Source organism: Aeromonas sp. 75A (genome assembly GCF_051919425.1).
GTDB classification, from domain to species: domain Bacteria; phylum Pseudomonadota; class Gammaproteobacteria; order Enterobacterales; family Aeromonadaceae; genus Aeromonas; species Aeromonas veronii.
Window position 1 is genome coordinate 1 of record NZ_JBQBES010000002.1, and the last position, 57512, is coordinate 57512.

The following is a 57512-nucleotide window of genomic DNA, read 5'->3' on the forward strand; positions in this document are numbered from 1 at the left end:
CAAGAAGTTGAGTTTCCATAAAATTTAATCCAGATCTCATTTCAGCGATCAATCCTGTGCACCAATTGATCTGGCACAACTCTCCCTCCGATAAATCATCATTAAATTTACCTATTTGTTAGGGTAACCCTCGAGCAATCATATATTGCGCGGTTTTATTCACCCGCAAGCGAATGTCTGCCCACCCCGCCCGACGGGGAGAGATCCACACCAAGATGGAACGGGTCAGACGAGACCAAAACATTTATCTGGGAGTGATAAACGTGGGTTCACAACACAGGCATATCAATCTGGGCCTCGCCGCCCTGCTGCTGACCAGCTGGCTTGGCGCCAGCGGCTGGGCACAGGCTGATGACGCAACCACCAAGGGCAAGATAGAGGCGCGCAGCGAGCTGTTCGCCAAGGATCACGCCGATCAGTTCACCAGCTGGAAAGGTACCAGCGAGAGCCGCGAGCGCACCGACGCCTTGGCGGAAGATCCCCAGATGGTGGTGCTCTGGGCCGGCTACCCCTTCTCCAAGGATTACAACAAGCCGCGCGGCCACTTCTATGCGCTGACCGACGTGCGGGAAACCCTGCGCACCGGCGCCCCCAAGACTGCCGAAGACGGTCCGCTGCCCATGGCCTGCTGGAGCTGCAAAGGCCCGGACGTGGCCCGCGTCATCGACGAGAAGGGTGAGGATGGCTACTTCAAGGGGATGTGGGCAAAAGGCGGACCGGAAATCGTCAACACCATCGGCTGCGCCGACTGCCACGACACCGCCTCGAAAGAGTTCAAGGAGGGGAAACCCGCCCTGCACCTCTCCCGTCCCTATGCCGACCGGGCCATGACCGCCATCGGCAAGCCATTCAAGGAGCAGGGGCGCTTCGATCAGCAGTCTCAGGTGTGCGGCCAGTGCCACGTGGAGTACTACTTCAGCGGCCCCACCAAGGCGGTGAAATTCCCCTGGGACAAGGGCACCACAGTGGAGCAGATGGAGCAGTATTACGATGAAATAGGCTTTGCCGACTGGACCCATGCCCTCTCCAAGACCCCCATGCTCAAAGCCCAGCACCCCGAGTACGAGACCTGGCGCGCCGGCATTCACGGCCAGAACAACGTCGCCTGCGTCGACTGCCACATGCCCAAGGTGCAGAACGAGCAAGGCAAGGTCTACACCGACCACAAGGTAGGCAACCCCTTCGATCGCTTCGACCAGACCTGCCGCAACTGCCACACCCAGAGCAAGGAGATGCTGCAAGGGGTGGTCAAGCAGCGCAAGGACGCCGTCACCGAGATCAAGCTCAAAGTCGAGAAGCAGCTGGTGCACGCCCACTTTGAAGCCAAGGCCGCCTGGGATGCCGGCGCCACCGAGGCCGAGATGAAGGACATTCTGCAGGACATCCGTCACGCCCAATGGCGCTGGGACTTCTCCATCGCCTCCCACGGGGTGCAGATGCACGCCCCGGAAGTGGCGCTGCGCATGCTGGGAACCGCCCTGGACAAAGCCGCCGACGCCCGCACCAAGCTGGCACGCCTGCTGGCCGCCAAGGGGATCAGCCACGAGATCGCCATTCCTGACATCTCCAGCAAGGAGAAGGCCCAGGCCGCTCTTGGCATGGACATGAAGCAGATGAACGCGGACAAGGCCCAGTTCCTCAAGACCACAGTGCCCGCCTGGGAAGCCGAGGCCAAAGCGGCCGGACGACTGGCGCAGTAATGGAGCGGGCGGGCACTGCGGTGCCCGCCACGGATGGAGGCTTCCTATGGGTGATTTAACAATGGATTTCTTACGACTGATGCTGATGGCAGCCATGCTGCTCACCAGCCTGCAGGGTCAGGCGGCCGAGCCGGCAGCAGCCCCTGTACCAGCTACACATGAGGTGGAATTTTTACGCAATCCCGACAAGGCCTGCACCGACTGTCACAAGGAGCAGAGCGAGGGAATGCACGGCAAGCATGGTCAGGCGACCAATCCCAACAACCTCAAGCCGGTGACCTGCACCAACTGCCACGGCCAGCCCTCCCCCCAGCACCGGGAAGGGGTCAAGGATGTGATGCGCTTCAGCCACAGCCTGAAGGATAAAGAGAGCATCAAGCTTTATCCCATCAGCGAGCAGAATGGAGTCTGCATGAGCTGCCACGAGCCCAAACCACTGCGCGAGGCGCTCTGGGCCCACGACGTGCACGCCACCAAGCTCACCTGCACCAGCTGCCACCAGTTGCATCCGGCCAAGGAGCCCATGGTGGGGCTACCGGAGAAGTCCCGCATCAAGCTCTGCGTCGACTGCCACAGCAAGCAGCATGAGGCCAGCAAGGCCCGGCAGGAGCAGTCCAAACCGGCTACCGGCAAGGAGGCATCATGAGCTGCTCTCGCCGTGACTTTATGGCGGGCATGGGCGCGGGGGCCCTTATCATGATGACGGGGCCGACTCGCTCCCTTGCTACCCCCCTTGCCCACAGCCAGACCATCGACGGGATACGCTATGGCATGATCCACGATGAGACGGCCTGCATCGGCTGCACCGCCTGCATGGATGCCTGCCGGGAGGTGAATCAGGTGCCACAAGGGGTCTCGCGCCTCGAGATCATCCGATCAGGCCCGGTCGGTGAATTTCCCGACGCCGAGTACCGCTTCTTTCGCAAGTCCTGCCAGCACTGCGACAACGCCCCCTGCGTGCATGTCTGCCCCACCGGCGCCTCCCATATCCGCAAGAAGGATGGCATCGTCGACGTCGACGCGGATCTCTGCGTCGGCTGCATGTATTGCCTCGCCGCCTGCCCCTATCAGGTGCGCTTCATCAACCCTGTGACCCGAGTGGCAGACAAGTGCGACTTTTGCCGCAAGACCAACCTGGCGGCGGGCAAGGAGCCGGCCTGCGTGGAATCCTGCCCCACCAAGGCGCTGGTGTTCGGTAATCTGGATGATCCGGACAGCCCCATTGCCCAACGGCTGGTGAAAGAGACCACCTATCGCTACAAGCAGGCACTCGGCACCTCGCCCAAGATGTACCGCGTGCCCAAAGGGGAGATAACGTCATGACCATACAAGACGCATTTCACTTCCCTTCCCTTGTCTGGGACTGGCCCATCGCTATCTATCTCTTTCTGCTCGGCATCTCCGCCGGGGCCACCACCCTCTCGGTGCTGCTGCGCAGCAAGGGGGCCGGCAGCGAGAGCGGCATCATCAAGGCAACCGCCATTCTGGCGCCAGCGAGCGTGATATTGGGGCTGCTCATCCTTATCTTCCATCTGGCCCGCCCTTGGACCTTCTGGAAGCTGATGTTCCACTATCAGTTCGACTCCGTGATGTCGATGGGGGTCATGCTGTTTCAGCTCTATATGGCGGTACTGTTCGCCTGGCTGGCGGTGGTGTTTCGCGCCGAGATCGAGACATTGCGCGGCAGGTTGCTGCAAGAGAAGTTCGCTTTTGTGGATGGGCTGATTGGCTGGCTCGCCCGCATCGAGCGGCTGCTGGCGCCGCTCTTGCTGCTGCTTGCCGTGCTGCTAGGGGCCTACACTGGCTTTCTGCTCTCGGCACTCAAGACCTATCCGCTCTTGAACAACCCGGTGCTGCCGGTGTTGTTTCTGGTCTCGGGCATCAGCTCAGGTATCGCCTCCACCATCTTGCTGGCGGTGACGATCTTCAAGGAGAACCATCACAGCCAGGGGGTGAGCTTTGTCCATCGCTTCGAGCGACCTGTGCTGGCGGTGGAGGTGTTGCTGCTGGTCTGCTTCTTTACCGGCCTCTACTTCGGTGGCGGCCAGAAAGAGGTGGCGATGTGGGCGGCCATCGGCAGTGGCTTCTGGGCTCAGGTGTTCTGGCTCGGGGTGGTGGGCATCGGCATGCTGCTGCCCCAGCTGCTGGCTCTGCTGACCCCGGCGCCCCTGCGGGAGCGAAACGGCCATCTGGTGCTGGTCTGCAGCCTGACACTGGTGGGGATCCTGCTGCTGCGCTACTTCGTGCTTTATGCCGGCCAGATGACGGTAGTTTAAAGATATGATCACCAGCACCAGCCGCCCTTCGGGTGACTGGCGCTGGTTTGTTGCTGGCCCAATGAATTTCTGGTGATGCCAGACACGCTGCTTGGCAATGTTCCCCGCCAAAGGGAGACAACGCGGCGTGTGTGTCATGACATGAATGACATCAAAGATTGAACCGGAGGTTATGTGCTGGCGGAGCTCGGCTATCTCTCACTGTTGCTGGCGGCGGCACTCTCCTTGCTGCAGGGCACCCTGCCCTGGCTGGGATTACGGCTCGCCTCCCCGACCCTGCTGCGCAGCGCCACGCCGCTGGCGCTGATCAATGCCGTCCTGCTATTGGCCGCCCTGCTGCTGCTCGCCAGCTGCTTTGGCCAAGATGATTTCACCGTCAGCTATGTTGCCCAGCACGCCAACAGCGCCCTGCCCCTTGGCTTCAAACTGGCGGCCGTGTGGGGGGGCCACGAGGGCTCCATGCTGTTCTTCGTGTTTGCGCTGGGGCTGTGGGGCGCCCTGGTGGCCCTTTGTTCCAAGCGGGTCGATCCGCTGATCACAGCCCGGGTATTGGCCATCATGGGTCTGATCGTCGGGCTGTTCGGCCTCTATACCCTGATCTTCTCAAGCCCGTTTGACCGCCAATTCCCGGGGCCGCTGGAGGGGCGCGATCTCAACCCCATGCTGCAGGATATCGGCCTCATCATCCACCCGCCCCTGCTCTACCTCGGTTACGTCGGCTTTGCGGTCAACTTCGCCTTCGCCATGGCGGCGCTCCATTCGGGCAGACTGGATGGCGCCGTTGCCCACTGGAGCCGCCCCTGGGCGCTCGGCTCTTGGGTGTTTCTCACCGCCGGTATCGTGCTGGGCTCTTGGTGGGCCTATTACGAACTGGGCTGGGGCGGCTGGTGGTTCTGGGATCCGGTAGAAAACGCCTCCCTGCTGCCCTGGCTGCTCGGCACTGCATTGCTGCACGCTCTTGTCGTCTGCGAGAAGCGCGGTGCCTATGGTCACGCAGTGCTGTTGCTCTCCATCTTCACCTTCGCCTTGAGCCTGCTCGGCACCTTCGTGGTGCGCTCCGGAGTGCTCACCTCGGTGCACGCCTTTGCAGTCGACCCCAGCCGCGGCCTCACCCTCTTGTTACTGCTCGGCTTGCTATTGACCTGCGCCCTCACCCTGTTTGCCCTGCGCGCAGACATTCGCGCCCCCTATGCCCGCTTTGGCTTGCTGTCAAAAGAGGGGCTGCTCGGCGCCGCCATCCTGCTGCTCTGCGTGGCCTGCGCCAGCGTGCTGCTCGGCACCTTCTACCCCATGGTGTTCCAGTCGCTCCATCTGGGCTCGCTGTCGGTGGGCGCCCCCTATTTCAATACCATCTTCGTGCCGCTGGCCCTCTGCCTGATGGCACTGATGACCCAGCTGCCGCGCCTGCGCTGGCAGCAGCTTGCGCCACATTCCCGACTCAACGCTCTGTTGCCACCGCTGTTTGGCCTGCTTGGCGGCGGGCTCATTAGCCTTGCCTATCTGGAACAGGGATCGTTTTCCGGTAGCTGGAGCGGCATCCTCGCCAATATGGTGAGCCTCTGGCTGATGGTCAGCCTGTTGCTCCCGCTCTTGGAACCGACGTCGCTGCGCGAGTTCACCCTCAATCGGTTCGGCAGTTTGCTGGCCCACCTCGGGGTGGCGGTGTGCGCCCTCGGGATCAATCAGGTGAGCCACCACAGTCAGGAAGGAGGCACAGTGCTAAGTGCCAACCAACCCTACCAACTCGGCGCGTTCGAATTTCGCTATGAGGGGAGCGAGCCGGTGATCGGCCCCAACTATACCGCCGAGCGCATCACGCTTAGCGTGCACAAGAGCGGTAAAGAGGTGGCGCGGCTGACGCCTGAGCGGCGCCACTACAGCGTGCGCACCATGAACATGAACGAACCCGGCATCGCGTGGGGAATGTTCGGCGATCTCTACGTGGTGCTGGGTGAGAAGATGGGGCCAGATGCCTATGCCATGCGGCTGCACTACAAGCCGCTGGTGCGCTGGATCTGGCTCGGCGGCCTGTTGATGATGGCAGGCGGCGCCCTGCGTCTGCTCGCCCGTCGCCCTTTGCTAGCCTCCCGTTCCGTTGCGGTTGGCACCACCCATCCCCGGCTCGAACAGGAGGCGTTATGAGATCCCGCCTGCGCCTCTTTGTTCCACTGCTGCTGACCCTGAGCCTCGGCATCCTGCTCTGGCTCGGCCTTGGCAACAATCCCTACAGCCAGGATGACGCGACGCTCGGACGTACCCTGCCTGCGTGGCAGAGCGACAATCTGCTGGACGGGAGTCCGCTCCAGACCGCCAGCCTCAAGGGGGAGCCCTTTGTGCTTAACGTCTGGGCCAGCTGGTGCGTCAACTGCCGCGCCGAGCATCCGTTGCTCAGCGAGCTCGCGGGCACAGTGCCCCTCTATGGTCTCAACTACAGGGACAAGGGGGATGCGGCCCGCGCCTGGCTTATCCAGGCGGGCAACCCCTATCGTGCCGTGCTGGCCGACCCTGACGGCAAACTGGCCCTTGAGCTCGGCGTCTACGGCACGCCGGAGACCTATCTGTTTGATGCCGATGGCACCCTGCTAGCCCGCCATACCGGCGAGCTTACCAAAGGGATCTGGCAACGCCAGTTTGCCCCCCTGTTCGACAAGGCGCGAACTGACGCGCAAATGAAGGCCGCCACAACGGCACCCGCAATTACGCCATCTATTGCGCCGTCTATTGCAATATCAGCTCTGGAGACACAGCCATGATGCGCCGTTCTCTTGCCTGCACCCTGCTGGCCCTCGGCATGCTGCTGAGTGCAACGGCATTTGCCAGCGGGGTCGATACCTATCAGTTTCGCCACCCCGAGCAGCAGACCCGCGCTCAGGAAGTGGCCCGCGCCCTGCGCTGCCCTCAGTGCCAGAACCAGAATCTGGTGGAGTCCAACTCCCCCATCGCGCGGGATCTGCGGCTAGAGGTCTACCGCTGGGTGGACGAGGGACAGAGCGACGAGCAGGTTATCGCCCGCATGACGGAGCGCTTCGGCGATTTCGTCCGCTACGATCCCCCCTTCAAGGCCAGCACGGCGCTACTGTGGGGCGGTCCCCTGCTGCTGTTGGGGCTGGCGCTGTTGATCCTGTCTCGCCGCCTGACGCGCACAAAGGTGCAACCCATCCCTGCCGTTAAGGCCATCGTTGAGGCCCCCCCTCAGCCCGCCGCCGATCCGCGCAGCGAATTGAATTTGCTGATCATGCACGGGGAGCAGGCAGGCCTCTCCCCCGACCAACCGCTATACGGGGAGCTGAGCGCCGCCCGCCTGGCCAACGCCATCCCGGCGGCTGAGCTGGCCCTGCGAGCGCAACTGGCCAGCCAGCGTGACAATCGCGGCCGCAATAACCAGCACGGGCGGGCCTTGTTGCTGCTTGGCCTCCTGGCCATCGCGGCCGTTGCCGCTGTGTATTTCAGCAGCGGCCGCTATCAGGCATGGCAGGATTATGCATCCCGTCCCGATCCGCTGGCGGGGTTGAGCCCGCGGGCTCTGCAGGACAAGGAGCTGGGGAGTCTGCATCAGAAGCTTCAGCGCAGCCCCGCCGACCTCGACAGCTGGGCGGCGCTCGGCCAGCTCTATCTCTATCGGGGTGAATATGACAACGCCCTGCTCGCCTACCAACGTCTCGCTCTGCTGGAGGGGGGCGCCAGCGCGGCGACTCAAGCCGCCCAAGCCACTGTGCTCTACTATCAGGCGGGCCAGCAGCTGACTCCCGAGGCAACCCGCCTGCTGGAGAGCGCCCTCAAGCAGGACGCGGGGGAAGTGAGCGCCCTGATGCTGCTCGCCTCCGATCACTTCCTGCATGGCCGCTACAGCCAGGCCATTGCCCTGTGGCAGCAACTGCTCGATGGCGAGCGCCCTCGCATCAATCGGGCCGCGCTGATTGAGGCGATCCAGACGGCAAGCATAATGGGCGGGTAACCCCTTGATTAAAGGAGGGTAATCGTGGTGATATGGCGCCGCGACCACGCAAGTGGCTCAGCACTCTCTTTCAATAGACAAGGATGTCTGGATGCAACTCACCCTGTTAAACGACTCGGGTAAATTCGATGGGCTCGATGACACCATTAGGCACGTTTTTGCCGAGACGGCGCACAAATTGAATGCCTTGTTCGATCTCTCCCAACTGGATGTCACCTTCAGCCCTTTTGCCGAGGGGGATGCTCCCGATTCGGGTATCGGTGGCTGGGCCATCAACATGTATCGAATAGAACTCCAGCTTGATCTGGAACGGCCTGATATCAAAGAGGTGATCATCACAGAATTGCCTGCCGTGCTGGCCCACGAAGTCCACCATATCGTGCAAAAGAAGAACAAGGTGGAAGCAGAAACACTGGCCGAAAACCTGATTTTTGAAGGACTGGCCTGCTACTTTGAGCAGAGGTTCAATGGTGGCACCCTCCCCTCGCTGTTCAAGGAGTCTCATCACCATGACTGGCAATCGCTCCTGGCAGAGATGACGCCCCATCTATCCAGCAAGCAGTTCAACTATTTAGACTTTTTTTACTGCCGTGATAACCGGCCATTTCCCAAATATGCCGGTTACTGGGTGGGGTTCAATCTGGTGACCAACTATCTGGCCAAAAATGGACTGAATGAAATAGAGGTCATGGGTCTACCCGCCGAAGCGTATTTCAATTAACACGCCTTCATACTGTTCGTGGCTATCACAGAGCCCAAATCCGGAGAGAAGATCATGATCCCCATTCGCTGCAAGGCCGTATCCGGCGTTGCCCTTACCACTGTCGATGGCGAAACCAGATTGCTGGTGATGAAACGGGTCAAGGGAGGCTTCTGGTGCCATGTGGCGGGCACGGTGGAGGCGGGTGAAACCGGCTGGCAGACCATTATTCGGGAGTTTGGCGAAGAGACGGGGATCAAGGTCACCGAGCTCTACAACGGCCAGTATCTGGAGCAGTTTTACGAGGCGAGCTTGAATACGGTGGAGGTGGTGCCGGTCTTTGTGGTCTATTGCCCGCCCAATCAGGCGGTGACCCTCAACGACGAGCACACCGAATATCGCTGGTGTTCCCTGGCCGAGGCCAAGGCGCTGGTGAGTTTCCCCGGCCAGAAGGCGCTCTACGACCATATCTGGCACCACTTTGTCGACAACGCCCCCTCTCCCCTGATGCGGGTTGATATCTGCTGACTGCGCACAACTTCCCCCTGTAAATGCAACACGCCCCCGGATGGGGGCGTGTTGCATCTAAAGCCAGCCAAGCGCTTTTGTTAGCCCAAGCAGATGGCCTACGGCCGCTCGCCAGCGGCCAGACGGCGGTTGATATCGGCGATAACCGGGGCTATATCCGCCAGAGTGTCGATGACATAGTGAGCCCCCGCCGCCCGCAGTTTGGCCTCGGCCGGTGCGCGCCGGGCGGCGATCTCCGCCTCGCTCATGGCGGCAAACTCTTCCCAAGTGGCACCAAATTCGTTGCCGGAAACCGACAATCCCACCGTCCACATGCCCGCGCTAAGCCCTTCGCTGATACCCGGTACGGCGTCATCCACCTTGATGCAGCGATGCACCGCGCTCACTCCCAGCTCAATTACGTTGGCCAGCGCCATCCAGGGACCGGGGCGACCACCAGCCTTGAGGTCATCGGTGGCGACCCAGTGATCCGGGCGATAGCCGTGATCGGCCGCGGCTGGCACCAGCGCCTCCATCACCGGACGGGGGTAACCGGAGCAGGAGCCGATTTTCATCCCCTGCACCCGCAGAGCATCCAGCACCGGCAACACGCCGGGGATGGGAGCGGCAAAGCGGGTCACGGCGGCAATCTGCAGCGGCATAAAGGTGTGATAAAGGTGGTCCACCTCGGCGTGGCTCATGGGGTGGCCAAAGCGAGCCTGCCAGCGCGCATCCACCGAGGGCAGACGGCCCAGCGCGGCGATATGATCCCACTTGCCAAGGCCCATGGGCTGGCGTGCTTCGTCCAGGGTCACAGCAAAGTCATAGGCGCGGGCGAAGGCCTCGACAAAGATGGAGGTGGGGGCGAAGGAGCCGAAATCGACGACGGTACCGGCCCAGTCGAGGATCAGCGCCTCCACGTCGGTGGTCGGGTGAATGGCAATCTGCAAGTCAGTCATGGTGGTGTTCCTGTTTCGGTGAAAGTGCGATCTCGCCCAATGCGCGATCGAGAATGGTGATGGCGCGCACCAGATCGGCGCGGGTGATATTGAGCGGTGGCGAGAGCTGGATAACGTTCCCTTGGGAGACCTTGAAGCTGAGCCCCAGCTCCAGACAGCGGTAGAGCAGCCGCTCGGCGGCTTGGCTATTGCGGGCGCGACTCTGATGATCGACCACCAGATCGAGCGCCCAAAGCATACCGATACCGCGCACCTGCCCGATCAGCGGGTGACGTTCGGCCAACTTGCCGAGCTCGGCCGCCATAAAACGGCCATCCTCCTGCGCTTTTGCCAGCAACCCCTCTTCGCGGATGGTCGCGATGGTCGCGAGCGCCGCCGCGCAGCCGATAGGGCTCTTCTCGTGGGTGTAGTGACCGAGTGAAATAGCTGCGGCCTGATTGAACCGGTCGCGGGTGATGAGCGCTGCAAACGGCACCACCCCGCCCCCCAGCCCCTTGCCCAGACAGATGATGTCGGGCTCGATGCCGAACTCTTCAAAGCTGAACCAGTGGCCGGTGCGCCCCAGGGCATTGGGGATCTCGTCGACGATCAACAACACCTTGTGGCGATCGCAGATCTCCCGCACCCGCTGCCAGTAGGCCTTCGAGGGCACCTGCACATCGGTGTTGCGGATAGGTTCGGCGATAAAGGCGCCTATTCCTCCCTCCTTCTCGATGACGTACTCCAGATAATCGGCGTAGTGCACATCATCCCCCTCCCCGCGATACCAGACGCCGCGATATCGGGTGGGCGGCGGGATGCGCTCCACGCCGGCTATCAAGGGGCCCATGCCGGCGCGAAAACAGGCCTCGCCGCCGACCGAGATGGCATCGAGGGAGGCGCCATGAAAGGCATCCCAGAGGGACACCACCTTGCTGTTGCCGGTGATGAAACGGGCGAGCTTCAGGGCAATCCCCACCACCTCGCTGCCGCCGGGGGCAAACAGCACTCGGTTGAGATCGCCCGGGGCCAGTTCAGCCAGGGTGCGGGCACAGTCAATGGCAACCTGATGGGTATAGCGGCGGGGCGCGAACGGCAGATCGGCGAGTTGCTGCTGCACCGCGGCCACCACCCTGGGGTGACCGTGACCCAGCTGATGAACGCTGTTGCCGTGAAAATCGAGGTAACGCTTGCCCGATACACTGGTCAACCAGCTCCCCTGCGCGCACTCAAGCAGATCCAGACAGGGGGTGGAGAGCGCCTGATGGAGGAAATAGCGGCTATCCTCCGCCAATCCGGCCTGTACATCTTCGCTCTGGTCAGCCCACCAGCGCGCCCGCCCCTCGCCGAGGTTGATATCCCCTTCGCTATCGGCGCGGCCGCTACCGTGCAGCTTATGGTCATGCAAATCGCGGCCACGCAGATCACGACCCTGAGCCAGCATGCTGGTCATCGCGCGTCCCCTTGCCAGTAGCAGGCGCTGGCCATGGCGGCGAGCAGATCGCGTACCCGCCCTGGGGTCACATCGCCGATATTGCCGATACGGAAGCAATCGGCTTGGGAGACCTTGCCCGGGTAGATGACAAAGCCCTGCGCCTTGAGCCGCTGGTAGAAGTCAGCGAAGCGGTAGTCAGGGTGGGTCGGAGAGTAGAAGGCGGTGATGATGGGAGACTGCCACTGCTCGGGCAGCAGCGGCGCAAAGCCGAGGGCAGCCATGCCATCCACCAAGGTGCGCTGATTCTCGCTGTAGCGCTGATGGCGGGCGGCAATGCCCCCCTCCTCTTCCAGCTCGCGCAGGGCCTGGGCAAAGGCAAGCACGGTATGGGTGGGCGAGGTAAAGCGCCACTTGCCCCCCTGCAACTCCATGGTCTGCCACTGGGCGTGCAGGTCGAGGGAGACCGAGCGAGCACGACCGGCGCAGGCCGTCAGTGCGGCGCGGCGGGCGATGACAAAGCCAAAACCCGGCACCCCCTGAATGCACTTGTTGGCCGAGCTGATAAGAAACTCGATGCCAAGGCGTCCCATATCGATGGGGATACCGCCAAAGCTGCTCATGGCATCGACGATCAGGCGAATACCGCGGCGCTGGCAGAGCTCGGCCACCTCGTCGAGCGGGTTGAGCATGCCGGTGGTGGTCTCGCAGTGCACCATGGCCAAGTGGGTGATCTCGGGGTGGCGCCTCAGCATCGCCTCGATGGTGGCGGGTTCGGGGCGGGTGGTCTCGCCACAGTCCAACTCGAGGTGGCGCAGGCCAAGGCAGCGTGCCATCTCCCCCATGCGGGCACCGTAAGCGCCGTTGTTGATGATCAGCAGACACTCATCGACGCCTATCGCCGAGCCCAGCACGCTCTCCACCACATAGCTGCCACTCCCCTGCAGCAAGACGACGCTGTAGTCACTTTGATATTCCGGGCCAGTGGCGAGGCGCACCAGCTCGCGGCGGATGGGCTCCACCACCCCCTGGTTATAGTCCGCATCCCAGGTACAGCTGTCTTGCAGCATGGCGGCACGCACAGTGGCGGTGGTCGAGAGGGGGCCCGGGGTCAGCAGCAGGTAATCGACGGCGGCAGGGGCCGCAGGAATATGGGTCATGACTTCGCTCCTTTTTGGTATATACCAGAATGAGCGCATTGTGGGTAACTGCCCCGCCAAGGTCAAAGGGGTGGCGCTACGTGCAACAAAAAATTCATTTTCAGCGCCGGGATCGCGATAATCTAGGAAGCCTGAACAACAGGGGCGATTCTGGTATCTACCAACGCATGTTGATGTTGCCGTGTAACGACCGAGCAGATGACCTGCCCTGTGCCCAGCCTATTGCCCAACTCATTGCACAACTTATTGCAAAACCAGGGATTTTCATGAGCAAACCCCAATATCTGCAGATCAAGGATGCCCTCGCTAACCAGATCCTGGCGGGGGGTCTGGCCCCCAACGACAAGCTCCCCTCCGAGCGGCTGCTGGGTGAACTCTATGGCACCACAAGGGTCACCATCCGCGAGGCGCTGGTGCAGCTGGAGGCGAACGGCCTTATCTATCGGGAGGATCGCCGCGGCTGGTTCGTCACCCCGCCGCGCTTTCGCTTGAACCCCAGACGCACCTCCAACTTTCACCAGATAGTGCGGGAGCAAGGGGGTGAACCGCACACCGAGCTGCTGGAGAAAAGCCGCCAGGCGGTGCCGCCCGCGTTGATGGCGCAACTGCAGCTCAAGCCGTTCGACAGCCTCTTTTTGCTCAAGCGACTGCGCTATGCCAACGGGCGCGCCATCTGCTACTGCGAGAACCACTGCCTGCCAGAGCGGGTCCCGGGCCTGCTGGAGCTGGATCTCAACGGCAGCCTGACCGAGATCTATCAGGCCCATTACGATCTTCACTACGCCCGCATGCAGGTGCGTTTCTTCCCCACCGCCCTGCCGGACGAGGTGGCCAAGGCGCTGGGAGCCACCGCCGGCCTGCCCGCCCTGCGCCTCGAGCGGCTCAACTTCGATCAGCACGGCCGGGTGCTCGACTTCGATCTGGAGTACTGGCGCCACGACAGCCTGGAGATCGAAGTGGATACCCAGGATTAGTCACGGATAAATCAGGAACGGCAAAACGTCACGGGGCTGTCACGGTCACGTCATAAAGATCCCCTAGCCTCTCTCTCGACCAATCTGGTTTATACCAAACCAATTTAACTGGAGAAGAGGATGAAACAGGGAACCCATCTGCTGGCCGCCGCCGTGCTGGCTGCCATGACCGCCCCGGCACTGGCCGCGACCGATCTCACCGTCTACACCGCCTTCGAACCGGAGCAGCTCAACGAGCTGAGAACCGCGTTCGAGCGCCAGCATCCGGACATCAACATCAAGTGGGTGCGTGACTCCACCGGCGTGGTCACCGCCCGCTTGCTGGCAGAAAAAGCCCAGCCCAAAGCGGATGTGGTATGGGGTCTGGCCGCCACCAGCCTGATGCAGCTCGATCAGCAGCAGATGCTCAATGCCTATGCACCGAAAGGACTGGACAAGCTCGACAGCCGCTTTCGCGACAGCAAGGCCGAGCCTCACTGGATCGGTCTGGACGCCTTCTTCAGCGCTATCTGCTTCAACAAGGTAGAGGCGGAAAAACAGGGGATCCCGGCCCCCACCAGCTGGGCCGACCTCACCAAGCCCATCTACAAGGGCAAGGTGATCATGCCCAACCCCAGCTCCTCCGGCACCGGTTACCTGAGCGTTGCTGGCTGGCTGCAGACCATGGGCGAGCAGCAGGGCTGGCAATTCATGAACGGCCTGCACCAGAACATCGACCGTTACACCCACTCGGGCTCCGCCCCCTGCAAGCTGGCCGCCAGCGGTGAAACGGTGATCGGTATCTCCTTCGACTTCCCGGCTACCAGCCTCAAGGCCAAGGGTGCCCCCATCGAGGTGGTGTTCCCGAAAGAGGGGTCGGGCTGGGATATGGAAGCCGCCGCCATCATCAAGGGCACTCCCAAGCTGGAAGCCGCCAAACAGCTGCTCGACTTTGCCGCCACCGAACAGGCCAATACCCTCTACAACAAGTCGTTCGCAGTGGTCGCCATTCCGGATGTGGCCAAACCCAGAGCCGGCTATCCCGCCAATATCAAAGGCCAGATGATCGACAACGACTTTGGCTGGGCTGCCCGCGAGCGCAACACCATCCTGGCCCAGTGGAGCGCCAGCTTCGACGGCAAGACCGAAGCCAAACAGTAAGCGTGAAGGGCGGCGGTTTGTTCACGCCAGACACACCGCTGCCAATAAACTGCCAGTCGAAGGCCAACAGCTGTTGGCCTTCGCTTTTTGGTTTTAACTTCCCGAGTTTGTATTGCCTTCAATTAGCGATGCTTAGTCCATCCACACAGGGCCCAACCACTTGCTGGTGACCCGATCTCATTTGACTGTCATCAAGCTGTCATCCCCCGATCACCTGACCGTCACACTTCACATGCAAACTGGTATATACCAAATCAGTAGCGAGTCGAACCATGGCCCAGCCCTATCTGGACATTCAACATCTCAACAAGCAGTTCGGTGCTTTTCAGGCCCTCAAGGGGATCTCTCTGACCATTGAGCCGGGGGAGTTTATCTGCTTTCTCGGCCCCTCCGGCTGCGGCAAAACCACCCTGCTCAGAGCCATCGCCGGGCTGGATCTAGCGGACAACGGCGAGATCTGGCAAGGAGGGCGCAATATCTCCCGCCTGCCGCCCCAGGAGCGCGATTTTGGCATCGTGTTTCAGTCCTATGCTCTCTTCCCCAACCTGACGGTGGCCCAGAACATCGCCTTCGGCCTTGAGAATCAGGGGCTGGCGCGGGATCTCATCAAGGAGCGAGTCGATCACTGGCTGGGGCTGGTGGATCTCACTGCCCAGTCCCACAAATACCCGAGCCAGATCTCTGGCGGCCAGCAGCAGCGGGTGGCGCTGGCCCGGGCGCTCGCCCTCTCCCCCGGCCTGCTGCTGCTGGACGAACCGCTCAGCGCGCTGGATGCGCTGGTACGCACCCACCTTCGCAGCGAGATCCGCGCCCTGCAGCAGCGCCTTGGCATCACCACCATCATGGTGACCCACGATCAGGAAGAGGCGCTGACCATGGCCGATCGCATCGTGGTGATGGAGGGCGGCCGCATCGTACAGGTGGGCACTCCGCAGGAGATCTACCACCAGCCTGCCAGCCGTTTCGTGGCAAGCTTTGTCGGTACCATGAACTTCCTCGAGACCCTGGTGCTGAGCCCCAATCAGGTGCGCCTCAACGAACAACCGCTGACACTTGCCAACCAGGCCGCGGCCGGCAGCAAATTGCAGGTGGCGATCCGCCCCGAGGCAATCACCCTGAGTGCGCCGAGCGAGCCGTATCTTGGGCAACATGGCGTTGAAGCAACCATCGATCAGGTGGAGTTTCTCGGCGCCGCTCAGCGCCTTATCTGTACCGCCGACACCTATCTGGGCCCACAGCAAATTCTGGTGGAACGCCCGACCCATGAGCTGCCCCGCCACGAACAGGGTGGCTGGCGCAGCGGCATGCGCTGCTCGCTGCACTGGCCCGCCGGGGCGATGCAGCTGTTTGAAGGAGAGCGCCCATGACAGCCCCCCTTGCGACCTCCTCCCTGCTGCCACCAGTGACAGCCCGGCAAGACTCTCGCTGGCAGCGGCTCTGTCGCGGCTGGAGCCGGGATCAGCTGCTGCAACTGATCCTGCTGGTGCTCGGCATCGCCCTGCTCACCGGCGGTCTGTTGCTGCCACTGCTCACCATGCTGCAAAAGAGTCTGCAGGATGAGAACGGCCTCTGGGTGGGCCTTGCCAACTTCAGCGCCTACTTCGACTCCCCTCATCTGGGGCGCACCATCGGCAACACCCTCTGGCTCGGGGTGCTGATCACCGCGCTGGTGGTGACCATCGCCTTTGGCTACGCCTATGCCCTCACCCGCACCTGTATGCCGGGCAAGAGCCTGTTTCGCCTCATCGGTTTGATCCCGCTCCTGATGCCCTCCCTGTTGCCCGCCATCAGTCTGGTCTACTGGTTTGGCAATCAGGGGATCGCCAAGGGGCTGCTCGGCGGCGAGAGCATCTACGGCCCCATCGGCATCGTCATTGGCCTTGGCTTCTGGTGCTTCCCCCACGCCCTGATGATCCTTATCACGGCGCTCGGCCAGAGCGATGCCCGCCTCTATGAAGCCTCCCGGGTGCTGGGCAGCAGCGGCTGGCGCACCTTTGTCACCGTCACCCTGCCTACCGCCCGTTATGGCCTGCTCAGCGCCGCCATCGCGGTCTTCACCCTTACCATCTGCGACTTTGGGGTAGCCAAGGTGATTGGCGGCCAGTACAGCGTGCTCGCTACCGATATCTACCGGCAGGTGATCGGAATGCAGAACTTCTCGCTGGGCGCCGTTGCCAGCGTCACCCTGCTGCTGCCGGCACTGTTGAGCTTTGCGCTGGAGCACAGGGTGCGCAGCAAGATGCAGGAGCAGAGCAGCACCAAGGCGGTGCCCTATCAGCCCAAACCCCATCGGCTGCGGGATCTGCTGGCGCTCGGTTGGTGCACGCTCTGGGCCCTGCTGTTTCTGGCGCTGGTGGGGATGGCGGTTTACGGATCCCTGGTGCAGTTCTGGCCCTACAACCTCGCTCTGACGCTGGATCACTATGCCTTTGACAGCAACAGCGTCTATGGCTGGCAGCCCTTTACCAACACCTTGCAACTGGGCCTCTATACCGCGCTGATCGGCACCGTGCTGGTGATGGTGCTGGCCTGGGCGCAGGAGAAGGGGCGCCACTTCGCGCCGCTGCGCCAATTGCTGCATCTGCTCGCCATGCTGTCGCTGGCGGTGCCCGGCATGGTGCTGGGGCTCGGTTACATCTTCTTTTTCAACGGCAATCCGCTCTTTGGCGGCCTATACGGCACCCTGCCGCTGATGGTGCTCTCCTGCGTCATCCACTACTACACGGTGGGCCATATGACGGCGCTGACCAGCCTCAAGCAACTGCCCAAGGAGCTGGAGCTGGTGGCCATCTCATTGCGCATTCCGCTCTGGAAGGCGTTCTGGCGGGTCACCCTGCCCGCCTCCCTGCCAGCGATCTTGGAGATCTTTATCTATCTGTTCGTCAACGCCATGACCACCACCTCGGCGGTGATCTTCCTCTATTCGAGCGACAGCGTGCTCGCCTCCATCGCCGTACTCAATATGGAGGATTCCGGCGATACAGCCGCGGCCGCCGCCATGGCCACCCTGATCCTGCTGGCCGCCGCCACCGCCAAGCTGCTCCAGCTCTTTTTGAGCCGCGCCCTGCTGGATCGCACCCAGCGCTGGCGCCACCAATAACCTTATCGAGGAGTCATCATGTCCACTCTCCCCTTCTGGCTGGCCGAAGCGCTCGCCGCCGAACAGTCCGCGCCCCCCATCCCCCTGGTCGGCAACCACGAGGCCGATGTCTGCATCGTCGGTGGCGGCTTTACCGGGCTGTGGAGCGCCATCGCCCTTAAACAGGCCGAACCGCACCTGCACGTCATAGTGCTGGAAAAAGATCGCTGCGGCAGCGGCGCCTCCGGGCGCAACGGCGGCTGCCTGCTCACCTGGTCGGCCAAGTACCTGACCTTAAAGCGTCTCTTTGGGGAAGATCAGGCTGCCTGGCTGGTGCAAAGATCCGAGCAGGCGGTGCACGAGATCGCCCGCTTCTGCGAACAGCACAATATTGAGGCACAGCTGAGGGTCGAGGGCACCTGCTACACAGCCACCAGCGAGGCCCAGCGCGGCCTGATGGAGCCGGTATTGCAGGAACTCAAGCGAGCCGACCTTAACCAGTGGCAGGCGATTGCGGAGGGTGAACTGGCGAGCCAGAGCGGCTCCCACGTTCATCTGGAGGGGCTCTACAGCGCCCACGCCGGTTCGGTGCAACCGGCACTGTTGGTGCGCGGCCTGCTGCGGGTGGCGCGGGAGCTGGGGGTCGAGGTCTATGAGCACTCCCCCATGCAGCGCCTTGAGGCGGGCCAGCCGGCACGGGTGCAAACGCCGCAGGGTGAGGTGCGTGCCCGCAAGGTGGTACTGGCCCTCAACAGCGCCATGGTGCAGCACTTTCGCGAGTTTCGCCGCAGCATAGTGCTGGTCTCTTCCGATATGGTGATCACCGACCCCGCGCCGGATGCACTGGCCGCCCAGCAGCTTGCGCACGGCCGCTCCGTGGTGGATGGCCGCACCTTTGTGCATTACTACCGCTCCACCCCGCAAGGGCGGCTGATGCTGGGCAAGGGGGGCAACACCTTCGCCTTTGCCAACCGCCATCTGGCCGAGTTTGATGCCCCCAGCCGTTATCTTGCCCCCCTCACCCGCACCCTGCGCCGCTTCTTTCCGGCGCTCAAAGAGGTGCCCATCGCCGCCAGCTGGTGCGGCGCCTCCGACCGCTCGGTAGATGGCCTCCCCTTCTTCGGCCACTGGCGAGGGCAGCCCAATATCGTCTATGGCCTCGGCTACTCCGGCAACGGAGTGGCGCAAAGCTGGATGGGTGGCCAGATCCTGGCGGCTTTGGTGCGCGATGAAGTGCGGGAAGAGGACAAGCCGTGGCGCGACTGTGCGCTGGTCAGCGGCCCGCGCGGCTATTTTCCGCCCGAACCCTTTCGCTGGCTGGGCGCCATGGCGGTGCGCAACGCCATCCGGCGCAAAGAGCGGGCGGAAGATGAGAACCGCCCGGTAGCCTGGTATGACAAACAACTGGCCAAACTTGCCGATGCGGCGGGCAAGGCGGATAAATAAGTTATTTCACTTGACCTTGATATTGCACCAGGCTCTAACGCTTGGCCTCTCAGGCGACCTCATCGTGGATGAGCTATCCACATCTTCATCGGCAATCATCCATAACAATGTGCTGACCAGAAGGTCAGCACATATATAGTTACAACACTAATTAAAAATTCACTGCGGCGTTAAATCTAATATCCCAGAGGTCAAGGTCCTGACGCCCGATACTGTAATAACCGGTGATAACTTCAAAACGCTGATGACGCTGAGGGGCTACCGCCAGTGCAATCCGTGCAGATCCACTCCACGGGGTCGTACTTTCCATTGTCAGATTTTCATTCAGGATCTGACCATCATTGGGACGCTCAATATCATAACGAACCCCAAGACGCAGGGCCGGTATAATTTGAACCCCATCGGTTGTGGTGAAAATACGACTGATATCCCCTGATGCTTCACTGGTGGCATATTCAAAAGAGTTTTCATTAACCCGCAATGTCACGTTATAAATCTGGTTTGCATAAGGCAATGAGCCTGTGTAATCAAACGCATCGGATTTATTGTGACTGTAAAAGAGGGCAAGCTTGGGCCGCAGCAGATATTCACCAACATCGTAGCCGCCGGTCAGGTTGGCTGAGATCAACCCGGTCGTTGTCTTGAAACTCCCTTTAAGTACATCGAGTTCGGTATCGTTATCAGTTCGTCCCCATGCAGCCCAGCCATCCAGCAGCCAGTGCGTATCTAGCCTATAGCCGCCATATGGCCCAACAAAGAAGCTGTCCCCCTCATTTCGTACCGAACTGCCAAACGTGCCAAGAGAGGTTTTGCTATTGGCAAATGCAATACCGCCCAGCCCGTCTTTACCAAGGGATCTGTGTATACCGATCAAAAAGCTGTTGGCATGTCCGGATGTGTCTATCTCGTTACGATCATCGGAGACTCCGGTATGGCGTACATCAGTCCATACCTGCCACAACCCCTTTTGACTGGCAATATCTTCAAATTGGTCAAGCCCGACAACGACACGATCTGAAATACTGAGGGAGCCGCTCAAATAGCCCATCAAGGCATCTGCACTGATACTGGTCACAATATTGCGGATCGGGTCACTCCCACCGCCGGTGCCACCACCACTACCACCATTGCTGCCATCCCCACCGCCGGATCCGCCACCAGTTCCACCATTGCCGCCCCCCCCACCGCCGGTTCCGCCACCACTTCCTCCATTGCTGCCGCCACCACCTCCGGTTCCGCCACCAGTGCCACCGTTACTCTCTCCCCCATCGATCGGGGGAATATTTGGAAATACCGGATTGGTCTGGTTTCTCGAATCGAGGAAGCAGTTGAAAGAACCATCCGCATTGAGGAGATCCAGTTTGTGAGTCCCGTTAAGGTCATCAAGTACTACAGGTGAGACACTCAGGTGCAACGACGCGCGGTTTGCATTCCAACTATCGATTTCAGATACCCCGGGAGCAGAGAGGCGAAAATTCCCCCCGGAACCTGGACTTGAAAGCCATAGTGATACCGAATTGTCAGCCGAACGCCCAAGAAACTTTAGATGCTGCCCCGGTTGCCTGTTCGGGCAATCCGCCGCCCATGCTGTTGGCAAGCAGATACTGGTAAGGCAGCCAATTCCCAAAATACGTGAAATCATTATGTCCTCCTGACACTACGTTATCTCACTGACATCCTTGCATGACTTTTAGCATTCCCCACAAACAGGTCACTCGATGCAATGGGTAAAGGAACAAATCAATCTGACAAGTTCAAATCGCAGACTATTTTAGTATCCACACTGTTTCTGGTCTCCTGTAATAAAATTCGTTTAGCGCCTGAATCGCGATGATTGATTAAATCAAACCACTTTAAAACCCATAAAAAATGCCGCCCATCGGGCGGCACTTTTATTAGAGATAACGGGCTAACAGGAATTACCAGCCGGTTACTTCGCGCAGGGCCTTGCCGATATCGGCCAGGGAGCGGACGGTTTTCACGCCAGCATCTTCCAGCGCGGCAAACTTCTCGGCGGCAGTACCCTTGCCACCGGAGATGATGGCGCCAGCGTGGCCCATCCGCTTGCCGGGAGGGGCGGTAACACCCGCGATATAGGAGACCACCGGCTTGGTGACGTGGGCCTTGATATAGGCCGCTGCGTCTTCCTCGGCGTTGCCGCCGATCTCGCCGATCATCACGATCGCTTCGGTCTGCGGGTCGTTCTGGAACATCTCCAGAATGTCGATAAAGTTGGAGCCCGGGATGGGGTCGCCACCGATACCGACACAGGTGGACTGGCCAAAGCCCTCGTCAGTGGTCTGCTTGACCGCTTCGTAGGTCAGGGTGCCGGAGCGGGAGACGATGCCCACCTTGCCCGGCTTGTGGATGTGGCCCGGCATGATGCCGATCTTGCACTCACCCGGGGTGATCACGCCCGGGCAGTTGGGGCCGATCATCCGCACGCCGGTCTCTTGCAGCTTCACTTTGACGTCCAGCATATCCAGCGTCGGGATGCCTTCGGTGATGGTGACGATGAGCTTGATGCCCGCGTCGATCGCTTCCAGGATCGCGTCCTTGCAGAACGGAGCCGGCACATAGATGACGGAGGCGGTGGCGCCGGTCGCTTCGACCGCGTCACGTACGGTGTTGAACACCGGCAGGCCCAGATGGGTGGTGCCGCCCTTACCCGGGGAGACGCCGCCCACCAGCTGGGTGCCGTAGGAGAGCGCCTGCTCGGAGTGGAAAGTACCCTGACCGCCGGTAAAGCCCTGGCAGATGACTCGGGTGTCCTTGTTGATCAGTACGCTCATCAGTTGGCCTCCGCTGCTTTGACGACTTGCTGCGCGGCATCGGTCAGACTCTTGGCCGCAATGATGTTGAGGCCGCTCTCGGCCAGCTTGATACCACCCAGCTCGGCGTTGTTGCCTTCCAGACGGACCACGACGGGCACCTTGACCCCCACTTCCTTGACCGCACCGATAATGCCTTCCGCGATCATGTCGCAGCGCACGATGCCGCCAAAGATGTTGACCAGCACCGCTTTGACGTTGCTGTCGGAGAGGATGATCTTGAACGCCTCGGTTACGCGCTCCTTGGTGGCGCCGCCGCCGACGTCAAGGAAGTTGGCCGGCTTGCCGCCGTGCAGGTTGACGATGTCCATGGTGCCCATGGCCAGACCCGCGCCGTTGACCATGCAGCCGATGTTGCCATCGAGGGCCACATAGTTCAGCTCCCACTGTGCGGCGTGCGCTTCGCGGGGGTCATCTTGTGACGGGTCGTGCATCTCGCGCAGCTTGGGCTGACGATACAGTGCGTTGGCGTCGATGTTGATCTTGCCATCCAGGCAGTGCAGGTTGCCCTGCGCGGTGATCACCAGCGGGTTGATCTCCAGCAGCGCGAAATCGCAATCCAGGAACATTTGGCCCAGACCCATGAAGATCTTGGTGAACTGTTTGATCTGATCGCCGACCAGACCCAGTTTGAAGGCCAGTTCGCGGGCCTGATAAGCCTGCGGACCCACCAGCGGATCGATAGCCGCCTTGTGGATCAGATGGGGGGTTTCGTGGGCAATCTTCTCGATATCCACGCCACCTTCGGTCGAGGCCATGAAGACCACGCGGCGAGAGCCACGGTCAACCACGGCGCCCAGGTAGAGCTCTTTGGCGATGTCGGTGCAAGATTCCACCAGGATCTTGGTGACCGGCTGGCCGTTGGCATCGGTCTGGTAGGTCACCAAATTTTTGCCAAGCCAGTTTTGGGCAAAAGCACGGATCTCATCCTTGCTCTTGGCCACTTTCACGCCGCCCGCTTTACCGCGGCCACCGGCGTGTACCTGGCATTTGACGACCCAGGTATTGCCGCCAATCTTGTCGGCCGCTTCGGCCGCTTCTTGTGGGGTAGCACAGGCATAACCTTCGGAGACCGGCAGGCCATACTCGGCAAACAGCTGTTTTGCCTGATATTCATGCAGATTCATAGATGCTCTATCCGTGTTGTAGGTATTTCCGTCCGGGGCTGGTGTTTCTCAATCCCCTGTGAATGGGGGCCTGGGCGGCCCCTCGTTATCTTTCAATCGCTCGGGTATTACTCAAACGTCCAGCAGCACACTCAGCTCGGGGCGCAAACCCCTTGCCCGGGTGCCACAGGCTTAGACGTCCAGCAACAGACGGGTCGGGTCTTCCAGCAGCTCCTTGACGGAGACCAGGAAGCCTACCGATTCGCGTCCGTCGATGAGACGGTGATCGTAGGAGAGCGCCAGATACATCATCGGCAGGATCTCGACCTTGCCGTCAACGGCCATCGGGCGATCCTGGATCTTGTGCATGCCCAGAATGGCGCTCTGGGGCGGGTTGATGATCGGGGTGGACATCAGGGAGCCGAACACGCCACCGTTGGTGATGGTGAAGTTGCCGCCAGTCAGTTCATCCACGGTCAGCTTGCCGTCACGGCCCTTGCCCGCCAGATCCTTGATGGCCTTCTCAATGTCCGCCAGGCTCATGTTGTCGCAGTCGCGCAGCACCGGCGTCACCAGACCACGGGGGGTGGAGACGGCGATGCTGACGTCGAAGTAATTGTGGTAAACCACGTCATCACCATCGAGCGCCGCGTTCACTTCCGGATAGCGCTTGAGGGACTCCACCACCGCCTTCACGTAGAAGGACATAAAGCCGAGCTTGATGCCGTGCTTCTTCTCGAAGATCTCGCCGTACTGCTTGCGCAGATCCATGATGGGCTTCATGTTGACCTCGTTGAAGGTGGTCAGCATGGCGGTGGTGTTTTTCGCTTCCAGCAGACGCTCGGCAATGCGCTTGCGCAGACGGGTCATCGGTACCCGCTTGTCGGTGCGACCACCCAGCGGGGCAACCTTGGCTGCCGGGGCTGCAGTTGCGACCGGTGCGGCTGCCGCAGGCTGGCTCTTGGCCTTGATGAAGGCTTCCACATCATCCTTGGTGATGCGACCACCCTTGCCGGTACCGGTCAGCTTGGTCACGTCGATATCGTGCTCACCAATCAGGCGGCGCACCGAGGGGCTCAAGCCATCGGCACCATCATCGGCAACCGCTTCAGCGGGTTTCTCTTTGGTCTCTTCACCCGCCACCGGAGCGGCGATGAGGATGGCAATCAGTTGACGGGACAACACAGTCGCCCCTTCCCCTTGCAGAATATCCCCCAGCACTCCGGCTTGCGGTGCCGGCACTTCCAGCACCACCTTGTCGGTCTCGATGTCGACCAGCACTTCGTCACGGGCGACCAGATCGCCCGGTTTTTTGTGCCAGGTGGCGATAGTGGCATCGGCCACTGATTCCGGCAGGTCCGGTACCTTGATTTCGATAGTCATCCAATCAGTTCCTTTTTACTTCTATGCCAGAGGCTTTACAGGGTAAGGGCATCTTCCACCAAGGCTTTTTGCTGCTTGGCGTGGACAGACATGTAACCGACGGCCGGTGAGGCTGACGCGGGGCGACCGGCATAACGCAGGGTAGCTCCGGCTGGCAGCACGCCATCGTAGTGGTGACGGGTGCAGTACCAGGCGCCCTGGTTCTGCGGCTCTTCCTGACACCAGACAAAGTCGGTGACGTGGCTGTAATCGGCCAGAATGGCGCGCACTTCCTCTTCCGGGAAGGGGTAGAGCTGCTCAATTCGCACCAATGCCACATCTTGCTGCTCGGCCTTGCGACGGGCATCGAGTAGGTCGTAGTAGACCTTGCCGGAGCAGAAGACCACCCGCTTGACCGCTTTCGGATCCAGCGCATCGATCTCGCCGATGGCGTTCTGGAAGGTACCTTCCGCCAGCTCTTCAAGCTTGCTCACCGCCAGCGGATGGCGCAGCAGGGATTTGGGCGTCATGACGATGAGCGGACGGCGCATCGGGCGCACAACCTGACGACGCAGCATATGGAACACCTGCGCCGGGGTTGAGGGCACGCACACCTGCATGTTGTGCTGGGCGCACATCTGCAGATAACGCTCCAGACGGGCGGAGGAGTGCTCTGGGCCCTGCCCCTCGTAACCGTGCGGCAGCAACATGGTCAGGCCGCACATCCGGCCCCACTTCTGCTCACCGGAGGAGAGGAACTGATCCACCACTACCTGGGCACAGTTGGCGAAATCGCCGAACTGGGCTTCCCAGATGGTGAGGCCAGCCGGCTCGGCGCTGGCGTAACCATATTCAAAAGCCAGTACCGCGTTCTCGGTCAGCACAGAGTCATACACCTCGAACGGGCCTTGCTCGTCGTGCAGGTTGCACAGCGGGGTGTAGGTGCTGGCATCGGTCTGGCTGTGCAGCACGGCGTGGCGGTGGAAGAAGGTGCCACGGCCGGAGTCTTCACCGGTAAAGCGGATACGGGACCCCTTGTCCACCAGAGTGGCGTAGGCCAGGGTCTCGGCAAAGCCCCAATCCACCAGCTTCTCGCCAGCGGCCATCAGACGGCGGTCTTCGTAAATCTTCTCGACTTGACGCTGCAGCACGTGGGTCGCCGGATACTGGCTCACCCGCTCGCCGAGGCTCTTGAGGTGATCCATCGGCACGGCACTCTCATAGGCCATGTTCCAGTCGTGGCCCAGATAAGGGGTCCAGTCGACGGAGTGCAGCTCCATCGGCCGCCACTCCTTGCTCACCCGCTCGCCGCGATCCAGCGCTTCACGATACTCGTTGACCAATTCGGTCGCCCGCTCCTGAGCGAGGCTCCCCTCGGCCACCAGCTGATCGGCGTAGATCTTGCGCGGGGTCGGGTGCTGCTTGATCTTCTGGTACATCAGCGGCTGAGTGGCGCTCGGCTCGTCCGCTTCGTTGTGACCGTGACGACGGTAGCAGACCAGCTCGATCACCACGTCGCGTTTGAAGGTGTTGCGGTAATCCAAGGCAATCTGGGTCACCAGCACCACGGCTTCCGGATCATCCCCGTTGACGTGCAGCACCGGCGCCTGCACCGCCTTGGCGATGTCGGTGCAATATTCGGTGGAACGCAGGTCACGGATATAGGAGGTGGTGAAACCAACCTGGTTGTTGATGACGATGCGCACCGTCCCGCCGACACCATAGGCACGGGTCTGGGACATGTTGAAGGTCTCGGCCACCACGCCCTGACCGGCCATGGCCGAGTCACCGTGAATGGTGATGGGCAACACGCTGGAGCCATCCTTGTCACCGCGACGATCCATACGGGCACGGACCGAGCCGATGACCACAGGGTTGACGATCTCGAGGTGAGAGGGGTTGAACGCCAGCGCAAGGTGCACGTTGCCACCCGGGGTGGCGAAGTCGGAGGAGAAGCCCATGTGGTACTTCACATCACCGGTTCCCCAGGATTCGCCATGCTTACCGGCAAACTCGTCGAACAGATCCTGAGCGCGCTTGCCCAGCACGTTGATCAGCACGTTGAGGCGACCGCGGTGGGCCATACCGATAACGGCCTCTTTGCAGCCCTGCTCACCGGCGCGACGGATCAGCTCCTTGAGCATGGGGATCATGGCGTCGCCACCTTCCAGCGAGAAGCGCTTGGCTCCCGGGAACTTGGCGCCCAGATATTTCTCCAACCCTTCGGCGGCGGTCAGGCTCTCGAGGAAACGGGTCTTCTCTTCGAGGGTGTAACTCCCCTTCCCTTCAATGGATTCGAGACGCTGTTGCAGCCAGCGCTTCTCTTCCGTGGAGGTGAGGTGCATGTAGTCGGCGCCGATGGAGCCGCAATAGGTCTTCTTCAGCGAGGCGTAGAGGTCGGAGAGCACCATGGTCTCGCGACCGATGGCGTAGGAGCCCACATTGAAGGTGGCCTCCATATCTGCGCCCTGCAGGTTGTGGAACGCAGGATCCAGTTCGGCAACGGTTTCACGCTGCCACAGGCCCAGCGGGTCCAGATTGGCATTCTGGTGACCACGGAAACGGAAGGCGTTGATCAGCTGCAATACCCGCACCTGCTTGGCATCCACTTGCGGATCGGAGACGGGGGCACTGTAGCGAGAGGGATCCTTGGCCAGACGACGGAAATAATCGCGGACCTGGGAGTGGGGTTGTTCAACCGCATGGCCATTGACCTGGGGCAGCTCGCTAAACAGGCTGCGCCACTCATCGGACACGGAGTCAGGATTTTCCAGGAAGGATTCGTACAAATCCTCTATATAGCTTGCATTCGCACCAGCCAGGTGAGATGACTCCAACCAGGCCTTCATCACGCCGTTATGCATTTCTATCCCTTGTACTTCTTGTTACTGCTGCGCAGCTTGTAGGGGTCAAATAGCCATCCTGCCACGGGTGGGATGGCTATCCAGAGGTCGGGCCAGCACGTGGCCGGCCCTGATACTAAACAGCCCGATTGAGCAACATCGACTTGATCTGGCCAATCGCCTTGGTCGGGTTCAAGCCTTTCGGACAGACGTTCACGCAGTTCATGATGCCATGGCAGCGGAACACGCTGAATGCGTCGTCCAGATTTCCCAGTCGTTCGGTGGTCGCGGTGTCGCGGCTGTCAGCCAGCCAGCGGTAGGCGGCGAGCAGCCCGGCCGGACCGATGAACTTGTCGGGATTCCACCAGAAGGAGGGGCACGAAGTGGAGCAGCAGGCACAGAGAATGCACTCGTACAGGCCGTCAAGCTTGGCGCGCTCTTCGGGGGATTGCAGGTGCTCACGCACCGGCGGCAACTTGTCATCATTGATGAGGAAGGGTTTGACCTTCTCCCACTGGGTGTAGAACTGGGTCATGTCGATCACCAGATCACGGATCACCGGCAGGCCGGGCAAGGGGCGGATAACGACGTTATTGCCCTTCTTCAGCAGGTCGGAGAGCGGGGTGATACAGGCAAGACCGTTCTTGCCATTCATGTTGAGACCGTCTGATCCACAGACCCCTTCGCGGCAAGAGCGGCGGAAGGCGAGCGTGGGATCCAGCTCTTTCAACTGGATCAGTGCGTCGAGCACCATCATGTCGGAACCTTCAGGAATATCAAGACGATATTCCTTCATATGGGGGACATTATCAACATCCGGATTGTATCTGTAGACAGAGAATGTGACGTTCATAGGGCTGGCTCCGCAATCAGTAAGTCCGAACCTTGGGCGGGAACGCCTCACGGGTCTTGGGTGACATGTTGACAGCGCGACGGGTCATGGACTCGGTGTCCGGATGATAGAGGCTGTGGCAGAGCCAGTTCTCATCGTCGCGATCCGGGAAGTCGAAGCGGCAGTGAGCACCGCGACTCTCGGTACGGAAGTTGGCGGCAACCGCCGTGGCAAACGCCGTCTCCATCAGGTTGTCCAGCTCCAGGCACTCGATGCGCTGGGTGTTGAACTCTTTGGAGGTGTCATCCAGACGGGCTGACTTGAGGCGTTCGCGGATCACTTTGAGCTCGGCCAGCCCCTCGGCCATCGCCGCACCTTCGCGGAATACGGAGAAGTTGTTCTGCATGCAGCGCTGCAGGTCTTTGCGGATCTGCACCGGGTCTTCACCGTCACGGCAATTTTCCCAGCGGTTGAAGCGGGCCAATGCGGCATCCAGATCCGACTCGGAAGCATCGCGGCCGTGATCCATCTCGCCCAGAGTGTTGACCAGATGCATGCCGGCAGCACGGCCGAAGACCACCAGATCCAGCAGGGAGTTGCCACCCAGACGGTTGGCACCGTGTACGGAGACGCAGGCAATCTCGCCCACCGCAAACAGACCGACTACCGGCACATCGTTGCCGTTCTTGTCCTGGGTCAGGCACTGGCCATTCACGTTGGTCGGCACGCCGCCCATCATGTAGTGGCAGGTCGGGATAATCGGGATCGGCTCTTTGACCGGATCCACGTGGGCAAAGGTGCGGGAGAGTTCGCAGATCCCCGGCAGACGGGATTCCAGCACCTCTTTGCCGAGGTGATCCAGCTTGAGCTTGATGTGCGGGCCCCAAGGACCATCGCAGCCACGGCCTTCACGGATCTCGATCATGATGGAGCGGGCCACCACGTCGCGACCGGCCAAGTCCTTGGCGTTTGGCGCGTAACGCTCCATGAAGCGCTCGCCATCTTTATTGAGCAGATAGCCACCTTCACCACGGCAGCCTTCGGTTACCAGCACCCCTGCCCCGGCGATGCCGGTCGGGTGGAACTGCCACATCTCCATGTCCTGCACGCCGACGCCGGCACGCAGCGCCATGCCGACACCGTCACCTGTGTTGATGTGGGCATTGGTGGTGGACTGGTAGATACGACCGGCACCGCCAGTCGCCAGCACGGTGGCCTTGGCCTTGAAATAGACCACTTCACCGCTCTCCATATCGATGGCGGTACAACCCACCACGTGGCCATCCTGGTTTTTCACCAGATCCAGCGCATACCACTCGGAGAAGACGGTGGTCTTGTTCTTGACGTTCTGCTGATAGAGGGTGTGCAGCAGGGCGTGACCGGTACGGTCGGCGGCCGCTGCGGTACGAGCAGCCTGCTCGCCACCGAAATTCTTGGACTGACCACCAAACGGACGCTGGTAGACAGACCCGTTATCGAAACGGGAGAAGGGCAGCCCCATGTTCTCCAGCTCATAGATAGCCTCGGGGCCGGTTTTGCACATGTACTCGATGGCTTCCTGGTCACCGATGTAATCGGAACCTTTTACCGTGTCATACATATGCCACTGCCAGTTGTCATCGTGGGCATTGCCCAGCGCAACCGTGATCCCGCCCTGGGCGGAGACAGTGTGAGAACGGGTTGGAAAAACCTTGGACAACAGAGCGCAGCTCTTGCCGGACTGGGCAATCTGCAGCGCGGCGCGCATACCGGCACCACCGGCACCAATCACCACCGCATCAAATTCACGAGTTGGAATAGTCACCTTACACACCCCACAGCACGACGAAACCCGTCATCAGATAGACAAACAGCACCACGACCAGGGCAAATTGCAGCGCCCCGCGCAGCCCTACCGGCTTGATATAGTCAGTCAGCACCTGCCACAGACCAATCCAGGCGTGGATCAGTACGCAGAGCAGGGTCAACAGGGTGAATACCTTGGTGAATGTTTTGGCGAAGAAGCCTGACCACACCTCGTAGGTGATGTCGTTGAACGCGACAAAGCCCACCAGATAGAGGACATAACAGGTCATGATGAGGGCGGTGGCCCGGATCAGGATGTAATCGTGAACGCCGCTGCGCCCGAAGGTTGCAGAATTGGTTACCATACAAGCACTCCCGCCAATACAGCCAGGATCGCGGTGATCACGAATGCCACGCGGGCGCTCTGATTGCCGGATTCCAGCTCTTCCCAATAGCCCATATCCATGACCAGATGACGCAAGCCGCCCACAATGTGGTATGCCAGCGCAGTCAGGATCCCCCACAGCACGAGTTTGACCAGGAAGTTGTCCATGATGGCAACCACGGTTTCAAACCCTTCGGGAGAGGCGAGTGAAGTACCAAGCATCCACAGCAAGATGCCCAGTGCAACAAAGGTAATGACCCCTGAAACACGGTGCAGGATGGATGCAATGGCAGTGACAGGAAAGCTGATCGTCTGTAGGTCGAGGTTGACCGGTCTCTGTTTGTTTTTCACGCTTGCCCACTCAGCTCCATTGAGCACGTTAGTTATTGTTTTAACTCACACTTGAGGGCACGGAATGGTGATTGTTGGTTTTTTGTTACCAAAACACTCTGAAAAAGCCAAAACGCGAGTTTTCGGTTTCACATCAGGCTTTGCCAAAGCGTTTCAAACACCCGCAGCCATGACCCACGTGGCGCAGTATATCGGCGGCCTTAACCGAAGACAATCAATTAGCTACAAAGAAAACACAAAACCGCAAACTCGATCGCATATTTAATTTAACATTTCATTAATGCCATTAATGGGGTTTCAGCAAAATTGACATTGATAAGGAACTCTGTTTCAAATAAGGCGCTCCAGCCACTTCGGTATGGGTAACAACCTTTGCCAGCGTCATAAAAGTCGTAATAGAGTAGGACTGGAACCAAATTATAAAGAGCAAAGGAGACGTGCTATGGCTGATAAGATAGCCACCCTACACCTGCCCGGAAAAGATCCGGTCGAACTGCCGATCCTCTCCGGCACCATCGGCCCGGATGTCATCGATGTCAGAAAATTGGGATCACAGGGGTATTTCACCTTTGACCCCGGTTTTATGGCCACCGGTTCTTGCAAATCTGCCATTACCTACATTGACGGGGATCAGGGTGTCTTGCTGCACCGTGGTTACCCCATCGCCCAGTTGGCCACCCAGGCCACCTATCTGGAAGTCTGCTATATCCTGCTGTACGGCGAAGCGCCGACCAAGGCGCAATATGCCGAATTCGAACGTCTGGTCACCCGCCACACCATGGTGCACGAGCAGATCGCCTTCTTCTTCCGCGGCTTCCGTCGTGACTCCCACCCCATGGCCATCATGTGCGGTGTAGTCAGCGCCCTCTCAGCCTTCTATCACGATGCCCTCGACATCAATAACGAGCAGCATCGCGAGATCTGTGCCTTCCGTCTGCTCTCCAAGATGCCGACTCTGGCCGCCATGTGTTACAAGTACTCCATCGGCCAGCCGTTCATGCAGCCGCGCAATGCCCTCTCCTATGCCGGTAACTTCCTGCACATGATGTTTGGCGTGCCGACCGAAGAGTACAAGGTCAACCCCATCGTTGAACGTGCCATGGATCGTATCTTTACCCTCCATGCAGATCACGAGCAGAACGCCTCCACCTCCACCGTTCGTCTGGCTGGCTCCTCCGGTGCCAACCCGTTCGCCTGTATCGCCGCGGGGATCGCCTCCCTGTGGGGACCGGCCCACGGTGGTGCCAACGAAGCCTGCCTGCGCATGCTGGAAGAGATCGGCTCGGTGGATCGCATCCCCGAGTACATCGCCAAGGCCAAGGACAAGAATGATCCGTTCCGTCTGATGGGCTTCGGTCACCGTGTCTACAAGAACCACGACCCTCGTGCCACTGTGATGCGCGAAACCTGCCACGAAGTACTCACTGAACTGCAGATCAAGGATCCGCTGCTGGACGTGGCCATGGAGCTGGAGCGTATTGCGCTCTCCGACCCCTACTTCGTCGAGAAGAAACTCTACCCGAACGTGGACTTCTACTCCGGCATCATCATGAAGGCGATCGGCATCCCGATGAGCATGTTCACCGTGATCTTCGCCATCTCCCGCACTATCGGCTGGATTGCGCACTGGAACGAGTTCCACTCAGACCCGGACAGCAAGATTGGTCGCCCACGCCAGCTCTACGTGGGTCACCCGCTGCGCGAGTTCACTCCGCTCGAGCAGCGCTAACCACTGCGCTGATATGGTTTGTTACAAAGGCGGTCATTGACCGCCTTTTTGTTTGCCGCTCTAATGCCCCCTTTCGCGTTAAGGAGTCCATTATGAAACCACTGTTTATCAGCGCAGCCTTGCTGCTGACCGCCTGCCAGAGCGCCCCCGTATCGTCACAGGGGGAGACCCTCTATATCAACAGCCAGCTGGTCGATTGCGTCGGAGTTGGCCCGATGCAGTGCATGCAGGTTCGCAGTGATGAGCAGCAGCCCTGGACGCTGTTCTACCAAAATATTGAAGGTTTCCAGTTCGAGCCTGGCTATCGCTACCAGCTCACTGTCAGCAAGGAGCAGCTCACCGATGTGCCGGCCGATGCCCCCTCCGTGCGCTATCAGCTGATCAAGGTGGTGAACAAGGTCGCCAGCAAGTAACAAACACGATCAAAAAACGGGGGATGGCTGATGCCATCCCCCGTTGGTTTATGGGTACTGCGCCTCATCAGGCACGATCAGGTCGGCGCCAACGCCATATGCAGCAACGGATAGGGCTTGCCCTGACCATCCAGCGGCGAGCGACCCGTCACTGTGAATCCCATCTTCAGATAGAAGCCCACCGCCTGTTCGTTCTGCTCGTTAACGTCAACCAGCGTCGCGCCGCACTGGCTGATGGCATGGGCCACCAGCAAACGCCCCACGCCACTGCCGCGCGCCTCGGGAGCCACAAACAGCATCTCCAGCTTGCCCTCGTGTACCCCGCTAAAACCCGTAATGTGCCCCTCTTCTGTGCGGGCACAGTGCAGTGTCACCGCATCGAAGTAGTGCTCCAGAATAAGCGGTTTGAGCGCGAGGATCTCGGCCTCGGGCAGGAAGTGGTGGGTCGCCCGAACAGAGGCCTCCCACAGATCGATCAGGGCCGGATAATCGGCCCGGGATACCGGAACAATCGTCATGGAATGACTCGATATGATAACCAGCGGGAAGAGACACCTTCCCGCTGGCAACGGTGATTAGCGCGCCTGCACAGCCTGCAGCAGCACCGACATATCAGCGCCAAAGTGGCGGCTGCGGATCGCCTCGCGAATATCCGCTTCGCTATAACGGCTGCCCGGGTAGACCACCACGCAGGAGGTATCGCCCGGTTTGAGGAAGTGGGTCTCGCCAAACGGGGTATAGCGAGTGGCACCGATACTGATGAGCGCATGGGGAGGATGTCCCGCCTGCGCCAGCAGTCCCTGAATGTGCTCCGCCGGCCCCTCATCCTGCTGATGATTGAACTTGTCGATGGCCCAGTCGAGCAGCTTGCCGTGGAAGTAGCTGTAGTCGATGGCGGCGCTGTCTACCCCGTAGGCGTACAGCTCACCGTCCCGCTCCAGATAGCAGGCGATACGATAGTCATCGAGCTCGCAACCGGCGGCAAAACCGGAAAGCGGCAGCAGCTTGGCCGCCAACCCCTTGCTCTCTTCGCCCCAGTTCTTCTTCTCGCTGATCTTCTTGGCGTTGGGACGACGGATGGAGCAGTCGTTATAGGCACCAAAGGCACGGGGATGGATCGCCACCACCTGCTTGTCGGCATACTCCAGCTCGCACCAGAGGGCCACTTCCGGCTCAATCTGCACCTTCTCGTCACCGCTGACCGCCGCTTCCGGCAGGAAGATCGCCTTGTCGCTCAACGGAAATACCCCGAGCTGACCCAGATGGCCCGGCACGAAGAAGGGGAACAGCGCCTTGGGCGCCGTGGTGTCACGCACCACTACCGCTACGAAGTCCGATGCTTCACCCGCCTGCTCCAGATGACCGGCGAAATTGCCCGCGACCCCGAGTCCGATAAACTTGCTCTCTGCTGCTATCTGCATCTTGCTCACCTGCATCTTGCCAACGCAAGGTAGCAGGCTCGTCGCCCACTACCGCTAAAGTGGCAAGATTAAACCACAAGGACCCCGCCTTCGCCCAGTCCGGCCCTGTCGTGATGTGCGCCAGTCCGCTTTTTTAGGGACGAGAAGGCTGTGGCGAACCAGCCATTGCGCACTCATTCAGCTACGCGGTCACCGCGCTGGAAACAGTGCGTTTCCGGCATCTCCCCTCTTTCTCCTTGGGACTCAACTTCATCTTTGTTAGGCTGCCGGCATGCAAAACAACTGTGCGCTTGAATGCGCCACTGCTCATCACGGCAACCCCATTGGAGAGAAAACGGATGATCGACAAACTCGCCTGGCTCACCTTTAAAGATCAGCAACTGCTCTGCGCCCGCTCCCACGGCAAGGGCATCTATTACATCCCGGGCGGCAAGCGGGAACCGGGCGAGAGCGACGAGGCGGCGCTGATCCGCGAGATTGAGGAGGAGCTGGCTGTCACCCTGCAACCCGACACCCTGCGCTTTGCCTGCGAATTCAACGCTCAGGCCGATGGCAAACCGGCAGGTGTCGAGGTGAGACTGCGCTGCTACACCGGCGAAGCGAGCGGCACCCCGATCGCATCGGCCGAAATTGCCGAGCTGCGCTGGCTCGACAGCTCTCACCTCGATGAGCTCTCCCCCGTCTCCCGCCTGCTGTTTGTCTGGCTGGTTGAGCAGGGGTTGATCCGCTGACAAGTCGTGCTTGCGCCAAGCATACGTATCCACCTCATATGAACCAACGGTGGCAATCAGCCACATAACAGCGCAACGACAAGGATGTCAGATGGACATTGTGGAATGTTTATAGTGCAGCGACATACCAAAGCGCATGCAACGCCGATGACACTCTTGCTGCAACCGTCATCTTCTATAAACCGCTCTGACCATCCCCTATCTCTTATCCACATACAGCAGGGCCGCACCAAGCGGCCCTGCTTGTTGCCAGCGTGACTGTTTGTTGCAGCAATATGGCTTGCGACGGATTGCCACGATAGAGCCATTGCTCCTGTATGCCTCAACACCGCCAATCGCTCGCCCCAAAATACAACCAAACAAACAGAAAGATTAATTAATGATTAAAACGCCCCCCTTTTCTTCTTCATCTATTGTCTCATAAGGCGTATCGTGAGAGACCCATTTGATAATCAAATCTATGTTGTTCACTGCCTTGAGGAATAATGGATGCCCACTTTGCCCCGTACAGTTACCTCCCCCAAAAAGTTCATCATCGGTCAACACCTTCTCCCGCAACTCCATGAGCATGTTAAAGATTTTGGTGACTATGCGTTGCTCATCAGCGATGAGTTCATTCTGGAGCGGGTACGGGAAGAAGCTTTGGCGGGGCTCCTGCAGGCAGGTCTCAGGGGAGTGGTCGACAAGTTTCGCTACGAATGCACCGAACAGGAGATCCACCGCCTGACCCACCTTGCAGAGCAATATGGTGCGAACGTGATTGTCGGGATCGGCGGCGGCAAGACGCTGGATGTCGCCAAGGCCGTGGCCTTCTATCTGCGCCGTCCGGTTGTGCTGTTTCCGACGATTGCCTCCACGGATGCCCCCTGTACGGCGCTGGCGGTGATCTACAACCAGGCGGGTGAATTTGAGCGCTATCTGTTCCTGCCGCAAAATCCGGACGTGGTGCTGGCTGACACGGCCATCATTGCCGCCGCCCCTCCCCGCTTCTTTTCCGCAGGCGTTGGCGATGCCCTGGCCACCTATTTCGAGGCGCGCGCCTGCTATCGGGCGGACGGGCTCAATCTGGTCGGCAAGCGCCCTTCACGCACTGGCCTTGGTCTGGCACAGCTCTGTTACGAGCTGCTTGGTGAAAACATCGAGCTGGCCATGGATGCGATACGCCACCATGTCTCGACCCCGGCGCTTGAGCAGGTTATCGAGGCCACCATCTACCTCAGCGGCGTCGGTGCAGAAGCCGGTGGACTGGCCGCCGCTCATGCCGTCAACAACGGCATGTCACTGATCGCGGAGCTCCATCGTGCCCAGCATGGCGAGAAGGTGGTCTTCGGCCTGCTGACCCAACTCGTGCTTGAGCGCGCCCCGCAACATGAGCTTGATGAGGTGTTTCGCATCATCGACTGTGCAGGTCTGCCCATGACGCTGCAAGAGCTGGGGCTCACCCACTTTGATGAAAGCGAGTGGCGCAAGGTGGCGCAGCTGGCCTGCGATCCCCTCGATACCATGGGCAACATGCCGATGACAGTGAGTGAACAGGATGTCTACGCCGCCATGGTAGCGGCCAATGCCATGGCTGAGCGTTATCGCCTCCGCCATCCCCGCGCCTGATTGCTTGCCGCACTAAATAGTGCAAACAGTAAAAAGGCTTGCCCATTGGCAAGCCTTTTTCATCTGCATCCCATCCCCTTGTCGGGATAGACGAAAGTCCGCGTTGACTCAGGGCAGTGTCACCGCTCGCACTTCAACCTCTGGCAGGGCGAAGGCATCTTGCGCGGCGATGAGTTGCAGCTCGTAAGCCTGCTGGCGCCAGGTCTCCTGCAGCACCGCATCCACCGAGGCGTTGGTACGCTCGAACGCGCTGACCGCATCGTGACCGGCCAGTAAATTGGCCAGCATCAGGGCGCTGATAAGATCGCCAACCCCCACCGGCTGGCGGGCAAAGTCATAGAGCGGACGGGCAATCAAGTAATCCCCTTGCGGGGTGGCCAGCAGCATCTCGAAGCGGCTGGAGTCCTGCGCCGCACGACCGAGATGCTTGACCAGCACCAGCTTGACGCCGCGGGCCAGCAGCTGATGGGCAGCCGCGCGGGTCTGATCCAGATCAGCCAGATGGGTATCACAGAGGGTCTCCAGCTCCAGCAGGTTGGGGGCCATCATGTCGGCCACCGGCAACGCCTGCTCGGTCAGGAAACGGGTGACGCCGGGGGCAACGATACACCCCTTCTCCGGATGGCCCATCACAGGGTCACAAAAATAGATGGCATCCGGGTTGGCCGCCTTGACGGCGTTGACCACGGTCAGGATCTCGTCCCCCTGCTCGGCGGAGCCAAGGTAGCCGCTCAGCACGGCGTCACACTGGCTCAACACCTCGATATTGCCCAATCCGTTCACCAGCGCACTGATATGACCAGCCGGCATCGCCATCCCCTGCCACCCCTGAGCATATTGGGTGTGGTTGGAAAACTGGACCGTGTTGATGGGCCATACATCCATACCGAGGCGGCGCATGGGGAAGACGGCCGCGCTGTTGCCGGCACAACCAAAGACCACGTGGGACTGAATAGAGAGAACGGATTTCATCGGGAATACCACAGCAAAGGATCAGCAAGGTGGGCAATATATCGGATGAAGATAACGATGCGCCACCTTGGCGCGGGATGAACAGGCAATTTCCTGACTAAAGACAGGTTTTTTGCGCCATTTGGCCCGCGTCCACAGGGTGAGCGGCGCCATGATGCGCCGCGTCACCGTCCATCACATGCCGCTGTGCTCTACAGCATGACGGGCAAAGTGATAGACCCATCCCTCATCACACGGCATGTCACTGGGTGGCGAAATCAGCTCAGGCAATACCGTCACCTTGCCGCCAGCAGCATATTGCAGCGCCATCAGGGCGCAGAGCGCCGCATCATAGCGATCGGTGCCAACCAGCACATCCGCAGGCAGCTGCGCCGCCAGCTCGGGTCTGGCAGGGGATGCCTTGCCGCCGACTTTGGACAGTGCCGGATAGACCTCCAGTACGGCGCGGCTGGCCTTCGGGGCAACGGTCGGCACCAGTTGCAGATCAGAGAGCTGCGGCAGCATGGAGAGCGCCAGAGTGGCGTTGTTGCCGAGCCGGTCGAAGGTGGCCGACAGCGGCTTCTTGCCGTACTGCTGATACAGCCAGCGCTCGCAGTCGCGGTAGGCGTAGGGGTTATCTATCTCACGCTCGGGAGCGGCACAGCTATGTGGCTGGCCATTTAGCAGATCCCGCAAAGCGCGGGGAAAGGCAAGCGGCGCATCGATACCGAGCGCCAGTTGCGGGCAGGCTTCTACCTGCATCAGGGTCAGCTCATTTTGCAGGGCGGGACGCAGCAGAGCGGCCAGATCTGGCGCCACCCGCGAGCTCAGACGAAACAGCGGCGACACCCCGAGCCAGTGCAGGCGGTTGGAACCGGCCTGCCAGCCCACCACGGCCACAGCCTGGGCACTGCCCTGCCAGCCACGCACATCCCAGCCGATCCCGATTGCACTCATCTGCCCTGCCGTCATCAATTACCTCTGTTCGCCTGTCACAAGTTGCAAGAGACACAGGGTAATCAGCAGAGGCCCTTAACGCAAAGCGAACCGCCCACTCAGAACGATTTCTGGAAGTTCACCAGCGGCAGAATGGGGAACACACCGTTGGCCGCATAGTTGGCCAGCCCGATCTGCAAGCCGTCGAGGTGCTTGGTCGCATTGATAAAGCCAATCTGGAAGGTGGTACGCTCGGCATAGTTGACGAAGCCGACGTTGGCCAGCGCATTGCCCTTGGCGATATTGACTGCTCCCCAGTTAAGCCCCTGTACATTGTTGGTCAGGTTGACCAGCCCCAGATTGACGCCGGTATCCTGCCCTTCGTGCCAGTTGATGGCGTTGATGGCGACCCCGCCAAACTGGTGGCGCACCCGACCAGCACCGAGGAAGATCCCGAGCTGCAGGCCGCTGAACTGATCCACATCGGAGAGGGCGAAGATCGGCAGATCAATACCCTTCACCTGACCGGTCCGACCGAAGAGCAGCGAGGCGCGCGCCCCTTCCACCTGATGGGACGCGGGCAAATTGACCCCAGGCAGCGAGACCTGCACCGGAGTACTGGCCTGCGCGACACCGCACAGAGTAAGGGCGCTGCATGCCAGCAGCTGGCGGGAGAGTGTCATGGAAAGTTCCTTGGGCCATTGAGAGTGGCCCGATCCTAACAGTCAGGGGAGAGTGTGGGCACACCAGCAGGGACGAGGTGCGTCACGATACGTCACGGGTGGCCCTCTCACCTCTCCATCAGGACTTGCGAAAGCGCCACCTCAAGGACAATCGGCCACTTTTTCGCAGCGAGTGGCCCCTCTTCCTTTCTTTGCCTGAGCGAACTGCCTAAAATAGTCGCCCTGCTGTATCCGGCATTCATCCATCTAGAGGATTTCCCATGGAGACGTTTCTGCTCGAAGGTCACCCCTTCGTTGCCTTGTGTGACCTTATCAAACATCAGGGGTGGGCCGATTGTGGCGGCGCCGCCAAAGCCCTCGTTGCCGAAGGGCTGGTCGAGGTGGACGGTCAGGTCGAGACTCGCAAGCGCTGCAAGATCGTGGCCGAACAGGTGGTCAACTTCAACGGCATGAAGGTCGTGGTGAAAGAGGGCGTCAGCCCGGAGATTGGCTAATCCCGTCTTGGGGAGCCACTCTCCGGCAACCCGCTAGCTGGCCTTGATCGACAGGGTCAGCACAAAACGCGCCATCGCCTCATCCCCGTTCAATGACGGACAGGTGGCCACCACCTGGATGGGGCGGTTGATGCGCTGACCGCTTGCCAACGATTCGTCGATCATGGCGTCAATCTCCTCCCCCGCTGCGCAGTCGAACTGCACATCCCCCTCCGGTCGTTTCAAAAACTCCCCCTGCACATCCTTGAAGGCGAAGAGCACCTTCTTGCGCCGCTGCCGCCCCTTCTCCATCACCAGCAGACCGCCTACCAGATCGGCGCCGGTCGCCAGCGCGCCAAAATACATGCTGCCCAGATGGTTGCGGGTACGCCAGCCAAGGGGAATGCGAATGCGCAGCGCCTTGGCGTTCATCTCTTCGATGATCGGGGCACAAAACCCGATGACGGGAATATAGCGCCAGGCAAACAGCCGGAGCGCCAGATTAGCTTTGAAGCGTTGCAAATCCATATGCGAACTGATCCGATGAGTTAATGTAAACAACATGTTGCCTGCATCTGCGCCATTCGACAAGCACAGGGTTCACGGTTACGACCTTTTGCCCAACGCAAAAAAACAGAGGGAACCGTATCGGTTCCCTCTTTTCGTTCATGTCGCTGTTACAGCAAATGTGCCGCTCAGGCGCGCTTCTCTTCCAGCCAAGCCCCCTGACTCTGCATCTCGAACAGCTGGGCATAGTGACCGCCGAGGGCCATCAACTCACCATGGGTACCCCGCTCATTCACCTGACCACGGGAGAGCAGCAGGATCTCGTCCGCATCGACGATGGTCGAGAGGCGGTGGGCGATGGCGATGGTGGTGCGGCCACGACGGGCAGCAGAGATCGCCTGCGACAGCGCCAACTCGGTCTGGGAGTCCACGCTGGCCGTCGCTTCATCCAGAATGAGGATACGCGGATCCCCCACCAGCGCGCGGGCAAAGGAGAGCAGTTGCCGCTGACCGGCGGAGAGGTTCTTGCCCCCCTCCTCCATCAGGGTGTTGATCCCCTGTGGCAGGCTGCGCACAAAGTCGGCCAGCTGCACCTCGCTCAACGCCTGCCAGAGCCGCGCTTCGTCTATTCCGGCGCGGCCGAGACGCAGGTTCTCCGCCAGGGTGCCGACGAAGATAAAAGGATCTTGCTGCACCTGCCCGATGCTGCGGCGCACCGCCGCCAGCGACAGGGTATCCAGTGCGTGATCATCGAAGCGGATCTGCCCCTGATCCAGCGGATAGAAGCCCATCAGCAAGCTGATAATGGTGGACTTGCCGCTGCCGGTATGGCCCACCAGCGCCAGCATCTGGCCCGGTTTTGCGGCAAAACTGACCTCCCGCAGCACCTGCTGCTCACCATCGTAGGAGAAGCTCACCCGCTCGAAACTGACCCGCCCTTCCAGCGGGATCATCTCGCCCTCGGTGCTTTCGCGGGTTTCATCGAGCAGGGCAAAGACCCGCTCCCCCGCCACCATCGCCTGCTGCAACTGGTTAAGCTGGTTGGTCATCTCGATGAGCGGCTCGATCATCCGGCCCAGATAGCTGATAAAGGCGTAGAGCACCCCCACCTGAATGGCCCCCGCGTGGCTCCCCCCCTCGTGGGCAAACAGCGCCAACAGGCCAATCAGCACCATCATGTAGAAGAGATCGATGAGCGGACGCAGCAAAATGCCGTTGATCTTGAGGCTCTTGATCCGTGCCGACCAGTGTTGCTGGTTCACCTCGGCAAAGGCGTTGGCAAAGTGGCGCTCCTGCACCATCGCCTGAATAACCGGCATCCCCTGCAACGACTCGTTGAGGCGGCTGTTGATGTCGGAGAGCAGACTGCGGGTCGCTCGCACCACCGGCACACTCAGTTTCTGGTAGAGCCACATCACCCCGCCCACGGCGGGCAGCAACAGAGAGCAGACCAGCATCAGCCGCAGATCCAGCAGCGCCATGGAGATGAGAATGCCGCACAAGAGCACCACCTTTTGCACCAGCAAGCCGATCACCTGCACATAGAGGTTCATGATCGCCTCGGTGTCGTTGGTGATGCGGGAAATCAGCGAGCCGGATCGATGCTTGTCAAAGTAGCGGGCCGGCAAGCGGATGGCGGTGGCAAACACCTGCTCGCGCAAGGTTTGCACCACCGCCTGGGCGATGCGGTTAAAGCGCAGGGATTGCAAATAGAAACCCGCCGCCGACAGCACCTGCAAACCCAGATAGCCCGCTGCAATCAGGGCTATGGTGGGCAGCACGATATTGCGTGGCGCCAGATAGTCATCGATAAAGAGCTTGATCAGCAGCGGCCCGGCCACTTCGGCGCCGGTGGCGAGCAGCAGGCAAATCCCCGCCTGGATAAGCCAGCGAGGATACTGGGCGCAGTAGGCGAGCAGTCGTTTAATGGTCGGATTCACAGGCTCTCCTCCACCGCTTCTTCGAGACGCTGATAACGCACCATATCTGCATACCAGCCATTGTGCGCCATCAGGGCACCGTGATGACCCCATTCGCTAACGGCCCCCTGCTCCAGCACCAGGATCTCGTCGGCCTGCTCCACCGCCGTCATGCGATGGCTGACCAGGATCAGGGTGCGACGATGGGCTTTGAGAGCGTGCAGAATTTGCTGCTCGGTGTGGGCATCCACCGCCGAGAGCGCATCATCGAGCACCAGAATGGGCGCCTCCAGCAGCAGGGCGCGGGCAATGGCCAGCCGCTGTTTCTGGCCGCCGGAGAGGGTCACCCCTTTCTCCCCCACCTCGGTCTCATAGCCCTTGGGGAAACGCACGATATCATCGTGGACACAGGCAATGCGCGCCACCCGTTCGACCTCCTCGCGGCTCGCATCGGGTTTGCCCAGGGCGATATTGGCGGCGATAGTGGTGGAAAACAGGAATGGCTCCTGCGGCACATAGGCAAACTGGCTGCGCAGTGTGGCGAGCGGCAGCTGGTCAATCGGAACGCCACCCATGACAATCGAACCGTGAGTCGGATTGGCAAGTCGCATCAACAGCTTGAGCAGGGAGCTCTTGCCTGCCCCGGTGCGCCCCACCACCCCGAGCATCCCCCCTTGCTTGAGGGTAACGTCGATATCTGCAAGCAGGGTGCGCTGCTCAAGTTGATAGCTCACCCCTTTGATCTGCAAAGGAAAGGCAGAGGTAAACGCGGCCGGCTGGGCGGGCTCTTCGATATCGCTGCGTTCCCCCAGCAGGCTTTCGATACGGGAGTAGGCGGCGCTGCCCCGCTCGATGATGTTGAACAGCCAGGCGATGGCAAACATCGGCCAGATCAGCTGGCCGAGGTACATGGTGAAGCTGGTGAGCTCACCCAGGGTCAACTCACCCTGAAGCACCAACACACTACCCCCCGCCACCGCGAGGAAGTAGGAGCAACCGATGCAGAGGTAGATGACCGGATCGAACTTGGCATCGATGCGGGCCACCGCCATATTGCGCTCCCCCGCCTGTTTGGTCAGCTCGGCAAAGCCCTCATCTTCCAGCGATTCAACCGCATAGGATTTCAGCACCCGCACGCCGGAAAGGGCCTCCTGGGTCTTGTTGTTGAGCTTGGAGAAGGCCCCTTGCGCCGCCTTGAACTGGGTGTAGATCTGGGTGCCGAAGCGATTCATGAAATAGGCCATCACCGGCAGCGGCAGCAAGGAGACCAGCGTCAACTGCCAGGAGTACTGGCTGCACATGATGGAGAGCACCAATACCCCGACCATGATGGAGTCCACCAGAGTCAGCACCCCTTCGCCAGCGGTCATCTCCACAGCCTGAATGTCATTGGTGGCATGGGCCATCAGATCGCCGGTACGGTGGCGCTGATAAAAATCGGGGCTCATCCGGGTGAAATGACTGAACAGGCGATTGCGCAACACATAGGCCAGACGGTAAGAGGCACCGAACAGCATCACCCGCCAGACGTAGCGCAGCAGATAAATCAGCACCCCCAGACCAAACAGCCCCGCCAGATAGCGCATCAGGGTGCCATTGTCGAGACCACCCTTGGTGATGCCATCCACCACCCAGCCCACCACTTTGGGCGGAATAACGGTCAACAGGGCCACCATCAGCAGCAGGGAGATGGCAGCCAGATAACGGGGCCACTGCTCCTTGAAAAACCAGCTCAATCGTAGAAATACGCTCACACCACCAACCTTTAGCGCTCTCTGCCCGTGACCGCTCCAAGGAGCGGCCATCAGAGAAGCCACGCAGAAATAGAAGAATGAAAACAATCGCCTCCGGCTGGAGGCGATTCGAACGAAAGCTCATCATATCCCGAACCGGGATGGTTGAGAATAATTACTATTTAATTCACTGTGACATGCGATCATCCCCTGATGAATAGGGATTATACGAATTTTCATGCTGCTCACCGGTCAACAGGAAGTGTGACACCTCTTCCCGGGTCTGGCTAAAGACCTGTTGCAACTGCTCCAGATCCGTCTCGCTTAGCACCTCGTTTTGCCGCAAGCGCCACTCCAGCTCGCCGGCCACCAGTTGCAGACGGGCCGCCGAGATATTGGCAGACACCCCCTTGAGGGTGTGCAGCAGCTTGCTGGCCACCTCGGGCTGCTGACGGCGCAAGGCGGAGCGGATCTCCCACAGATCGTCCTTGTGCTCCGACATGAACAGCTTGAACAGGATCTGCAATGCCTCCTTGTCCTGCTCCAGCCGCTTGAGTGCATCCTGAAGATCGAGGATCCCAATCATATCCGGCGGTTTCACCTCCATGATCCCCGCCTGCTCCACCCCTTGCGGCTTTACCCACTGCAGCAGGTTGTTGTAGAGATCCAGCTTGCTCACCGGCTTGGTGACATAACCATTCATCCCCACCCCCAAACAACGCTCCTTGTCACCGGGCATGGCACTGGCGGTGAGGGCAATGATGGGCACATCGTGTTTGTCGACCATCTTGCGGATCTGGCGGGTGGCATCGAGTCCGTCCAGTACTGGCATCTGTAAATCCATCAGGATCACGTCAAAAGGCTGCTCGGCGACCCGCTCCACAGCCTCCCTACCATTGCTGACCACACACACTACCGCATCGACGCGCCGCAGATACTCGATGATGAGCTGCTGATTGACCCGGTTGTCTTCCGCCAACAGCACTCGGGTGCCCTGCAACAGGGATTTGAAGTGTTGCTGATCCCCCTGTGCCTCGGCCTTGCGCAGGTTGAGCTCGTAGGAGCTGCCGTTGAGCAGTTCGTCCACCTTGGCCAGCAGGGCATTTTCGGTCATCGGTTTGGGCAGAAAATGGGTCAGCCCCATGCTGTCCATCCTGGCGTGTAACCCCTCTCTGGCCCAGGCACTGATCATCAGGATGGGGATCCGCCGCCACTGGCTGTGCTGATACATCTCCAGAGCCAGATCGAGCCCATCCTCCTGACCCATGCGCCAGTCGAGGATCGCCAACCGCAGATTCGGTCCCTCTTCACGGAGCAGCTGACGGGCACGGGAAAGGGAGTTAACCGGCAGCACCCGCACTCCCGCGCGAGTCAGAATGTCCCGGGCCAGATCCAGCACCAGTTCGTTGTCATCCATCACCATCACCAGCGGCTGGTTTTCGAAGAAGACTTTCCGTCCAGCGACGCCGTAGACCGCCTGCGCCATCGGAATATCGAACTTGAACAGAGAGCCGACGCCAGGCTTGCTCTCTACGGTGATCCGCCCCCCCATCAGCTCCACCAGCCGCTGGGAGATGTTGAGCCCAAGACCCGAGCCGCCATATTTTCGGGTATTACCCGCCTCCAGCTGGGTAAACGCCTGAAACAGTTGGGTCTGCTTCTCTTCGGCAATGCCGATGCCGGTATCGCGAACACTGAAGCGGATCCGCATTGGGTGAGGATTGGCCAGCTCGATGCAGACTTCGACTTCACCGCGTTCGGTAAACTTGATGGCGTTGTTCACCAGATTGACCAGCACTTGTCCCAGTCGCAAGGGATCCCCACGCAAGAAGACCGGCACCTCCGGTGACTTGCGAATAACCACTTCCACGTGTTTGCGCTCCGCCAGATCGGCAAACATGCCCGCCAGCGAATCGAGCTGCTCGCTGAGATCGAAGTCGATCTCCTCCAACGTCAGCTTGCCGGACTCCACCTTGGTCAAATCAAGGATGTCGTTGATCAGCAGCAGCAGGGTATCGGATGAGGATTTGATCTTGCCCAGATAGTCCCGCTGTTGCTGATCCAGTTCGGTCTGCAGTGCCAGCGAGCTAAAACCTATGATGGCATTCATGGGGGTGCGGATCTCGTGGCTCATGTTGGCCAGAAAATCGCTTTTGGCCTGGGCCAGCAAGCCGGTCTGGCGCGACAACTCGCTCAGCTTCTGGTTGCGGCGCCACAGAGTGAAGGCCACTAGCGCAAAGCAGATCAAAGCCCCGCACAGCACCATCAGATAGAAGCGGTTCATCAAAGAGGAAGCGCGCTCCAGCTTGTCGAGTTTCCAACGCACCAGACTCTCGATCACATGCATGTCGATGAGCTGGTAACGCAGGGTGTGATAGGCAATCACCTGCTGGCTCATCTCCTTGCTCAGGCGGATCAGGGTAGCGATCTCCGGCAAGTTGCCATAACGGGATTGCAACTGCTGTTGCAGCTGGTCCAGCGTAGTCTGTTCACGTTTGTCCCAACTGCGCTGCAGATAGTTGCTCAGTTGCGCCAGCTCCTCCAGGTCGCGATGAAGCGCACTGTCTGACGGGCTTATCCCCCGCACCTTTTTAATCTGGGCCTGCAGGGGCGCATTGAGATACTCGATAGCCATCTCAATGGCATGAAGCCTGGCCAGCGCCATCAGATAGGTGTCCATGTCCTCAAGCAGTGCCTGGGAGAGATCGTCTTGCACCAGCTCGGGATCGCTTCTGACTTCCCGTACAAAACCGTCAAGGGTGATGGATAACTGGTTCAGGCGCTGCTGGACATTGCTGTCATTGGCCTGCTCCCGCCCAAGCAGATAGACGGTATCGGCGTTGATCCGGTTCAGCACCACCTCGGCCGCGTCGTTCAGGTCGTGGGCCTGTTGCTGCTGACTGAGCGACTGCCAGCAGTAGCCCGAAAAGGCGAGCAGCAAGGCAACGATCAGCCCTGGCACAGCACGGTTTTTCCGTGATCCTTTATTCATCCCGTCTCGACTCTCATCTGGTGGTCGCTGAATTATCCGGTCAGGCAATGAACCCTGGGGAATTATCCACTCCCGCTGGGCACTGTGTTACCGTTATTGCTCTGATATTTCGCTATTGTTTCGCGATAGCTTCATTCTGGCTTCTCATCATATCCCCGGCCAGAGCTGATTTAGAAGGAACCAATTATGTCATTTATCACTACTTATTGTAGCCACTGCTTTACCAGGAACCGCCTGCCCGTTACCCATATCGATACATCTGCCAAATGCGGGCGCTGCAAAGCCCTCCTGTTCAGCCAGACCCCTTGCCTCGGGAAGGCGGATAACTTCGATACCCTGATCAACTCAGATATCCCGGTCGTGGTCGATTTCTGGGCCAGCTGGTGTGGCCCCTGCCAGCAGTTTGCTCCGGTATTTCATGAGGTTGCCCATGAACTCGAACCACGGATGCGCTTTGCCAAAGTCGATACCGAGCAACAGAGCACCATTGCCGCCCGTTACGCCATTCGCAGCATCCCCACCCTGATGGTCTTCAAACAGGGCAAACTGGTGAACCAGATAAATGGCTCCTTGCCCAAGAGCATGTTCAAGCAATGGCTGGAACAGTTCATGGATGTATGATTTATATTTCGCACATGTTTTATTTATGTGTTCATTTCCTCATTTTTATCAATGAGTATGTGAGTAGAGGCTGATTTTCAACATGTGAGTCTGTTTCAAACAAGTGAATGGATGTAATCTCGGCAACACAAAAACAACCATAAATTAACCGAGAGAACATTATGCACACATCAGCTGTACCCTCTGCTCCATCTCGCTGGCTGGACATCAAATCAGGGATCGTCATCCTGGATGTTTTGCTACTTTGTGCCATGCTCGCCTGGCTCCCGTTTGACCCCATGGTCAACAAGGGGCTGGGCATTCTGGTCTTTATCGCCATCCTCTGGCTGACCGAAGCACTGCACGTCACCATCACCGCGCTGCTGGTACCCCTGCTGGCTACCGTGCTCGGGGTGTTTGACATGAGCAAATCCCTCACCGATTTTGCCAACCCGATCCTGTTCCTCTTTTTTGGTGGTTTCGCCCTCGCGGCCGCTCTCTCAAAACAGGGACTGGATACCCTGATGGCAGGCAAGGTGATGCACCTGGCCAATGGTCATCTGGGTTGGGGCGTGATCCTGCTCTTTACCATCACAGCCGCCATGTCGATGTGGATCAGCAACACCGCTACCACCGCCATGATGCTGCCACTGGCGATCGGTATGCTGGCACGCCTCGATAGCAAAAAAGAGCGCGCCACCTTCGTCTTCGTATTGCTGGGGATCGCCTACAGCGCCAGTATCGGCGGCATCGGTACCCTGGTGGGTAGCCCACCCAACGCCATCGCAGCCGCCCAGATGGGGATTGGCTTCACTGACTGGATGAAATTCGGTGTTCCAGTAGTGCTTATCCTGATGCCCTGCGGCATTGCCCTGCTCTATCTGGTAACCCGCCCGCGTCTCAGCCACCGCGTAGAGATCCAGGATGTCACCATCAACTGGACCCGCGAGCGTAAAGTGACGCTGGCAATCTTCCTGACCACCGTTGTTCTCTGGATCGGCTCACAACCCATCTCCAACGCCTTTGGCGGTATTCCGCAACTCGACACCCTGATTGCCATGGGCGCCATCGTGGCCATCGTGGTCAGCCGTGTCGCCAGCTGGGATGACGTCAACCAGAACACCGACTGGGGCGTGCTGATGCTGTTTGGCGGCGGTCTGACCCTGAGCGCCATTCTCAAGGCCACCGGTACCAGCGCCTTCCTGGCCAGCCATCTGTCGACCGTGCTCTCCAACGCCAACATTTTTGTCGTGTTGCTTATGCTGGCCGCCTTCGTGGTGTTCCTGACCGAACTGGTCTCCAACACCGCCACCGCCGCGCTGTTGGTTCCCCTGTTTGCCGGTGTCGCCGAGGCGCTGGGTGTATCACCTGTGGTGATGTCGGTGTTGATCGCTATCGGTGCCTCCTGTGCCTTTATGCTGCCGGTCGCCACGCCGCCCAATGCCATCGTCTTTGCCAGTGGCCACATTCGCCAGAGGGAGATGATGAAAGCCGGTATGGCTCTGAACGTGGTCTTTACCGTGTTGCTCGCCCTGCTGGCCTACTTCGTTGGCGATATCCTCTGATCCACCTACCCCCAGTAAACAAAAACCCCCGCATTGCGGGGGTTTTCTCATTTATGAATCTGATTAGCCGATGTTGCAGGCCTTCAGATCCCAGATCCGATCCACATAGTCCTGAATAGAGCGGTCGGAGTTGAACTTGCCCATGGTGGCCGAGTTGATGATGGCCTTCTTCGCCCACAGAGCCGGATCCCGATACCAGGTATCGATCAGCTTGTGTGCATCCGAGTAGGACTGGAAGTCCGCCAGGGTCAGGTAAGGGTCTCCCCCTTCCAGCAAGGAGCGCTTGATTGAGGCCAGCTCACCCGGACGACCAGGCGTGAAGTAGTCGGTATCAAACCAGTCCAGCACGGCTTTGAGCTCGGAGTTGGCATAGTAGAAGTCATACGGGTTGTAACCGCGCGCCTTCAGCGACTTCACTTCGTCCACGTTCAGACCGAAGATGGCACAGTTTTCGGCACCCGCCTCTTCAGCGATCTCGATGTTGGCTCCATCCAGCGTCCCGATGGTGATTGCACCGTTGAGTGCCATCTTCATGTTGCCGGTACCGGATGCTTCATAACCTGCAGTAGAGATCTGCTCGGAGACATCTGCCGCCGGGATCAGCTTCTCGGCCAGACTCACGCGGTAGTTCGGCATGAACACCACTTTCAGCTTGCCCTGGATACGAGCATCGTTATTGACCCGATCCGCCAGCTTGTTGATGGCATAGATGATGTCTTTGGCCAGCTTGTAACCGGGCGCCGCTTTGGAGCCGAAGATAAACACGCGCGGATGCATGTCATAGTCCGGGTTGGCCAGCAGACGACGATAGAGTGCCATGATGTGAATGAGGTTCAGTTGCTGGCGCTTGTACTCGTGCAGACGCTTGATCTGAACGTCAAAGATCGCCTCGGCACTGACATCGATACCGGTTTCGTCTTTGATGACCTTGACCAGCTTCTCTTTGTTGTGACGCTTGATGGTCATGAACTGCTGCTGGAACGCCTTGTCGTCGGCAAACTTCACCACGCCACGCAGTTTGTCCAGTTGCAGCGGCCACTCCTTGCCCACTACTTCGTTGTAGAGGCCAGCCAGTTCCGGGTTGCACGCCAGCAGCCAGCGACGCGGGGTCACCCCGTTGGTCACGTTGCACATTTTTTCCGGCCACAGCTCGGCATACTCGGGGAAGAGATCTTCCTTCACCAGCTTGGAGTGGATCTCGGCCACACCGTTCACTTTGGACGAACCGATCACGCACAGGTTGCCCATGCGAACCTTGCGCACATCTCCCTCTTCGATGATGGAGAGCTTGGCTTTGATAGCATCGTTGCCCGGCCACTTGGGCTCCACCAACTCGTTCAGGAAGCGGGCGTTGATCTCGTAAATCACCTCCAGATGGCGAGGCAGTACTTTCTCGAACAGGCTGACCGACCACTTCTCCAACGCTTCCGGCAGCAGAGTGTGGTTGGTATAAGAGAAGACCTGATAGCAGATAGCCCAGGCGGCATCCCAGTTCAGATCTTCCTCGTCAACCAGCACCCGCATCAGTTCCGGGATGGCGACAGTCGGGTGAGTATCGTTGAGCTGAATGGCAATTTGCGCGGCAAAGTTGCTGAAGTCACTGCCATGGACCCGCTTGTAGCGGCGCATGATGTCCTTGATGGAGCAAGCACAGAAGAAGTACTGCTGGATCAGACGCAGCTCTTTACCTGCATCGGTCTCATCGTTCGGATACAGCACCTTGGAGATGGTCTCGGCCTGGGCTTTCTCAGCCTGGGAGTCGATGTAACCACCGGCGTTGAACACGTCCCAGTCGAAAAACTCGGAGGCGCGGGATTCCCACAAACGCAGGATGTTGACGGTGTGACCGCCAAAACCGACCACCGGAATATCCCAAGGCACCCCTTTAATCTTGCGACCGGCGTGCCATACCTTCTTCAGGCCGCCATTGTCACCAAACACGGTCTCGACGTAGCCATAGAGCGGCACTTCTTGCACCGACTCGGGACGGCAGATCTCCCAGGGGTTGCCATATTCACGCCAAGAGTCCGGACGCTCGATCTGGCGGCCATCCTGGATTTCCTGACGGAACAGACCGTGTTCGTAGTGGATACCGTAACCAACCGCCGGATAGTTCAGAGTGGCCAGCGAGTCGATAAAGCAGGCAGCCAGACGACCCAGGCCGCCATTGCCAAGTGCCATGTCCGGCTCTTGTTCGCACAGGTCGGTCAGTTCCAGACCGAGTTCGCCCAGCGCCTCTTCGCAAGTCTTGTAGAGGGAGAGGTTGTGCAGGTTGTTGGAAGTCAATCGTCCCATCAGGAATTCAGCAGAGAGATAGTGAATCGCACGAGTATCTTTCTTGAAATGAGTCTGCTGAGTGCGGGTCAGGCGCTCGTACACCTGTTCATTGACAGCCGCAGCAGTGGCTTTCCACCACGCTTCGGGAGAGGCTTTCTGTTCGCTTGTTCCCAAGGTAGAACGCAGGTGACGCACGATACTCGCCTTGAGCTGATCTTTATCCAGTTGGAGATCCTGGTCTGTCTTCTTCTTGGTAGCCATAAACCATATTCCTTCGTTACAAATAAAATTGTTATCCCGCTTGCGGGACCGGCGCTGTTGTTATCTCAAAATATGTACCGGCGTGAGAATACTAACTAAAGCGGCAGAATTAAAAGTTAACGCAAGTCACACTTTAACCGATAAAAACAGCCTGAAAAGCTTGAAAACCCTTTCCTTTAATTGATCGCATAAAAACAAACATTCCCTTTATTATCATAAACTTAATGAAACAATAAAAATATTCTGGCATGAATAGGTTTTCAGAGATTGCCAAGCCTTGAAAATCCCTGAAAATAGGCAGCAAGACGGCACATTGAAACCGGTTTCAATGTGCCTGAAAAATTACCGTATAAATATGAAGCAATCATTGCACCCTTAAAGATGTGCCTTGAACTGATTACTCAATGGATCGTAATGGTACCCAATCTGATCCAGACGTCCTGCCAACTGCTCTTCACTCATATTGTAATAGGCCAGCAGCTCCTCCAACCCGTCACACTCAAGCCTTAGCTTCTCATTGATGATGCCCAGCAAGATGTTGGCATCAAGACGTTGCAAGGTACTGATATCCATGGCGGCACCTCCTGTAAATGACCTGTATAACCATGGGCGGTTACGCAAGGTTTGTCCATAGTACGAAAAACACCCAACCAGCTTTGTATTAAATAGTGTTTAAAAACATAACCTTACTAACGACACATGCCAACACCATCACATTTTTCAGCAAAAACACCTTGTCACTGCCACAGGATAGAACTACTGTATACGCATACAGCTTGGATATTCATACAGGAACCCCATATATGAACCAGCCCCTGCACTCACTGCCCTTTGCGATGAATCGTGTCATGAGCAAGCCCTGGCCAACCAGAACCGCCTGCAAAGCGGAGCTGGCTCATTATGGTGTGACTATCCAGTCTGATGATCAGTTTCTGAGCGAGCTGACAAAGCTTGGGGAGGCTCATACCGGCTGGATCTTGTTGATCGCCCCGCCGGGACGCCCCACAGTCAGCCGTCTGGAAGAGCGAGGTATCGATCCCAAGAGAGTGCTGGTGGTACATAGCCCCAAAATCAAGAACTGGCAGCAAACCCTGGAGCGCAGTCTGGGCAATGGTCACTGCGCCGCCGTATTTACCTGGCTACCCGAGCAGATCGAGCTGGATCACGTCAAGCTGCAGCGACTGGGACAGCAATCTGGCGTACTCACCCGCTTCTTTGGCGCGAAACGGACTAACCTCGGCACACCTCTGCTGGCCTATGCAGAGCAAGATATTTATCTAAATCACTAAGTTAAAATTTGGCCCATTCTTGGGCATGGCTGCAACGACAAAGCCATTGCCATCATTACTCAGTAAAATCCTAGCAAAATAAAAAGCGCCTACATTGCTGCAGGCGCTTTTCATTGGCAGCCAAGCGGGCCATTGGGCCTACTTACACCTTCACGCAAGATTACTCTTCGGGACAGGGTGCCAGCACCACCCGGCGGCGACCCATCACCACCGGACGCACCAGCAGCTGTGCCAGCAAGACACCCAGCAGGGTCAGCCCACCCCCGATCAGGTGATAGCTGGTTAACCGCTCACCCAGCAGGGTGATGGCAAGGCCAGCCGTCATCACCGGCAGCAGGTTCATAAAGATGGCGGTACGGTTGGCACCGAGCAGAGCGATACCCTGCATCCAGAGCCAGGGCGAGAGCGCCGAGGTGGGGATACCGGCATAGAGGATCAGCCACAGGGCCCGGCCATCCGGCCACTGGCCATCCACCAGCAAAAAGAAGGGGGTCAGGATCACCACACTGCAGATTACCTGACCGTAGAGCAGCGACCAGTTGTCGAGCCCAAGATCCCACTTCTTGAGCAGCACACTGTAAAGGGCATAAGTACCGGCCGAGATCAGCATATAGACAGAGCCGATATGAATGCCTTGGGTAAACAGCCGGGTAGGATCCCCCTGCCCCAGCAAGATAGACAAGCCAAGGATGGAAAGCAGCGCCCCCAGCACGGCGCCCCAGGTGGGCCGCTCACGCAGCAGCCAGATGCTGAACAACACGGTCAGCAGCGGCGTCAGACCCATCATCAACCCCATCTCGGTGGCTCCCAGGGTTTGCGCCGCGTAGTAACCAAAAGTCTGGTTGAGCACCATGCCCAGCGAGGCCAGCATGGCGATCTGCCAAAGGCCAGCGCGCAGACGGGCACGCGCACGCCATACCCGACGGGCCAGAAACGGGCTTAATACCAGCGCAGCCACCACCCAGCGCGACCAGGCCAAGGCTGCCGGGGACAACACACCAACCGCCAGTTTGCTGACGATTCCATTGCCAGCCCAGATGGCAATGCAGGAGAAGGGAAACAGAAAGGCAAGGGGCATGAGAGGATCCAGACCGAAGAGACAACAGCGGGCCAGTATAGGGGGCGATGGAAGATAAACAAAGGTGTGGGCCTGAACAGCCACATGGTTAACGCCAGTCACCAGAAACAAATATGCCCGCAAAAGTGCGGGCATATCAGTGCAGAAACAGGTTCAGAAGCGCATCACGCGGCATCCATGTGCAGTCTGGAGATCAGCTCGTTGACCTCGGTGACTGTCTGGCGGTGGGGAATATCCGCCGGATTCGGCATCAGCAACAAACCGGATTGGAAATCAAACCGCCCCCGACCATGGATGTAAATCCGACCTTTAAAGAAGGTTTTGACATGCTTTGCCACCATCAGTGGCAGGTACTTCTTGAACACTCTCATCGTTTGCAACCTCTTGCAGTTGTATCCGTATGACAGCAGCTTCTGCGAATTAATTCCGTAAAGTATTTATAAAAATCCGGAAAACTCGCCCATCTCTTCCCAAAAAATTCAACCTATAACCTTTTATTAACTTTTAGCCTATTGTATGCGGCCCTTCGAGCCAGAGCAAGGCTCCTTTGCCATCGTGCCACTCGATACAAGCGATCCCCGAGGTGGCGAACATGGGTGCTCCTGCTGCCGGGCAGAGGCTTTGCACCAGATAACCCACCAGCGGCAGATGGCTGACCATCAGGATCTGGTCATGTTGCTCAGCCAAAGTAGTGAGGTAGCTGGCCACGAAAGCGGGATCACCGTAAGGGGTAATGTCGCCACTCTCTTCAACGGCTGCTGCGTCAGGTAATTCACTGCATATGGCTTGCCAGGTCTGGCGTGCCCGCAAATAGTTGCTGTGGATCACCCGATCCAGCGGGCCAATCAGCTGAGGCGCCAGCCAGCGGGCCATCTGGATAGACTCTTCAATACCCTGCTCGGTCAATGGACGCTGTTCATCTGTTTTCGCATTCATGCCAGCCTGGCCATGACGCATGATATAGATCTTCATTACAACCTCGCCCAACGGGCCTGTTTTGATAGCCGGGGGATCTTACCCCGCCACGGGTGTGGAAACAATTGCGCTACCTCTCAGAAAAGGGTTTGCCTGACGGGATAGCGGGGTCGATAATCATGTTTAAATTCAAATAAATCCAACGTGAGTCACACGCCAATGAGCCCATATGCCAGTCCCAATGACCATCGGCAATACCATTTTCTGGAGCTGACCAACCGGCTCAGGGTCTTGTTGATTTGTGATCCCGACACAGACAAATCCGCCGCCTCACTGGCGGTCAATACCGGCCATTTTGACGATCCCGCCGACCGGCAGGGAATGGCCCATTTTCTGGAGCACATGCTGTTTCTCGGCACCTGCACCTACCCCAAGCCTGGTGAGTACCAGCAATTTATGAGCCGTCATGGCGGCAGCAACAACGCCTGGACCGGCACCGAATTCACCAACTTCTTCTTCGAGATCGACAACGGCTTCTTCGAAGCGGGGCTGGATCGCTTCTCCCAGTTCTTTATCTGCCCCACCTTTGATCCGGAGTGGGTGGACAAGGAGCGCAACGCGGTCGACTCCGAGTATCGCCTCAAGCTGCAGGACGACATGCGCCGCAGCTATCAGGTGCATAAAGAGACGGTCAACCCGGCACACCCCTTCTCCAAGTTCTCGGTGGGCAACCTCGATACCCTGGCCGATCTGCCGGGGCGGGATCTGCGCTCCGACCTTATCCGTTTTTACGAAAGCCACTACAGCGCGGATCGCATGGCGCTGGTGATGATCTCGCCGGAATCCATCGATACCCAGTTGCAGTGGTGCTGTCGCTACTTTGCTCCCATTTTGAATCGCAATTTGGGAACCCCGACCCTCACCATGCCACTCTACCGGCTCGATGATCTCGGCGTGCGCATCCACATCAATCCGGTCAAGGAGACCCGCAAGCTGTCGCTCTGCTTCCCCCTGCCCAATGTGGACGAGTTTTACGACAAAAAGCCCCTCACCTTCCTGAGCCATCTGATTGGCTACGAGGGGGATGGCAGCCTGCTCTCCCTGCTCAAGGCGAAAGGCTGGGTCAACCAGCTCTCGGCAGGTGGTGGCATCAGCGGCGCCAACTTCAAGGATTTTGGCGTCAACTTCGGCCTCACCCCGCTTGGCCTTGAACATGTGGACGACATCCTCGCCGCCCTGTTTGGCTATCTGAAACTGATTGGCCGCGAAGGGCTGCAGAGCTGGCGCTATGACGAAAAACGGACCGTGCTCGAATCGGCGTTCCGCTTTCAGGAGCGCGGCCGCCCCCTCGATACGGTGTCGGGGTTGGTGCTCAACCTCTTTAGCTACAAACCTGAGGATCTGCTCTACGGCGACTACATGATGCGCGAATATGACGAGGGGCTGATCCGCCGCTTCCTCGCCAAGCTCACCCCGCACAATTTGCGTATCACCATCACTGCGCCGGAAGTGGCGACCGATCGGCTGGCCCGCTGGTATCAGACCCCCTACAGCGTGGCGACCATTACCGAGGCCGAGAAAATTCGCTGGCAGCAGAGCGAGCCGGATCCGGCGCTGGCGCTGCCCAAGCCCAACCCCTTTATCAGCAGCCGACTCGATCCGCGCACGCCAGAGCTTGCCGCCGACATGCCCGCCAGCCTTATCGATCGCCCCGGTTTTCGCCTCTGGCACCTCCATGAGCACCTGTTCAGCGTGCCCAAGGGCAATCTCTATATCTCCATCGACAGCGAACATGCGGTCAAAAATCCGCGTAATATCGCCATGGCGCGCCTCGCCGTGGAGCTGTTGGCCGACCACCTCAATGCCCTCACCTATCCGGCGGAGCTGGCGGGGCTGGGTTACCAGATCTATGCCCATCAGGGGGGCTTTACCATCAACCTGAGCGGCTTTGCCGACAAGCAGCCGCTGTTGCTCGACATGATCCTCGGCAACCGCACCCTGGGGTATCCGGATCCGGGCCGCTTCGCCGAGATCAAGGAGCAGCTCATTCGCAACTGGGATAACCAGTCCAAGGCGCGCCCCATCTCCCAGCTCTTTAACCAGCTCACCAGTTTGCTGCAACCGAACAACCCACCATTCGAGCAGTTGCTGCGCCACCTGCGCACGGTAGAGCTGGAAGAGATGCCCAGCTTCGTGGCCCAGCTGTTTGGCGAGGTGCATGTCGAAGCGCTGGTGCATGGCGACTGGACTGCCGCCGAAGCGCTGGAGCTGGCCGCCCTGATGGAGCGCCACCTGAGCGACATCAATGGCACCAGCAGCAAGCCGAGCGGCGAGACCCGTCGCCCGCTCATCTCCATTCAGGACAGAGGCACCCTTATTCGCGAGCAGGGTTGTGATCACGAAGACTCGGCACTGCTGGTCTACTACCAGTCCCGTACCACCCGTGCGCGAGATCTCGCCTGCTTCACTCTGGCGAACCACATCATGTCCTCTACTTTCTTCCACGAGCTGCGCACCCGCCAGCAGCTCGGTTATGTGGTGGGCGCCGGCAACCTGCCCCTCAATCGCCATCCGGGCCTGATCTTCTATATCCAGTCGCCGGTGGCGGGGCCGCAGATCCTGCTCGATG

Annotated in this window: 49 protein-coding genes (1 of these 49 running past the window's edge); 23 read left to right on the forward strand and 26 right to left on the reverse strand. The window is 59.4% G+C overall.

All coding sequences use genetic code 11. The annotated features are described in order from the left end of the window. The first annotated feature begins 263 nt into the window (after window positions 1–263). From nrfA to ACTG2T_RS00070, 9 genes are all read left to right on the forward strand, one after another. On the forward strand, window positions 264–1700 hold the full coding sequence (gene nrfA / locus ACTG2T_RS00030; RefSeq protein ID WP_330124382.1) for an ammonia-forming nitrite reductase cytochrome c552 subunit: 1437 nt from the start codon (window positions 264–266) through the stop codon (window positions 1698–1700). A 46-nt stretch (window positions 1701–1746) separates the two neighbouring features. Then, entirely contained in the window at window positions 1747–2346 is a 600-nt protein-coding gene (gene nrfB / locus ACTG2T_RS00035) for a cytochrome c nitrite reductase pentaheme subunit (protein ID WP_330124383.1), read from the forward strand. Then, complete coding sequence (nrfC, locus tag ACTG2T_RS00040; RefSeq protein ID WP_330124384.1) at window positions 2343–3023, forward strand: cytochrome c nitrite reductase Fe-S protein; 681 nt, start codon at window positions 2343–2345, stop codon at window positions 3021–3023. The genes nrfB and nrfC overlap by 4 nt, the downstream gene beginning before the upstream one ends. Next, the gene (gene nrfD / locus ACTG2T_RS00045; RefSeq protein WP_330124385.1) at window positions 3020–3976 is read left to right on the forward strand and encodes a cytochrome c nitrite reductase subunit NrfD; all 957 of its coding nucleotides are present in this window, start codon (window positions 3020–3022) and stop codon (window positions 3974–3976) included. Before nrfC ends, nrfD begins: the two co-directional genes overlap by 4 nt. A gap of 174 nt (window positions 3977–4150) precedes the next feature. Then, window positions 4151–6118, forward strand: a complete 1968-nt coding sequence (gene nrfE, locus ACTG2T_RS00050) for a heme lyase NrfEFG subunit NrfE (RefSeq protein ID WP_330124386.1) — start codon at window positions 4151–4153, stop codon at window positions 6116–6118. Then, on the forward strand, window positions 6115–6729 hold the full coding sequence (locus ACTG2T_RS00055) for a DsbE family thiol:disulfide interchange protein (RefSeq protein ID WP_330124387.1): 615 nt from the start codon (window positions 6115–6117) through the stop codon (window positions 6727–6729). Before nrfE ends, ACTG2T_RS00055 begins: the two co-directional genes overlap by 4 nt. Further along, the gene (gene nrfF / locus ACTG2T_RS00060) at window positions 6726–7931 is read left to right on the forward strand and encodes a heme lyase NrfEFG subunit NrfF (RefSeq protein WP_330124388.1); all 1206 of its coding nucleotides are present in this window, start codon (window positions 6726–6728) and stop codon (window positions 7929–7931) included. Before ACTG2T_RS00055 ends, nrfF begins: the two co-directional genes overlap by 4 nt. 91 nt (window positions 7932–8022) lie before the next feature. Next, a complete protein-coding gene (locus ACTG2T_RS00065; protein WP_139746700.1) occupies window positions 8023–8652 on the forward strand; it encodes a DUF2268 domain-containing putative Zn-dependent protease in 630 nt (209 codons plus the stop codon). A 54-nt stretch (window positions 8653–8706) separates the two neighbouring features. After that, complete coding sequence (locus ACTG2T_RS00070; protein ID WP_330124389.1) at window positions 8707–9159, forward strand: NUDIX hydrolase; 453 nt, start codon at window positions 8707–8709, stop codon at window positions 9157–9159. Window positions 9160–9257: 98 nt separating this feature from the next. Here ACTG2T_RS00070 and phnX read toward each other — a convergent pair whose 3' ends face one another. Genes phnX through phnW form a run of 3 tightly spaced genes read right to left on the reverse strand, consistent with a single transcriptional unit; the run spans window position 9258 to window position 12668 of the window. After that, complete coding sequence (gene phnX, locus ACTG2T_RS00075) at window positions 9258–10097, reverse strand: phosphonoacetaldehyde hydrolase (RefSeq protein ID WP_330124390.1); 840 nt, start codon at window positions 10095–10097, stop codon at window positions 9258–9260. Then, on the reverse strand, window positions 10090–11529 hold the full coding sequence (locus ACTG2T_RS00080) for an aspartate aminotransferase family protein (RefSeq protein ID WP_236268192.1): 1440 nt from the start codon (window positions 11527–11529) through the stop codon (window positions 10090–10092). The genes phnX and ACTG2T_RS00080 overlap by 8 nt, the downstream gene beginning before the upstream one ends. Beyond that, on the reverse strand, window positions 11526–12668 hold the full coding sequence (gene phnW / locus ACTG2T_RS00085) for a 2-aminoethylphosphonate--pyruvate transaminase (RefSeq protein WP_201956292.1): 1143 nt from the start codon (window positions 12666–12668) through the stop codon (window positions 11526–11528). The genes ACTG2T_RS00080 and phnW overlap by 4 nt, the downstream gene beginning before the upstream one ends. A 266-nt stretch (window positions 12669–12934) precedes the next feature. Here phnW and phnR point away from each other — a divergent pair, with 266 nt between their 5' ends. From phnR to ACTG2T_RS00110, 5 genes are all read left to right on the forward strand, one after another. Beyond that, on the forward strand, window positions 12935–13642 hold the full coding sequence (gene phnR, locus ACTG2T_RS00090; protein WP_047438836.1) for a phosphonate utilization transcriptional regulator PhnR: 708 nt from the start codon (window positions 12935–12937) through the stop codon (window positions 13640–13642). Between the two features lie 120 nt (window positions 13643–13762). Further along, on the forward strand, window positions 13763–14782 hold the full coding sequence (locus ACTG2T_RS00095; protein ID WP_110303835.1) for a putative 2-aminoethylphosphonate ABC transporter substrate-binding protein: 1020 nt from the start codon (window positions 13763–13765) through the stop codon (window positions 14780–14782). Between the two features lie 272 nt (window positions 14783–15054). Then, complete coding sequence (locus ACTG2T_RS00100; protein WP_110303836.1) at window positions 15055–16149, forward strand: putative 2-aminoethylphosphonate ABC transporter ATP-binding protein; 1095 nt, start codon at window positions 15055–15057, stop codon at window positions 16147–16149. Further along, window positions 16146–17882, forward strand: a complete 1737-nt coding sequence (locus ACTG2T_RS00105; protein ID WP_330124391.1) for a putative 2-aminoethylphosphonate ABC transporter permease subunit — start codon at window positions 16146–16148, stop codon at window positions 17880–17882. Before ACTG2T_RS00100 ends, ACTG2T_RS00105 begins: the two co-directional genes overlap by 4 nt. 18 nt (window positions 17883–17900) lie before the next feature. After that, on the forward strand, window positions 17901–19307 hold the full coding sequence (locus ACTG2T_RS00110; protein ID WP_330124392.1) for an FAD-dependent oxidoreductase: 1407 nt from the start codon (window positions 17901–17903) through the stop codon (window positions 19305–19307). A 151-nt stretch (window positions 19308–19458) separates the two neighbouring features. On the opposite strand, the gene ACTG2T_RS00115 is transcribed toward ACTG2T_RS00110, so the two are convergent. The 9 genes from ACTG2T_RS00115 to sdhC all read right to left on the reverse strand — a co-directional run bounded on the left by ACTG2T_RS00115 (window position 19459) and on the right by sdhC (window position 30802). Further along, complete coding sequence (locus ACTG2T_RS00115) at window positions 19459–20949, reverse strand: autotransporter outer membrane beta-barrel domain-containing protein (protein ID WP_330124393.1); 1491 nt, start codon at window positions 20947–20949, stop codon at window positions 19459–19461. A 277-nt stretch (window positions 20950–21226) separates the two neighbouring features. Further along, the gene (gene sucD, locus ACTG2T_RS00120; RefSeq protein WP_005333542.1) at window positions 21227–22099 is read right to left on the reverse strand and encodes a succinate--CoA ligase subunit alpha; all 873 of its coding nucleotides are present in this window, start codon (window positions 22097–22099) and stop codon (window positions 21227–21229) included. Further along, window positions 22099–23265 (reverse strand): ADP-forming succinate--CoA ligase subunit beta, encoded by a 1167-nt coding sequence (sucC, locus tag ACTG2T_RS00125; RefSeq protein ID WP_005361097.1) that lies wholly within the window; start codon window positions 23263–23265, stop codon window positions 22099–22101. The genes sucD and sucC overlap by 1 nt, the downstream gene beginning before the upstream one ends. A gap of 171 nt (window positions 23266–23436) precedes the next feature. Further along, on the reverse strand, window positions 23437–24627 hold the full coding sequence (gene odhB, locus ACTG2T_RS00130; protein WP_330124394.1) for a 2-oxoglutarate dehydrogenase complex dihydrolipoyllysine-residue succinyltransferase: 1191 nt from the start codon (window positions 24625–24627) through the stop codon (window positions 23437–23439). Between the two features lie 35 nt (window positions 24628–24662). Further along, complete coding sequence (gene sucA, locus ACTG2T_RS00135; protein WP_005333548.1) at window positions 24663–27470, reverse strand: 2-oxoglutarate dehydrogenase E1 component; 2808 nt, start codon at window positions 27468–27470, stop codon at window positions 24663–24665. 115 nt (window positions 27471–27585) lie between these two features. Further along, window positions 27586–28302, reverse strand: a complete 717-nt coding sequence (locus ACTG2T_RS00140; RefSeq protein WP_005333549.1) for a succinate dehydrogenase iron-sulfur subunit — start codon at window positions 28300–28302, stop codon at window positions 27586–27588. A gap of 16 nt (window positions 28303–28318) precedes the next feature. Beyond that, complete coding sequence (gene sdhA, locus ACTG2T_RS00145; RefSeq protein WP_040066317.1) at window positions 28319–30085, reverse strand: succinate dehydrogenase flavoprotein subunit; 1767 nt, start codon at window positions 30083–30085, stop codon at window positions 28319–28321. A 1-nt stretch (window position 30086) separates the two neighbouring features. Continuing rightward, entirely contained in the window at window positions 30087–30431 is a 345-nt protein-coding gene (gene sdhD / locus ACTG2T_RS00150) for a succinate dehydrogenase, hydrophobic membrane anchor protein (protein WP_106843814.1), read from the reverse strand. After that, window positions 30425–30802: a succinate dehydrogenase cytochrome b556 subunit gene (sdhC, locus tag ACTG2T_RS00155; protein WP_005333571.1), complete on the reverse strand. Its 378-nt coding sequence runs from the start codon at window positions 30800–30802 to the stop codon at window positions 30425–30427. Before sdhC ends, sdhD begins: the two co-directional genes overlap by 7 nt. A 442-nt stretch (window positions 30803–31244) precedes the next feature. Here sdhC and ACTG2T_RS00160 point away from each other — a divergent pair, with 442 nt between their 5' ends. Continuing rightward, window positions 31245–32531, forward strand: a complete 1287-nt coding sequence (locus tag ACTG2T_RS00160; RefSeq protein WP_005333572.1) for a citrate synthase — start codon at window positions 31245–31247, stop codon at window positions 32529–32531. A gap of 92 nt (window positions 32532–32623) precedes the next feature. After that, complete coding sequence (locus ACTG2T_RS00165; protein WP_005361103.1) at window positions 32624–32944, forward strand: DUF4377 domain-containing protein; 321 nt, start codon at window positions 32624–32626, stop codon at window positions 32942–32944. Window positions 32945–33021: 77 nt separating this feature from the next. Here the strand turns inward: ACTG2T_RS00165 and ACTG2T_RS00170 are convergent, their stop codons facing one another. Beyond that, complete coding sequence (locus ACTG2T_RS00170) at window positions 33022–33462, reverse strand: acetyltransferase (protein WP_307896686.1); 441 nt, start codon at window positions 33460–33462, stop codon at window positions 33022–33024. A 57-nt stretch (window positions 33463–33519) separates the two neighbouring features. Next, a complete protein-coding gene (locus tag ACTG2T_RS00175; RefSeq protein ID WP_330124395.1) occupies window positions 33520–34365 on the reverse strand; it encodes a DUF5718 family protein in 846 nt (281 codons plus the stop codon). A 338-nt stretch (window positions 34366–34703) separates the two neighbouring features. Here ACTG2T_RS00175 and ACTG2T_RS00180 point away from each other — a divergent pair, with 338 nt between their 5' ends. Continuing rightward, the gene (locus tag ACTG2T_RS00180; RefSeq protein ID WP_075115100.1) at window positions 34704–35096 is read left to right on the forward strand and encodes an NUDIX hydrolase; all 393 of its coding nucleotides are present in this window, start codon (window positions 34704–34706) and stop codon (window positions 35094–35096) included. A gap of 489 nt (window positions 35097–35585) precedes the next feature. Then, on the forward strand, window positions 35586–36704 hold the full coding sequence (locus ACTG2T_RS00185) for a glycerol dehydrogenase (protein WP_069529933.1): 1119 nt from the start codon (window positions 35586–35588) through the stop codon (window positions 36702–36704). Window positions 36705–36812: 108 nt separating this feature from the next. On the opposite strand, the gene pdxY is transcribed toward ACTG2T_RS00185, so the two are convergent. From pdxY to ACTG2T_RS00200, 3 genes are all read right to left on the reverse strand, one after another. Further along, window positions 36813–37676, reverse strand: a complete 864-nt coding sequence (pdxY, locus tag ACTG2T_RS00190; RefSeq protein ID WP_330124396.1) for a pyridoxal kinase PdxY — start codon at window positions 37674–37676, stop codon at window positions 36813–36815. A gap of 174 nt (window positions 37677–37850) precedes the next feature. Then, on the reverse strand, window positions 37851–38627 hold the full coding sequence (locus ACTG2T_RS00195; protein WP_330124397.1) for a DUF429 domain-containing protein: 777 nt from the start codon (window positions 38625–38627) through the stop codon (window positions 37851–37853). Between the two features lie 83 nt (window positions 38628–38710). Next, window positions 38711–39274, reverse strand: a complete 564-nt coding sequence (locus ACTG2T_RS00200) for a VC2662 family protein (RefSeq protein ID WP_330124398.1) — start codon at window positions 39272–39274, stop codon at window positions 38711–38713. Window positions 39275–39534: 260 nt separating this feature from the next. Between ACTG2T_RS00200 and ybcJ the strand changes: the two genes are divergently transcribed. Further along, on the forward strand, window positions 39535–39768 hold the full coding sequence (ybcJ, locus tag ACTG2T_RS00205; RefSeq protein WP_005361116.1) for a ribosome-associated protein YbcJ: 234 nt from the start codon (window positions 39535–39537) through the stop codon (window positions 39766–39768). Between the two features lie 33 nt (window positions 39769–39801). Here ybcJ and ACTG2T_RS00210 read toward each other — a convergent pair whose 3' ends face one another. The 4 genes from ACTG2T_RS00210 to ACTG2T_RS00225 all read right to left on the reverse strand — a co-directional run bounded on the left by ACTG2T_RS00210 (window position 39802) and on the right by ACTG2T_RS00225 (window position 46898). Then, a complete protein-coding gene (locus ACTG2T_RS00210; RefSeq protein WP_330124399.1) occupies window positions 39802–40275 on the reverse strand; it encodes a DUF4442 domain-containing protein in 474 nt (157 codons plus the stop codon). Window positions 40276–40442: 167 nt separating this feature from the next. Beyond that, window positions 40443–42194, reverse strand: coding sequence for an ABC transporter transmembrane domain-containing protein (locus tag ACTG2T_RS00215; protein WP_330124400.1), 1752 nt, complete (start codon window positions 42192–42194; stop codon window positions 40443–40445). Next, window positions 42191–43927 carry an ABC transporter transmembrane domain-containing protein gene (locus ACTG2T_RS00220; protein ID WP_330124401.1) on the reverse strand — a complete coding sequence of 579 codons (1737 nt, stop codon included), beginning with the start codon at window positions 43925–43927 and terminating at the stop codon, window positions 42191–42193. Before ACTG2T_RS00220 ends, ACTG2T_RS00215 begins: the two co-directional genes overlap by 4 nt. 166 nt (window positions 43928–44093) lie before the next feature. Next, window positions 44094–46898, reverse strand: coding sequence for a hybrid sensor histidine kinase/response regulator (locus ACTG2T_RS00225; protein ID WP_139463071.1), 2805 nt, complete (start codon window positions 46896–46898; stop codon window positions 44094–44096). A gap of 186 nt (window positions 46899–47084) precedes the next feature. Here ACTG2T_RS00225 and trxC point away from each other — a divergent pair, with 186 nt between their 5' ends. Next, window positions 47085–47519, forward strand: a complete 435-nt coding sequence (gene trxC, locus ACTG2T_RS00230; protein WP_043824414.1) for a thioredoxin TrxC — start codon at window positions 47085–47087, stop codon at window positions 47517–47519. A 161-nt stretch (window positions 47520–47680) separates the two neighbouring features. After that, entirely contained in the window at window positions 47681–49063 is a 1383-nt protein-coding gene (locus ACTG2T_RS00235; RefSeq protein WP_267517256.1) for an SLC13 family permease, read from the forward strand. 63 nt (window positions 49064–49126) lie between these two features. Here ACTG2T_RS00235 and ACTG2T_RS00240 read toward each other — a convergent pair whose 3' ends face one another. Together ACTG2T_RS00240 and ACTG2T_RS00245 are read right to left on the reverse strand one after the other, a co-directional pair. Then, entirely contained in the window at window positions 49127–51601 is a 2475-nt protein-coding gene (locus ACTG2T_RS00240; RefSeq protein ID WP_005361122.1) for a glycogen/starch/alpha-glucan phosphorylase, read from the reverse strand. 375 nt (window positions 51602–51976) lie between these two features. After that, window positions 51977–52174: a DUF4250 domain-containing protein gene (locus ACTG2T_RS00245; RefSeq protein ID WP_127006571.1), complete on the reverse strand. Its 198-nt coding sequence runs from the start codon at window positions 52172–52174 to the stop codon at window positions 51977–51979. Window positions 52175–52404: 230 nt separating this feature from the next. On the opposite strand from ACTG2T_RS00245, the gene ACTG2T_RS00250 reads away from it, so the two are divergent. Next, complete coding sequence (locus tag ACTG2T_RS00250; RefSeq protein WP_005333614.1) at window positions 52405–52890, forward strand: cell division inhibitor; 486 nt, start codon at window positions 52405–52407, stop codon at window positions 52888–52890. A 160-nt stretch (window positions 52891–53050) separates the two neighbouring features. On the opposite strand, the gene ACTG2T_RS00255 is transcribed toward ACTG2T_RS00250, so the two are convergent. The 3 genes from ACTG2T_RS00255 to sixA form a co-directional block, all read right to left on the reverse strand. Next, complete coding sequence (locus ACTG2T_RS00255; RefSeq protein ID WP_005336996.1) at window positions 53051–53968, reverse strand: DMT family transporter; 918 nt, start codon at window positions 53966–53968, stop codon at window positions 53051–53053. A 164-nt stretch (window positions 53969–54132) separates the two neighbouring features. Beyond that, window positions 54133–54339 (reverse strand): DUF1107 domain-containing protein, encoded by a 207-nt coding sequence (locus ACTG2T_RS00260; RefSeq protein ID WP_005336998.1) that lies wholly within the window; start codon window positions 54337–54339, stop codon window positions 54133–54135. A gap of 133 nt (window positions 54340–54472) precedes the next feature. Beyond that, window positions 54473–54940, reverse strand: coding sequence for a phosphohistidine phosphatase SixA (sixA, locus tag ACTG2T_RS00265; RefSeq protein WP_021230584.1), 468 nt, complete (start codon window positions 54938–54940; stop codon window positions 54473–54475). Window positions 54941–55102: 162 nt separating this feature from the next. On the opposite strand from sixA, the gene ACTG2T_RS00270 reads away from it, so the two are divergent. Next, window positions 55103–57512 carry the 5' portion of an insulinase family protein gene (locus tag ACTG2T_RS00270; protein WP_330124403.1) on the forward strand. The gene runs 377 nt beyond the window's last position, so the window shows 2410 of its 2787 coding nt (coding positions 1–2410); it begins with the start codon at window positions 55103–55105; its stop codon lies beyond the right edge, outside the window.

What these genes read in the sequence shown, in the direction of transcription:
- nrfB (WP_330124383.1), top strand. Translation starts at nt 1,747, where the DNA reads ATGGGTGATTTAACAATGGATTTCTTACGACTGATGCTGATGGCAGCC.
- nrfC (WP_330124384.1), top strand. Translation starts at nt 2,343, where the DNA reads ATGAGCTGCTCTCGCCGTGACTTTATGGCGGGCATGGGCGCGGGGGCC.
- nrfD (WP_330124385.1), top strand. Translation starts at nt 3,020, where the DNA reads ATGACCATACAAGACGCATTTCACTTCCCTTCCCTTGTCTGGGACTGG.
- ACTG2T_RS00055 (WP_330124387.1), top strand. Translation starts at nt 6,115, where the DNA reads ATGAGATCCCGCCTGCGCCTCTTTGTTCCACTGCTGCTGACCCTGAGC.
- nrfF (WP_330124388.1), top strand. Translation starts at nt 6,726, where the DNA reads ATGATGCGCCGTTCTCTTGCCTGCACCCTGCTGGCCCTCGGCATGCTG.
- ACTG2T_RS00065 (WP_139746700.1), top strand. Translation starts at nt 8,023, where the DNA reads ATGCAACTCACCCTGTTAAACGACTCGGGTAAATTCGATGGGCTCGAT.
- ACTG2T_RS00070 (WP_330124389.1), top strand. Translation starts at nt 8,707, where the DNA reads ATGATCCCCATTCGCTGCAAGGCCGTATCCGGCGTTGCCCTTACCACT.
- phnX (WP_330124390.1), bottom strand. Translation starts at nt 10,097, where the DNA reads ATGACTGACTTGCAGATTGCCATTCACCCGACCACCGACGTGGAGGCG.
- ACTG2T_RS00080 (WP_236268192.1), bottom strand. Translation starts at nt 11,529, where the DNA reads ATGACCAGCATGCTGGCTCAGGGTCGTGATCTGCGTGGCCGCGATTTG.
- phnW (WP_201956292.1), bottom strand. Translation starts at nt 12,668, where the DNA reads ATGACCCATATTCCTGCGGCCCCTGCCGCCGTCGATTACCTGCTGCTG.
- phnR (WP_047438836.1), top strand. Translation starts at nt 12,935, where the DNA reads ATGAGCAAACCCCAATATCTGCAGATCAAGGATGCCCTCGCTAACCAG.
- ACTG2T_RS00095 (WP_110303835.1), top strand. Translation starts at nt 13,763, where the DNA reads ATGAAACAGGGAACCCATCTGCTGGCCGCCGCCGTGCTGGCTGCCATG.
- ACTG2T_RS00100 (WP_110303836.1), top strand. Translation starts at nt 15,055, where the DNA reads ATGGCCCAGCCCTATCTGGACATTCAACATCTCAACAAGCAGTTCGGT.
- ACTG2T_RS00105 (WP_330124391.1), top strand. Translation starts at nt 16,146, where the DNA reads ATGACAGCCCCCCTTGCGACCTCCTCCCTGCTGCCACCAGTGACAGCC.
- ACTG2T_RS00110 (WP_330124392.1), top strand. Translation starts at nt 17,901, where the DNA reads ATGTCCACTCTCCCCTTCTGGCTGGCCGAAGCGCTCGCCGCCGAACAG.
- ACTG2T_RS00115 (WP_330124393.1), bottom strand. Translation starts at nt 20,949, where the DNA reads ATGATTTCACGTATTTTGGGAATTGGCTGCCTTACCAGTATCTGCTTG.
- sucD (WP_005333542.1), bottom strand. Translation starts at nt 22,099, where the DNA reads ATGAGCGTACTGATCAACAAGGACACCCGAGTCATCTGCCAGGGCTTT.
- sucC (WP_005361097.1), bottom strand. Translation starts at nt 23,265, where the DNA reads ATGAATCTGCATGAATATCAGGCAAAACAGCTGTTTGCCGAGTATGGC.
- odhB (WP_330124394.1), bottom strand. Translation starts at nt 24,627, where the DNA reads ATGACTATCGAAATCAAGGTACCGGACCTGCCGGAATCAGTGGCCGAT.
- sucA (WP_005333548.1), bottom strand. Translation starts at nt 27,470, where the DNA reads ATGCATAACGGCGTGATGAAGGCCTGGTTGGAGTCATCTCACCTGGCT.
- ACTG2T_RS00140 (WP_005333549.1), bottom strand. Translation starts at nt 28,302, where the DNA reads ATGAACGTCACATTCTCTGTCTACAGATACAATCCGGATGTTGATAAT.
- sdhD (WP_106843814.1), bottom strand. Translation starts at nt 30,431, where the DNA reads ATGGTAACCAATTCTGCAACCTTCGGGCGCAGCGGCGTTCACGATTAC.
- ACTG2T_RS00160 (WP_005333572.1), top strand. Translation starts at nt 31,245, where the DNA reads ATGGCTGATAAGATAGCCACCCTACACCTGCCCGGAAAAGATCCGGTC.
- ACTG2T_RS00165 (WP_005361103.1), top strand. Translation starts at nt 32,624, where the DNA reads ATGAAACCACTGTTTATCAGCGCAGCCTTGCTGCTGACCGCCTGCCAG.
- ACTG2T_RS00170 (WP_307896686.1), bottom strand. Translation starts at nt 33,462, where the DNA reads ATGACGATTGTTCCGGTATCCCGGGCCGATTATCCGGCCCTGATCGAT.
- ACTG2T_RS00175 (WP_330124395.1), bottom strand. Translation starts at nt 34,365, where the DNA reads ATGCAGATAGCAGCAGAGAGCAAGTTTATCGGACTCGGGGTCGCGGGC.
- ACTG2T_RS00180 (WP_075115100.1), top strand. Translation starts at nt 34,704, where the DNA reads ATGATCGACAAACTCGCCTGGCTCACCTTTAAAGATCAGCAACTGCTC.
- ACTG2T_RS00185 (WP_069529933.1), top strand. Translation starts at nt 35,586, where the DNA reads ATGCCCACTTTGCCCCGTACAGTTACCTCCCCCAAAAAGTTCATCATC.
- pdxY (WP_330124396.1), bottom strand. Translation starts at nt 37,676, where the DNA reads ATGAAATCCGTTCTCTCTATTCAGTCCCACGTGGTCTTTGGTTGTGCC.
- ACTG2T_RS00195 (WP_330124397.1), bottom strand. Translation starts at nt 38,627, where the DNA reads ATGACGGCAGGGCAGATGAGTGCAATCGGGATCGGCTGGGATGTGCGT.
- ACTG2T_RS00200 (WP_330124398.1), bottom strand. Translation starts at nt 39,274, where the DNA reads ATGACACTCTCCCGCCAGCTGCTGGCATGCAGCGCCCTTACTCTGTGC.
- ybcJ (WP_005361116.1), top strand. Translation starts at nt 39,535, where the DNA reads ATGGAGACGTTTCTGCTCGAAGGTCACCCCTTCGTTGCCTTGTGTGAC.
- ACTG2T_RS00210 (WP_330124399.1), bottom strand. Translation starts at nt 40,275, where the DNA reads ATGGATTTGCAACGCTTCAAAGCTAATCTGGCGCTCCGGCTGTTTGCC.
- ACTG2T_RS00225 (WP_139463071.1), bottom strand. Translation starts at nt 46,898, where the DNA reads ATGAATAAAGGATCACGGAAAAACCGTGCTGTGCCAGGGCTGATCGTT.
- trxC (WP_043824414.1), top strand. Translation starts at nt 47,085, where the DNA reads ATGTCATTTATCACTACTTATTGTAGCCACTGCTTTACCAGGAACCGC.
- ACTG2T_RS00235 (WP_267517256.1), top strand. Translation starts at nt 47,681, where the DNA reads ATGCACACATCAGCTGTACCCTCTGCTCCATCTCGCTGGCTGGACATC.
- ACTG2T_RS00240 (WP_005361122.1), bottom strand. Translation starts at nt 51,601, where the DNA reads ATGGCTACCAAGAAGAAGACAGACCAGGATCTCCAACTGGATAAAGAT.
- ACTG2T_RS00245 (WP_127006571.1), bottom strand. Translation starts at nt 52,174, where the DNA reads ATGGATATCAGTACCTTGCAACGTCTTGATGCCAACATCTTGCTGGGC.
- ACTG2T_RS00250 (WP_005333614.1), top strand. Translation starts at nt 52,405, where the DNA reads ATGAACCAGCCCCTGCACTCACTGCCCTTTGCGATGAATCGTGTCATG.
- ACTG2T_RS00255 (WP_005336996.1), bottom strand. Translation starts at nt 53,968, where the DNA reads ATGCCCCTTGCCTTTCTGTTTCCCTTCTCCTGCATTGCCATCTGGGCT.
- ACTG2T_RS00260 (WP_005336998.1), bottom strand. Translation starts at nt 54,339, where the DNA reads ATGAGAGTGTTCAAGAAGTACCTGCCACTGATGGTGGCAAAGCATGTC.
- sixA (WP_021230584.1), bottom strand. Translation starts at nt 54,940, where the DNA reads ATGAAGATCTATATCATGCGTCATGGCCAGGCTGGCATGAATGCGAAA.